The following is a 55,755-nucleotide window of genomic DNA, read 5'->3' on the forward strand; positions in this document are numbered from 1 at the left end:
CTCGACCTGCACAACGACGGCGTGGACCATCCCCGGTTCTGGGAGCGCCTTGCCGAGCTGCGCACCGCCGTCACGGCGCACGCGCGGGGCGAGGAGCGGTACGAGTTCGCGAAGCTGCGCGAGCGCACCTCCACGGCCGAGCGGCGGGCCATGGCGGCGGCGGTGCGGGCGGCCGAGAGCCTCGCCCCGGTGCGCCCGCACCCCGGTACGGAGTCCGCCACCAAGAACCTGCTGCTGGGAACGCCCCTGGCGGTGATGGACCGGGCCCGCGAGCTGATCCGCAAGGCCCTCGGAAAGGGATGACGGCATCCTTCGACGTCGGGCGAAATATCGGCGTATTACCGTCGGGAGCATGGAGCACATCGCCCGAGACGCCGACATCGCGCCCGTCGCCGCGCTCATCGCGGATCCGACCCGGGCGGCCATCCTGACAGCCCTGCTCGACGGGAGGGCGCTGGCGGCCGGCGAGCTGGCCAGGGTGGCGGGCGTGAGCGCGGCCACCGCCAGCGCGCACCTGGCCCGGCTGCTCGACGGCCGGCTGGTTGACGTCGTGCGCCAGGGCCGCCACCGCTACTACCGGCTGGCCGGGCACGAGGTGGCCGAGGTGCTGGAGGTGCTGGCCAGGATCAGCGCCCGCCCGCCCGTGCGCTCCCTGCGCCAGTCCCGGCAGGCCAGGATGCTGGAGGAGGCCCGCACCTGCTACGACCACCTCGCGGGCCGCGCCGGGGTGGGGCTGCTCGACGGGCTCAGGGAGGGCGGTTATTACGCGGCGCACGACCTGACCGGCGCGGGCGAGCGGCTGCTCGCCGGGCTCGGCGTGGACGTTGCGGGTGCGCGGGGCTCGCGCCGGAGGTTCGCGCCCGAGTGCCTGGACTGGACCGAGCGCAGGTCCCACCTGGGCGGGGCGCTGGGGGCGGCGGTCACCGAGGCGCTGTTCGACCGCGGCTGGTTCCGGCGCGGCAGCGTGCCCAGGGCGGTGATCGTCACCGATGAGGGCAGGGAGGGGTTGTCGGCATTGTTCCCAAGTAAGGAGCTAACATCGCATACGCCGGTTACCTAGCAAGTGAGAGAGACCCACCATGCGCGACAACGGAGTCGTGAACGTCGGCCCGGAGCCCCTGACTTTCCATGACGTGATCGAGGTGGCCCGGCACGGGGCCGCCGTCCGGCTCACCGACGACGCGGTGGCCGCCATGTCGGCCGCCCGCCAGCGGGTGGACGAGCTGGCCGAGAGCCCGGTGCCCGCGTATGGCATCTCGACCGGGTTCGGGGCGCTCGCCACCCGCCACATCGACCCGGCGCTGCGCACCCAGCTCCAGCGCTCCCTCGTCCGCTCCCACGCGGCCGGCAGCGGCCCCGAGGTGGAGACCGAGGTCGTGCGCGCGCTCATGCTGCTGCGCCTGCGCACGCTCGCCTCCGGCCACACCGGCATCAGGCCCACCACCGCCAAGACCCTGGCCGCGCTGCTCAGCGCCGGGATCACGCCGATCGTGCACGAGTACGGCAGCCTCGGCTGCTCGGGCGACCTGGCGCCGCTGGCGCACGTGGCGCTCACGTTGATGGGCGAGGGCGTCGTACGGGACAAAGCCGGAAATATGCTGCCTGCCGCCGAGGCGCTCAAGCAGGCCCACATCGAGCCCGTCGAGCTGGCCGCCAAGGAGGGCCTGGCGCTCATCAACGGCACGGACGGCATGCTCGGCATGCTCGTCCTCGCCATCGAGGACCTCATCAGGCTCGTCAGGACCGCCGACGTGAGCGCCGCGATGAGCGTGGAGGCGCTGCTGGGCACCGACCGGGTGTTCATGCCGGAGCTGCAGGCGCTGCGCCCGCACCCGGGGCAGGCGCGCGCCGCCGCCAACATGATGAAGATCCTCAAGGACTCCGGCGTCATGGCCAGCCACCGCGACCCGGAGGCGTGCACCCGCGTCCAGGACGCCTACTCGCTGCGCTGCGCCCCCCAGGTCGCCGGGGCCGCCCGCGACACGATCGCGCACGCGGCGACCGTGGCGGGGTGGGAGCTGGCCAGCGCCGTCGACAACCCGGCCGTGCTGGCCGACGGCCGCGTGGAGTCCAACGGCAACTTCCACGGCGCGCCGGTCGCCTACGTGCTGGACTTCCTGGCCGTCGTGGCCGCCGACCTGGCCTCGATGTCGGAGCGCCGTACCGACCGATTCCTGGACGTGGCGCGCAACCACGGGCTGCCCGCGTTCCTGGCCCACGACCCGGGCGTGGACTCCGGGCACATGATCGCCCAGTACACCCAGGCCGCGATCGTCTCCGAACTGAAGCGGCTGGCGGTGCCCGCCAGCGTGGACTCCATCCCCAGCTCGGCCATGCAGGAGGACCACGTGTCCATGGGCTGGTCGGCCGCGCGCAAGCTGCGCAGGTCGATCGACGGCCTGACCCGGGTGCTGGCCGTGGAGGTCCTCACCGCCGCCCGCGCGCTCGACCTGCGGGCCCCGCTGGAGCCCGCGCCCGCCACGGCGGCCGTGGTCAAGGCGCTGCGCGAGACCGTGCCCGCCCCGGGGCCCGACCGCTTCCTGGCGCCGGAGATCGACTGCGCGGTGCGCCTGGTGGCCGACGGGGGAGTGGTGGCCGCCGCCGAGTCGGTCACCGGCCCTCTGGAGTGAGCGCCACGATCAGGTCCACCTCCAGCAACAACCCCGGCATGAACAGCTTCGACACCTCCACGGTGGTGCTGGCCGGGGGAGTGCCGGTGATGTACCTGCGGCGCACCGCCCCGTACTCGGCCCGGGCGTCCATGTCCGTGAGGTAGGTCCTGATGAACGCGATGTCCTCGAACGTGGCGCCCTGATCGGCGAGGATGCGCGCGATGACCTCGAAGACGTGGTCGGTCTGGACCGCCATCGAGCCCTCGCCGACCACCTTCCCGCTCTCGTCGAAGGCCGCCACGCCGGAGACGTAGAGCGTGTCGCCGGTGCGGACGGCGTGCGAGTACATGCCGTTCGTCGCCGGGATCGCCGGCACGGTGACCGGCACGGCACGCGGGGCGCGCCCGCCTCCCACGTGCTCCACGATGGCGGTCAGGTCCCGGTCACCGAACCCGGCCGCCCTCGCCTCCTGCAGCCGCTTGCGCGCCGCCGTGGCCAGCGACCCGCCCTCCCAGGCCCCCAGCTCCAGGTCCTTGGCCGCGTGCGCCAGCGAGTAGCGGGTCTGCTCGGCCGGCACGCGCAGCCGCTCGGCCAGCACGCCCAGCGGGGTGCCCGACAACACCTCGATCAGCGCCTCGCGGTCCACGCCGTGCGCCTGGCCGTAGGCGTACGTCTCGGCCAGCAGCACCTGCGCGGGCACGATCGCGCTCATCGCGGCGATCTTCATGGCCGCGCCCGCCCCCAGCGGCCCCAGCTCCCGCACGGTCCCGAGCGCCGACAACACCTCCCGGCAGCCCGACAGGTCACCACCGGCGAGCACGGTCAGCGTGCCGTCGGCGGCGGGGCCGACGCTGCCTAGCACGGGCGCGTCCACCAGATTGATCGAGGAGGGCAGCACCGCCCGCAACGCGCGCACCGCCTCCGGGCCGATCGTGGACATCTCGACCACCGTCGCGCCGGGTCGCAGCCCCGGCAGCGCCGCCGCCAGCACCTCGCGTACCGCGGCCGGGTCGCTGAGCATGGTGATGACCAGGTCCGCGTCCTCCACGGCCGCCGCTGCGGAGACGCCGGTCCCGCGGTGCCACGTCGTTACCTTGTGCCCGGCCGCCAGGAGCCGCCGGGCCATCGGGACGCCCATGCGTCCCTGTCCGAGAAAAGCAATCTGTCCGAGAAAAGTCGCCATGCGGAAAGTACACCCGGATGCGAGGCATTCCACCACCGACTAGATTGCATACCAGCCATGTCTGATGAGAATGCCTTCGATACCGCGGCGCTCCGCCTCCTCGACGAGGTGGCGCGCAACGGGTCGTTCACCGCCGCCGCCGAGCTGCTCGGATACACCCAGTCGGCGGTCTCCCGCCGGGTCGCCGCGCTCGAACGCGCCGCCGGCGGGCCGCTCTTCGAGCGCCTGGCCCGCGGGGTACGCCTGACGCCCGCCGGCGCCGCCCTGCACCGCCACGCCGTCGCCGTGCTGGACCGCCTCGACCGAGCCGGCGAGGAGCTGGCCGCCCTCCACGGCGGGCGGGGCGGGACACTGCGCGTCGGCGCGTTCGCCACCGCCAACGTGGATCTCGTCCCCCAGACCTTGAAACGCTTCGCCGCGCGGCGTCCAGGCGTAGAGCTGCGCCTGGTCGAAGAGCTCACCGGCCGGCTGATGGAGCGGCTGCGCGCGGGGGCGCTCGACGTGGCCGTGATCAGCGACTACCCGGCGGGGCTGCCCGCCGACGCGCCCCGTACCGTGTTGCTGCGCGAGGACCGGCTGTTCGTCGCGCTGCCCGCAGGGCACCGGCTGGCCGGCGACGCCGACGTGGACCTGCGTGACCTGGCGGATGAGACATGGATCGAGGCGGCTCCGCGCGGCCAGCCCACCCTGTTGGTCACCGCGTGCGCCGCCGCCGGGTTCACGCCGCGCAGCGGGCTGCGGGTGGCCGGATGGGCGGGCAAGTTCGGATGTCTCGCCGCCGGACTCGGGGTGACGCTCGTGCCGGAACTCGCCGCTCGGGCCGTGCCGCCCGATCTGGTGCTGCGGCCGCTGCGCGGAATGGCGCCGGTGCGGAAGGTGTACGCGGCCCTGCCAGACGAGCCACTGCCCGCGGCGCTGGAGCTCGTCGAATTGCTGGGACAATGGGGGGCGTGTACGACGGCTTTGCCTACCTCGGTCACACCCTCGCCACCGGTCTGCGGGACGTGACCTCCGATCTTGCCGCGCTCGACGGCGAGGGCTGGTGGGCGGTTGTCGTCGACTACGAGGGCAAGGTGACGTGCGCCCGGTTCGACCAGGTGCGCCAGGCGCCCCTGCCCCGGCCGGCCGCCCCTTGGCACGGGCCGCACCCCGGCGAGTGGCGCAGCTCGCTCGACCGGGCCGCGTACGAGCGCGGCGTGCGGGCCATCCGCGACTACATCGAGCAGGGCGAGGTCTACCAGGCCAACCTGTGCCGGATCCTGACCGCACCCGTCCCGCCCGACGCCGACCCGCTCGCCCTGGCCGCCAGGCTCGCCACCGGAAACCCGGCACCCTACGGCGGCGTGATCCAGGTGCCCGGGCTCAGCGTGGTGTCGGCCTCGCCCGAGCTCTACCTGTCGCGTGACGGCGACGTCGTGGAGTCCCGACCGATCAAGGGCACCGGCGCGACCGCCGGCGACCTGCTCGACAAGGACTACGCGGAAAATGTCATGATCGTCGACCTCGTCCGCAACGACCTCGGCAGGGTCGCGGCCGTCGGCTCCGTCGAGGTGCCGTCGCTGTGCGCGGTCGAGGCGCACCCCGGCCTGGTCCACCTCGTCTCCACCGTGCGGGCCCGGCTGGCGCCGGGGATGGGATGGCCGGAGCTGTTCGCGGCGACGTTCCCGCCCGGGTCCGTCACCGGCGCGCCCAAGTCATCGGCGCTGCGGATCATCAATGAGCTCGAACCAGCCCCCCGCGGGCCTTACTGTGGGGCTCTGGGCTGGGTCGACGCCGACCAGGGCAAGGCGGCGCTGGCCGTCGGCATCAGAACCTTCTGGATCTCGGACGGTCAAGGGGAGATCCGGTTCGGCACGGGAGCGGGCATAACCTGGGGCAGCGACCCCACACGCGAATGGCTCGAGACCGAGCTCAAAGCAGCCAGGCTCATCGCACTGGCGTCCACAGGAGGAAATGTATGAACATCCCTGTCTGGGTCAACGGGGAGCTGATCGACCCCGCACGTGCCACCGTCTCGGTGTTCGACCACGGGCTGATGGTCGGCGACGGCGTCTTCGAGACCATCAAGATCGTGAACGGGAAGTCGTTCGCCCTCACCAGGCACCTCGACCGGCTCAAGCTCTCGGCCCAGCGCATGGACCTGCCCGAGCCCGACGTCGAGGCCATCGCCGACGGCGTCGCCAAGTGCCTGGCGGTCGCGCCCGCCTGGGAGCTGGGCCGCATCCGCGTCACCTACACCAGCGGCCCCGGCCCGCTCGGCTCCGACCGCGGCGACCAGGGCACCACCGCCATCGTCATCGTGGACGAGCAGAAGCCGTTCCCGGCCACGGCCAACGTCGCCGTCGTGCCGTGGCCGCGCAACGAGCGCGGCGCCCTGGCCGGCGTCAAGAGCACCTCCTACGGCGACAACGCCAAGGCACTGCTGCACGCCAAGAAGCGCGGCGGCGGCGAGGCGATCTTCGGCAACCTCGCGGGCAACCTGTGCGAGGGCACCGGCTCCAACATCTTCATCGTCCGCGACGGCCGCCTGCTCACCCCGACCCTGGAGTCCGGCTGCCTGGCCGGCGTCACCCGGGCGCTGGTGCTCGAGTGGTGCGGCGGTGAGGAGGCCGACGTGCCGCTGTCGGCTCTCTACGAGGCCGAGGAGGCCTTCCTCACCTCCACCACCCGCGACGTCCAGCCGATCAAGCTGGTGGACGACACCGAGCTGCCGCTCGCCCCCGGCCCGATCACCACCAAGGCGATGCGGGTCTTCGCCGAGCGGTCCGCCGCCGATCTCGACCCCTGATCCTGTCATCCGCGACGCGGCGGCCCGCCCCGGGACCGCCGCGTCGCTACATTTGATCTACATTTCCGCCGCCGGCCTCTGCGAAATCAACCGGCGGCGTTACGATTTCCGCAGAATCGCCTTCCGATCAACGGTGAGTGCACATGAGCGGGGAGGCCGGCGCGCCGCTGCCGCCCATTTCTGAAATGGGCGCGATCCTCACGGTCGAACGCGTGCTCGCCCGCACCCCGGCCCTCGCCGTCCGGCTGCCCATGATCCAGGCGTACGCCACCGGCTGCCTGCTCAACCTCGACGTCGTGGCCCGCAACGCCTCCGCGCCCCGCACTCTGGCGTTGCAGCTCGACTCGGCGTTCTCCGGCGAGGAGAGCACGTCGCTGCACGTCATGCTGCGTTATCCGGACGGCGTCGAAGTGGACTCCGGCAAGGACCACGACTGCGCGCCGCCGAGCCTTTCCTGGTTCCCCGGAGGAGTGCGCGGCGACGCGTCGTTCACTCTTTACCAGATGCCCCTGTGGCTGTTTCCCCTGCCGCCGCCCCAGGATTTCCTGCTGACCGTGGAATGGCCGTGGGCCGGCATCGCGCCCGAGTACGTCTGGCTCGACGGCGCCGCCATCGCGGGGGCGGCGGCGCGGTCGACGCATGCGTGGCCCCTATAGGTGTGTCAGTAGCTCTTCTGGGTCTGGACGTTGAAGTCGTCCATCGTGACCTTCTCGGCCGGGTCGGTGAGCGGGTCGTCGATCTTCAGGACGTCCAGGCCCTGCGTGATGTCGCTGGAGTAGATGTAGCCGTTGTAGTAGTAAGCCGACCAGGAGCCGGCGATGACGCTGCCCTTGACCGGGCCGCGCTCGAAGTAGCCGATCTCCTTGGGGTTCGCCGAGTCGGTGAAGTCCCAGATCGACACGCCGCCCTGATACCACGCCTGCACCATGATGTCCTTGCCGGGCACCGGGATCAGCGAGCCGTTGTGCGCCACGCAGTTCTCCTCCCGCTGCTGCTCCCTCGGGATCTTGAAGTAGCCCCGCTTCTGCAGCTGGCCGTCCACCAGGTCGTAAACGGCGTTGGCGCCCTTCGTGACCGGCGTGTTGCGGTCGCACGTGGCCTGGCCGCCGCCGCCCAGCTCGTCGCTGAACACCACCTTCGTGCCGTCGTTGTTGAACGTCGCCGAGTGCCAGATCTCGAAGTTCTCGGTGTCGGTGAGCTGCTGCAGCACCTTCGGCTTGATCGGGTCGGAGATGTCGAGCAGCACGCCGTCGCCGAAGCAGGCGGCCGCGGCCAGCTTCTTCTCCGGGTAGGCGGTGATGTCGTGGCAGCCGGAGGCGTACTCGGAGTGCTGGCGCTCAGGGAAGATATCCGGCTTCGCCACGATTTTTGCGGATTGAGGTGAGGCTAGCGGGACTTCTACGACCTGGATGAGCTCGTGCGGTGCCGGGCAGGTCTCCGAATCGGGCTCAGGGCCGGGGGAGGAGACGTACACGTACAGGCTGTCCTGGCTGGGCACCATCGTGTGGGTGTGCGAGCCGCACTCGGTCTGGACGGCGCCCACGTACTTCGGGCTCTTCTTGTCGCTGACGTCGAAGATCCGCAGGCCCTCCCAGGACGGGTCGCTCTGGCTCGCGTCGCACTCCGGGCCGCCGACCGGCTCGTCGATGGACAAGATCAGCAGATTGTCGTGAATCGTGACATCGTTCTGCTGCGCCGGGCAGGCCACCTGGCTCACGACCTGCGGCTTCGTGGGGTCGGTGATGTCGTAGATGGAGAAACCGCCGAAGTTCCCCACGTACGCGTAGTCGCCCTGGAAGGCCAGGTCGGTGTTGATGTCGTCGGCCCCGGTGAAGGGGGCGGTCTTCGGCACGTGGGCGACGTGCTCGACGTTGTCACTCGTCATGACACCGCCGCCGGCCGTGCCGGAGACGGTGGCGGCTGGAGCGCTGGTCTCCTGCAGTGCGGTCGCGGATGGCGCCGGCGGCTCCTGCGACGCCAGCGGGCCGGCCGCGCACGCGGAGGCCAGCATTAACGCCGCACCCACCACCGCTCCGCGGAACTTTGCAGAGATCAACGCATATCCCCTTTGTCTCGTAGTTCAGTATGGAAGCTATGTCAGCAGGTTCATGGCCGCGCACAGTGTTCGTCATAGTTATGGCGACTTTCGCCGTGGCTGCCTGCTCTCAGCAGCCCGTCCAGCCCGTCCAGCACGTCGCGCCGGTCGGCACGGACGCGCCTGTCCTGGTGCCGGGAAGCCCCGGGGCCCCGGCCCGTACGGCGACGCCGGGGGAGCGGATCGGGCAGCCGCCGAAGGCCGCCGTGGCCTCGGACGTGCGCTTCGCGGAGGCCATGATCCCCCACCACCGCCAGGCCCTGGAGATGACCTCCTTAGTGGACGATCGCACCACCACGCCGGCGATCCGCGCGTTCGCCCGCTCCATCACGACCGCCCAGACCCCGGAGATCAAGGCCATGACCGGCTGGCTCGCCGAGCTGGGCCGACAGGCGCCGGCCGGGCACGCGCACGAGCAGGCGGCGGGCTACGGGATGGCGACGACGCAGGAGCTCAACGCGCTGCGGGCCGCCCGAGGGGCCGCGTTCGACCGCCTGTTCCTCCAGCTGATGACCCGGCACCACGAGGGGGCGGTGAAGATGGCCGGCGAGGAGCTGGCCGACGGGCGTGACCAGCGCATGCGGCTGCTGGCCAAGGACGTGTACTCGGGGCAGAGCATCGAGATCGCCCGGATGAAGGAGGTCCTGAATTCACTGCCGGCTTAGACCCTCCGACAGGGAAACGGCCCCGCCCGTCATGCGGGCGAGGCCGTCGGAGTGCCTATGATGTCTGGGCTCTCAAGAAGGCCACAGCATGTTCGTCAGCTCGGCGTCCAGATCCATGAAGTCGGTCTCGCGCCCCGCCGGCACCTTCTCGTAGGTCCGGTGCAGGAACTCGGTCAGCGGTGCCAGGGGCACTTCGAAGAGCGCCTGACCGAACGGCGACGTGAGACTGATGTGGAGCGTGCGCTCGCCGTCGGCGCGGGCCGGCCACACCTGCACGTCGCCGTCGCCGACACGCCGCACGATGCCCACGGTCAGCAACTCGCGGGCGAAGATCCACTCGACCGGCTCGTCGTTCCCTACGTGGAAGGCCATGCGGATGGCGTACGGATCGTCGGCCGTGTAACTCAGTCCGGCGAGCAGGGGGACGGTAGTACGGTCGGGGACCACAAGCCGAAGGCCAAGCTCGGCGGAGACGGTGGTGCTGTTCATCGTCAGCCAAACCTTTTCGTCGTAGGTCCCCTCTTCGGGGCTTTCACTGCTCTGACGGACTTCGTCCTGAGCTATGACGCGGAACGAAGAAACCTGTAGGAAAGATTCCGCTTCAGGGGCCTTCTGTAACGCACATCACAGCTGGACATTTAGGCATCTACCAGGCTAAACGGCATCAATCGGGTCGTATTTGCAAGGGTTTTGCGTGCTGTGGAGCCTGCCCCGGAGTGGCCGACCATGAACGTTTCTCGCGAAAAGATCGCGATCGGCTCCTTCCGGAACACGACGATGGTATGCCACCGACCCCTGCCGCCGGTGGGCAACCGCCGCCTTTCACCTGAATCCCTCCCATGGCCCTCCCATCGCCCTCCCTGCTGCTTCTGTCATGCCCCCGCCGACCGCTTTCACTTCGCCAGCACGTGCCAGAGTGCGGTATGGTTTTCCCCGTCGGCACCGCAAGGGACCGGCAGGCGGGCGATTAGCTCAGCGGGAGAGCGCTTCGTTCACACCGAAGAGGTCACTGGTTCGATCCCAGTATCGCCCACACAGGTCAAGGGCCACACCCCACACGCGGGGAGTGGCCCTTTTGATCTTCCTAGTGACCGACTGAGTGACTGTGCAGCTCCGCCGCCCGTCACGCGGGGAAGATTCCATCCATGACGGTCGCGTCCCGCATGACGGGTTGGGTAGATCTTCTGGGTGACGCCTGGGCCTCAGGTGTGGCCGATCAGCAGGGCGATCTTCTCGACAGGGAGACCGTCTGCTGACAACAGCGAGACGAAACTGTGCCGCATCTCCTGACGAGGCATCCACTCAGCGGCGACCAGACCCGCGAGGACGCCTCCCGTGTCCGGACCTGCACCGCACCCCGCATCACGGCCCGCCACCGCAACCTGGCCATCGGCCTGGCCCGCCTGGTCGGTTGGACCGACATCGCCGCCGCCACCGAACTACTACCGCGGCCACCCCGCCGATGGCCTTCAGCTCCTCGGCTTCACAACATGGAACGCTTCGGTCCTGGTAAACGGCCCGATGGGCCGGCATGACCACGAACTCCTGCGGTGATGTGAGGCGCTCCGCAAACCGGTGCGGTCGCCGCCGGTGCCCCTGTTCGACCCGGTGCGCTCCGCCGCCGGCCGCGACCGGCGCGGCGACCTGCACGATGCCCGCAGCACCATGGTCCCGGTGGGCGACACCGTGACCGGCTTCCCGGGCGTGACGGAGCGGGATTGGTTTCGGTGTGATCGGGACCGGGGGAGTCGGCCGGGTCAGCGGCCGGTCGAGCCGTCGATCAGTTCGCGGAGAATGTCGGCGTGTCCGGCGTGGCGGCCGGTCTCCTCGATCATGTGGGCCAGCGTCCAGCGCATCGAGGGTGGTTGGCCGGCGGGGGAGGGGCGGGCCACCGGCGCCGTCAGGTCGGTGCAGGCGTCGATGACCGCGTTGGCCCGGTCGACGGCGTCGCGGTAGTCGGCCAGGACGGTGGTGACGGTCTCCTCGGGTCGCGGCTGGAATGTGCCCGGCCAGTCGGCCACCTTCTCCCCGAGGAAGTAATACCGCTCGACGTGCGTGAGATGGCGGACCAGTCCCAGCAGCGACGTGCCCGAGGGGACACCAGGGGTACGGACCTGCGGTTCCGGGACGTCCTGGGCCTTGGCGGCCACCGCGGTGCGCAGGTGGTCAAGGAAGCCGCGCAGTACGTCCTTCTCGCCGGGGCCGGTGCGCGGGGGTGGGGTGTCTCGTCGGCGGCGGGTGCGTGGGGATGTCATGGTGGTCCTTTGATGGGTGGTCGGGGGTCCGGCGGATCAGCAGGATCTGATCGACGACCTCGGCGGTGCGCTCACCGGGTCCGGCGGTCACCCGGCGGGGCGCGTCCGCACGCTCGACGCTCCAGCCTTCGGGGTCGAGGCCGAGGCCCGCCGGGAGACAGCGCGTGTGCGCCGGTCCGCAGGAGGCGTTCGCGCGGCAGGTCGAAGGGAGCGTGCAGGTAGTACGCGGACACGAGGTCGAACCGGCCGCGGGAAAGCTCTGCGCCAGGTCGTGTCGCTCTGCGGTGATGTGCCACCCGCGACGGGCGAGCCACAGGGCATCACCGCCGGCACCGCAGCCCAGGTCGAGAGCTCACTCGTCGAGAGCTCACCCGGGGTCCGGTCGGCGGTGATCTCCGCAAGCCGGGTGTTCGCCTGGGGCCGATGGGCGGGGTGTGTCGCCGGTGATGGTCATCCCAGAAGCGGGCGAATTCGTCGCGACGGCCGGTAGTGGACATGGATTCGGATGCTCCTCGTGATGTGCTGGGTAGGGCCAGCGTTGCCCCAATCGCGCGACCTGGCATCATTTCTTGCGGTTCCGGCAAGAGAGACGCTGTCCCGCCTGGAGAGCGGGCAGCGGCGGGCCGGCCTGGAGTTGCTGCTGCCGCTGGCCCGCGCATACGACGTCCCGCTGGACGATCTCGTCGGCGCTCCCCGCACCGGCGATCCGCGGATCCATCTGGCTCCGATCCACCGGTTCGGCATGACGTTTGTGCCGCTCCCGCACTGGCTCGGCAGTGCCGACGGCCGCGCCGTCGAACTGCTCATCCTGTTCGGGCAGCAGGGACAGCGAGCACACCTTCGGGTACGGACGAGCTGATCGGCCGCCGCGGCATTTCCGCCAAACCGCTCTTCGCTCTCATCAACGACATTCAGGCATCTCTACGAGCATCCGGCATCCACCAACTGGTGTTGATTAACGCCCACGGTGGCAATTACGTGCTTTCCGACGTCGTGCAGGAAGCCACCGTCACTGAACAGTGCATGGCGTTAGAAGGGCCGGGCAGTCCTTCGCCACCCTTGGCAAGACGTTCCGCTCCTGCCTCCGCAGGATCGATACGCCGCCGGCACCGGCCGACGGGTGGGGTGCCTCCGGCGGGGGCCGCTCCGGCTCCGGGATGGCGTGCCGGCTCGCACCAAAATCGCTGGCGCCTTTACCTCTCCGCACGACAAATCGGACATTCTCAATCTATGGTCATCTTGAAATATAGAAGCGACCACATATGGGCGAGTCCGAGTATTAGCTAAAAAATGCTGGGTATCGCTGATGGGGAAGCCAGGCCAGTCAAGAAAGGTTAGCGATGCGAAACTTCATCCGCATGGGATGCGTTGCCGTCTCGGCGGCGTTCCTATCACTTGCGGCACAATCTGCCGCGTCTGCCCAGGATCCCCCTCACGACGACACGACCACGGGGACTATTCAATCGGTGGCTCAGGGCGCATTCCCCAATGCCCCGATCGGCCGCCTCAATCTCACGCCAGAAGCAGTTGAAGCGATCTATTCGGGGGTGCAAGGACGGGCGCAAGCGCAGATATCGGAAAGCCTGGAAAGGAAGAAGGGGGAGCTTAGGGAGTAAAGGGAAGCAGGCGCAGCTGTCGGCAACCTCTTTGGGGTATTCAACCAGTTCGGCCCATTCGGCCAGTGACATCTGACCAGGGCAAACGCCAAGTCAGGGCCGCTTTTCGACATGGGAAGCGGCCCTTATGATCGTGGGCACGGCCGAACCGCACGCCGCGGGACACGATGGCGGCCAATCCGTGAGGTAAGAACACAGGATGGACGCGAACGAGACCATGCGGGCGGTGGCGCGGGCGTACGGGCTGGGGGAGCCGCTCGGGCCGGCCGTGTACGCGGCGCGCGGCGAGCTGGGCCGGATCTGGCGGCTGGAGACGGACGGCGGGCGCTGGGCCGTGAAGGAGTTGCTCGTGCCCGCCGAGGAGGCCGCCGCGCGGGAGGACGCCGAGTTCCAGCTGGCCGCCAGGAAGGCGGGGGTGCGCCTGCCGCGGCCCGTCGCCACGGCGGAGGGCGACGTGCTGCTGGACGGGCGGTGGCGGGTCTACGAATGGGTCGATCTGGTGCCGGGCGAGGTGGTCACGGCGGCCGAGCTCGGTGTCGTGACGGCCGGGCTCCATCAGGTGGGGCACCCGGCGTCCGGGCCGGTGGTCCCGTGGTTCGCCGAGCCGGTCGGCCGGGCCGGGTGGGAGGAGCTGGCGGCGGCCGGGGGCGAGTGGGCGCCGGCGCTGGAGCGGGCGCTTCCCGATCTCGTCGCGCTGGACGCCCTGGTGGCCCCTCCCAGCTCCCTCATCACCACCTGTCATCGTGACGTCAACGTGGAGAACGTGTGCCGGGCAGCCGACGGCGGCGTGATCGTGCTGGACTGGGAGAACTGCGGGCCGGCGCGCCCGGCGTGGGAGCTGGCGGGCATCCTGGTCGATCTGCCTGTGCAGGACGCGGTCGCGGCCTACCGGGCCTACCGGAACGCGGGCGGGCCCGCGACGGTGGCCGAGCCTGCCGACTTCTCGATGGCGATCGCGGTGCAGGGGCATCTGCTGGAGTTCTACGCCAAGCGTGCCCTGGCCCCGGAGGAGTCGGAGGAGCCGGAGGAGAATCGCGACAGGGCCCGCGCCCGGCTGCGCGCGATGCTCGGCCGGCCGCTGACGCCGGCGAGGATCGACGACCTCCTGACGGCGCTCTGACCTCGCTCTCGCTCTAGCGGCCGCGCAGGATGAGGCTCAGCTGCCTGCGCGGGCGTTTGGAGGCCCACGCCGCCCGCTCGTTCACCTGCGGGAACGGCTCGGCCGGCACGGGCACGCCGAGGAACGCGCACAGCGGCTCCCACCCGTCCCGCACATCGAACACCAGCAGCCGCCCGGCCGGCAGCGCCGCCTTGACCTCGGCGGTGTGCCGTTCGTACACGCCGAGCACGTGGTCGCGGTCGCCGACGCGGCCGTCGAAGATCCGGTCGATGACGGTGGCCCTGGCCATGCGCGGGTAGAGCGCGAAGTCCGGCGCCCGCCACGCGATCAGCCGGCGCACCACCCGGCGGCGCAGGGGCAGCCGCTGCCACTCGGCCAGAGCGCTGCGGAAGATGGTCTCGCTGACGCTGTCGTACCAGCGGCCGGGGTCGCGCACGGTCAGGACGACCTTGGCGTCGGGGTAGTGTGCGGCCAGCTCGCGCCAGTATGCCGAGGCCGGCCAGTCGACCGCCGACTGGAAGCCGCGGAACACCTCGTCCCAGTCCTGTGAGCGCCCCTCGCCGACGTCGAGCCACTGCCGCACCCGGTACGGCTCGGCGATGACCGACGCCATGTGATAGCAGGGACCGTACCCCAGCAGTTCGAGCGCCGCCTTCAGCGACCGCGTGCCCGTCCGGCCGAAACCCGCGCCGATCACCTTCACGGAGTCCTCCCGCGCCTCGCATCTCTGATGCGCCTCTGATCCGCGCCCTCTACCGTGAGTTCAGTTCTACGACGACCCGCCCCGGATGCCCAGAGGAGCCGGCCATGCTCTTCCCGCACCCCCTGTTCGACGCGCTGCGCGCAGCGCCCGGCACCACCGCCTTCGAGCACGCCGGCCGCACCGTCTCGCGAGGCGAGCTGCTGGACCTCATCCGGCGGCTGGCGGGCGCGCTGGCCGACGCGGGGCTGGGTCCCGGCCGGGCGGTGGCCGTGCGCACCTCCGTCACGCCCGAGGCCTTCGCCGCCCATATGGCCGCGCACGCGCTCGGCTGCCGCGTCGTGGGCATCCGCCCCGGATACGCCCCCGGCCAGCTCGCCGACGTGCTCGGCATGGACGTGGACATGGTGCTCGTGGATCCGGCCACCGCGGCGCCCGAGCTGTTCACCAGGCCCGCGCTGTCGCTGGGCCCGTGCGCGCAGGCGGTCGACCTGCTGGCGCACCCCGACGACGGCCGCCCGCTCACGGTGCAGGCCCGGCCGGACGACGTGGCCGCGCTGGTGTTCACCAGCGGCAGCACCGGGCGGCCCAAGGGCTGCTCGATCACCTACCGGGCGCTGAGCGAGCACTGGGCGTGGCAGCCGCGTGCCTGGGGGCCGGTCGCGGCCGCCCTCGCCCGGGACTTCGAGCGTTATCTGCTGTTCGGCACGCTCGCCAGCATGGTCGTGCTCGAGTTCGTCGCGCCGTGCCTGCTGGGCGGCGGTACGGCCGTGATCCCGGAGGAGGACGGGCGGCCGCTGTTCCCGTACGCGATCGAGCGTCACCGCATCACCGGATCCATCATCACCGTGCCGAGGATCTTCCAGATGCTGCGCCTGCTGGACGAGCAGCCGGCGGACGTCGGCAGCCTGCGGGCGCTCATGGTGTCCGGCTCGCCGATCAGCGCCAAGCGGCTGGCCGCGGCGGCCGAACGGCTCGGCCCCGTCGTCTACCAGGGCTACGGGCAGACCGAGGCCGGCAACGTCGCCATGCTCACGCCGGAGCACATCGCCGCAGGCCGCGGGCTGGATTCGGTGGGCCGGCCGCATCCCGGGGTCGAGATCAGCGTGCGTGACGAGGACGGCTGGGAGCTGCCGCCGGGCGAGACGGGCGAGATCCACATACGCAGCCCGTACGTGATGTCCGGCTACTGGGGCGAGGAGGAGGAGACCGGCGACACGCTGCGGGACGGCTGGCTCAACACCCGCGACCTCGGTCACGTGGACGACGGCGGCTTCCTGCACCTCGCCGGGCGGACCCGCGACGCGATCATGGTCAACGCGATGGTCGTGTACGCGGGACCGATCGAGCGCGCCCTGACCGCCCACCCGGACGTGGGCGAGGCGTACGTGGCCGGCGCTCCAGACGAGGACACCGGCGAGGCCGTGCACGCGTTCGTCGTCCCGGCGCCCGGCCGCGTCCCGGACCCCGCCGTCCTGTCCGCGCTGGTCAGGGACGAGCTCGGCGACGACAGCGTGCCCAAGACGATCACGATGGTGCCGGGCGTGCCCGTCGCCGCCAGCGGCAAGCCGGACAAGCGCGCCCTGCTGGCCCGGTTTCTCTGAGCAATCTCTGAGAATTGCCCGCCCACACTGATGTTGTCCTTTCAACCACCTTGCCGTGAGTGGAGGCGTCAGTGCCGGACAACGCCCTGGACTACCTGGTGATCGGCGCCGGCCCGGCGGGCCTGCAGCTGGGGTACTTCCTGCACCGGGCAGGTCACTCGTACCGGATCCTCGAGGCGGGGCCGGCGCCGAGCCAGTTCTTCCGGATCTTCCCCCGCCATCGCACGCTCATCTCGATCAACAAGAAGCACACCGGCTGGGACGACCCCGAGCTCAACCTCCGGATGGACTGGAACTCGCTGCTGTCGGACGACCCGGGCCTGCTGTTCACCCGCTACAGCGACCGGTACTTCCCGCACGCCGACGACATGGTCCGCTACCTCGCCGACTTCGCCGAGCGCACCGGGCTGCGGATCTCGTACGACGCCCGCGTGGTCCGCGTCGAGCGGTCCGATGATCAGCGCGGGGCGTTCGTGGTGACCGACGAGCAGGGCCGCAGGTACGAGGCGCGACGGGTGATCGTCGCGACCGGCGTCACCCGCCCCAACCTCCCGCCCATCCCGGGCATCGAGACGGCCGACCGGTACGGCACCGCCTCCACCGACCCGGCCGACTACGTGAACCAGCGGGTGCTCATCATCGGCAAGGGCAACTCCGCGTTCGAGACGGCCGACAACCTCCTCGAGACCGCCGCGGTCATCCACGTCGCCGGCCCTCGTTCCGTCCGCATGGCCTGGCGCACCCACTACGTCGGCCACCTACGCGCGGTCAACAACGGCCTGCTCGACACCTACCAGCTCAAGTCCCAGAACGCGCTGCTCGACGGCAACGTCAGGAACATCGCGCGCACGCCCGATGGCACGTACCTGGTCACGGTGGCTTTCGCTCGCGTCAACGAGGTCACCAAGGACATCCCGTACGACCGGGTGATCGTCTGCACCGGCTTCCGCTTCGACGCCTCGATCTTCGCCGACGACTGCCGGCCCGAGCTGGTGATCAACAACAGGTTCCCCGCGCTCACCCCCGCCTACGAGTCCGTCAACGTGCCCGGCCTGTACTTCGCCGGCACGATCACCCAGTCCCGCGACTTCAAACGCGGCACCAGCGGCTTCATCCACGGCTTCCGGTACGGCGCCCGCGCCCTGCACCGCATCCTGGAATCCCGCTACCACGGCGTCCCGTGGCCCGCCAGGATCCTCCCGGCCGAGCCGGGGCCGCTCGCGGCCGCCGTCATCGACCGGGTCAACCGCACCTCGGCCCTGTGGCAGCAGTTCGGGCTGCTGGCGGACGTGATCGTCATCGATGGTGACGGCACCGCCCGATACCTGGAGGAGCTGCCGTACGACCTGCAGGGCCCGCCGATCGGCGACCGCGGCCACTTCACCATCACCCTGGAGTACGGTCCCGACCACGACAAGGTGGACCCGTTCGACATCGAGGTGGCCCGCATCAGCCAGAGCGACGCGGCCCGCGCCCACGAGGGCCACTACCTGCACCCCGTGGTACGGCACCACCGGCCGGGCCAGCCGCCGCTCGCCCACCACATCACGGAGAACCTGGAGAACGAGTGGACGTCCGAGGAGGTCCACGTCGAGCCGCTCCGGGCCTTCTTCGCCCGCCAGACCGCCTCCGTACCGGTCTGATCATGGACCAGCGGACCCTGCGCGGGTTCGAGGCCGAGGCCCGGGCCCGGCTCGAACCCGCGCACTACGACTACTTCGCCGGCGGCGCCGGGGACGAGGTCACGGTGCGGGCCAACGAGGCCGCCTTCGCCCGGCTCGCCCTGGTGCCGCGGGTGCTGCGCGGCGCCGCGAAGCTCCAGACCGACGTCACCCTGCTGGGCAGCCGCGCGGCCATGCCGGTGCTGGTGGCGCCCACCGCGTTCCACCGGCTCGCCGACCCCGAGGGCGAGCGGGCCACGGCCAGGGCGGTATCCGCCGCCGAGACCATCATGATCGTCAGCATGGCCGCGACCGTCGCCATCGAGGACGTGGCGGCCGCGGCGCCGGGCGCCGAGCTCTGGTTCCAGCTGTACATCCAGCCCGACCTGGCCTTCACCGAGAAGATCGTGCGGCGTGCCGCGGCGGCCGGCTGCAAGGCGCTGGTCGTCACCGTGGACTCGCCCGTGCTCGGGCGGCGTGAGCGGGACCTGCGCAACGGCTTCCACGACCTGCCCGAGCACTTGTGCTGCGAGAACCTCAGAGACGGCGACCGGGTGCGGCCGATCGTCATGACCCCCGAGCTGTCGTGGGAGCACATCGACCGGCTCAGGGAGATGACGTCGCTGCCGATCGTGCTGAAAGGCATCACGCACCCGGCCGACGCCCGCCTCGCGCTCGACCACCACGCCTCGGCGATCATGGTGTCGAACCACGGCGGCCGCCAGCTCGACACCGCACCGGCCACGATCGACCTGCTGCCCGGCGTCGTCGCGGCGGTCGGCGGCGCCATGCCCGTCCTGCTGGACGGCGGCGTGCGGCGCGGCACCGACGTGCTCAAGGCCCTGGCGTTGGGCGCCGCCGCGGTCGCGGTCGGCCGGCCGGTCATCTGGGGTCTCGCGGCGGACGGAGAGCGCGGGGTGTCGCGGGTGCTCGGCCTGCTCCGCGCGGAGATCGAGCACGCGCTCGTCCTGTGCGGCCGCGCGTCCATCCACGAGCTCGGCCCGGACATGGTGCGGCCATGGTGATCGCGATCGCCCTGGCGGTGGCCGTGCTGGCGAGCCTGCCGTGGTGGTTGCCCGGCCGCGTCGTCGCGCTGCGGGTGAAGGTCTTCAACCGCATCAACGGTGACGAGGACATTCCCGTACCTGGCGACCTGGTCGGCGTCGACCGGTTCAAGGAGGTCTACTCGCACCCGATGGCCGGCGGGCGCAGCAGGGGCGCGGCGCTGTCGGACCTGTTCTGGTACTGGCTGTCGCCCGGTCCCGAGATGCACCAGGAGCACCTGGAGGCGGGCGATCGCTACGACGCCGTGGCCAGGACCACCCGCGGCCTGCTCGCGGTGCCGCGCGCCGAGGCAGAGGAGCTCGCCCGCCGCTGCGCCGCCCGCACCCTGGACGGCGTCCGGGGTGAGGTGCGGCTGCGGGACCTGATGATGCCGATCTGGGCGGAGTTCTCCTACGAGCTGGTCTTCGCCGAGCCGTGCCCGCGCGAGGCGAGGGAGCTGATCGTCGGCAACGCCGACGACGTCGTCACCGCGCTCAAGTGCTGCGGCCTGCGCCACATGGAGCGCCGCCACCGCCTCACCCGCTACCTGCTCGGGCGGCTCTCCCGCGTCCGCATCCCGCTGCCGGCCCATCTGTCACCGCACGAGCAGGCCTTCTACCTGCAGGGCACGTTCTTCAACACCGCCGTCGTGCAGCTGTCGGAGGCCATGGCCCACGTGCTGATGGTCCTCGCCCAGCACCCGGAGGTCCAGGAGCGGGCCCGGCACGCCGGCCCCCGCTACCTCGACCACGTGATCGCCGAGACCCTGCGGCTCTACCCGTTGTTCGGCATCGCGCACCGCGTCACCACCGGTGACATCGAGCTCGACGAGCACACCACGATCCCCGCCGGGTCCGTGCTCTGCTTCAACTACCCGGCCTTCCACCAGGCCGGCGTGGCGGACTCGGACCGCTTCGACCCCGGCCGTTTTGAGCAGCCGGCCAAGGAGCTCAACCACATCCCGTTCGGCGTCGCCGCCAACCGTCCCTGTCCCGCGTGGCGGCTGGCGCCGATCATGATGCGCGCCGCCACCCGGGAGGTCCTGCGCAGGTACGCCCTCGCCTCGTCCGCCGCCCACACCCGGTCCCTGCCCAATCGGGGACCGTGCCTGCTCACCCCGTTGAACACTCCCGAACCCGCCCGCCCGAGCCCGGCGGCGCTGGCCTGGATGCGCCTGCGCGACCGCTGGGAGGACGTCTGGCGCAGCCTGGTCCAACTCGTCCTCGGCACCTACATGGTGTGGGACGCGCGCAGGCGGCGCCTGTGCGAGCGCTACTTCCTCGACCGTTGAGCGGAGAAACCCCTATGCCCCTCCTGGCCCTGGTCACGGCACCCGACCCGAACCTCGCCCTGGTGCTCAAGGTCCTGCCCGCCCTCGTCGTCATCCTGATCACCTCGGCGATCTGCGGCCGGCTGGCGCTCATGGTGATGCAGCCGCGGGTGCTCGGCGAGATGGTCGCCGGCGTGCTGCTCGGGCCGACCCTGTTCGGCTGGCTGTTCCCCGAGGCCCAGGCCGCCCTGTTCCCGCCCGAGGTGCGGCCCGTCCTGTACGTGCTGAGCACCATCGGCCTGACCCTCTACATGTTCCTGGTCGGCGCGGGCCTCGACCACAGCGCCCGCACGCCAGGCGAGGTACGCAAGGCGTCCGTGCTGGCCGCCTCGGGCATCCTGCCCTCGCTGGCGCTCGGCGCCGGCGTGGGGCTGCTCCTCTACGACACGCTCTCGCGCCCGGACGTCAGCCCGTGGCAGTTCGCCCTGTTCGTCGGCGGCGCGCTGTCGCTGACCGCGTTCCCCATGCTGGCCAGGATCCTGTACGAGCGGGGCCTGGAGAACTCCCCGATCGGCCGCCTCACCCTGCTGGCGGCCTCCATCGACGACGCCCTGGCCTGGTGCGTCCTGGCCGTCCTGTCCGCCGTGCACCTCGGCACCGGAGCCTCGGGAGCGCTGCCCACCATCGCGCTGACCGCGCTGTTCGCCGTCGTCATGCTCAAAGTCGTCGCCCCGCTGCTGCGGCCCATGGGCAGGACCGTGGCCCGCACCGGCCGGCTCGGCCCCACCGCCATGTACGCCGTCATCCTCATCCCGCTGACGGCCGGCTGGCTGACCGACTGGATCGGCGTGTACGCGGTCTTCGGCGGCTTCTTCGCCGGCCTGGCCATGCCCCGCGACCCGGCCTTCCGCGAGGTGCTGCACGGCCGCATGATGGAGGTCGTCTCCACGCTGCTGCTGCCGACCTTCTTCACCTTCTCCGGGCTCAACACCCACCTCGGCGGCATCGCCGGCGGCACGATGCTGCTGGCGTTCGGGCTGATCCTGGCCGCCGGGTTCTGCGGCAAATACTTCGGCTGCGCGCTGTCGATGCGGGCACTGGGGTTCAGCCGGCGCGAGTCGTACGCGGTGGGCGGGCTCATGAACGCCCGCGGCCTGATGATCCTCATTTTCATCAACATCGGCCTGGCCCAAGGCATGATCACGCAGGAGCTGTTCGCCATGCTCGTGCTCGTGGCCGTGCTCACCACCGCCGCCGCCCTGCCCCTCTACAAGCTGGCGCTGCCGGATCGCCTCGAGCGGACGCTTGAACCTTTCGCGGAAAACGCCGTCCCTCCGGTCCAATCCGGAATGGCCTCGCAGGTCAGCCCCCCTGTCCCGGTTTCAGAACAGAGTGGACCTGGTAATTCCACGACCATGGTGTAAACGTGGTCTGGTGGCTGGGACATCGGGCACGGCCGACCTGCCCTCCCGTCGGCTGCTGCTGATCGAAGATGACCGCGAACTGGGGCACATGCTGGCCGACCTGTTCACCGAGCAGGGATACACGGTCGATCTGGCCTTGGAGGGGCAGCGGGGACTGCACCTGGGCCTGAGCCGCGGCTACGACGTGCTGATCGTCGACCGCGGCCTGCCCGCCCTGGACGGGATCGACCTGCTGCGGCGGCTGCGCCGGCAGGCGGTGACCACGCCTGTGCTCGTGCTCACCGCCTTCGGCACGGTCGCCGACCGGGTCGCCGGACTCGACGCGGGCGCCGAGGACTACCTCGTCAAACCGTTCGACGTCGAGGAGCTGCTGGCCCGGGTGCGGGCCCTGCACCGCAGGCACCTCGACCAGGCCGGCCTGCTGCCGCTCGGCGCGGGCTGGTTGGACTCCGAGGCGCACCTCGTACGGCTGCCGAGCGGGGAGCAGGTGACGCTGTCCGGGCAGGAATGCCGGCTGCTGCGCGCCCTGGCCACCCGGCCGCGGCAGGTGCACACCCGCCGGTCGCTGCGGCAGCGGGTCTTCGACGGCGCCCAGAAGGAATCGATCGTGGACACCTACGTGTACTACCTGCGCAACAAGCTGGGGCAGGGGGTCGTGTGCACCGTGCGCGGCGTGGGGTATCGCCTGGGTGAGCTGTGAACGGCCGGTGGCGGCCCTTCGTGTCCGACCCGGGCCACGATCCGGAGCGGCGGCTGCTGGGCCGTGCGCGGCGGCGGCTCACCGTGCAGGTCGCCGGCGCGATCTCGGTCGTGCTCGCGCTGGTCGGCGTGCTCGTCCTGTGCTTCATGGCGCATCAGCAGAGCTCCTCCGCGCGGCGCGAGCTGGCCGCCGCGGCCGAGCGGGCCCACGTCGCCCAGCCGCCGCCCTGCGTGTGGTTGTACGAGCAGCGCGGCGGCACCGTACGCGCCTCGCCGGGCGCTCCGGCGGCACTGCCGGTGCACGCGGAGCTGGACCGGGTCGGCCGCGGCGGTGAGCCGCAGGTCACGCGGGCCGAGCTGGCGGGACACACCTACCTGATCCGGACTCAGCGCCGCGGCGACGCCGTCGTCCAGGCCGCGATGGACCTGCGTTACCAGGCCGCGGAACGCAGCAGGCTGCTGCGCACGCTCGCCGCCGCCGAGATCGCCGGTCTGCTGGCCGCCGTACTCGTCGGCCAGGTCATCTCCCGCCGCGCGATCGCCCCGCTCGGCGAGGCCCTGGCCCGGCAGCGGCGCTTCGCCGCCGACGTCAGCCACGAGCTGCGCACCCCGCTGACCCGGCTCAGCACCCGCGCCCAGCTGCTGGCGCGCAGGATGCGCGGCGGCACCGACCCCATCCTGCTCATCGACGAGGTGGACCAGCTCGTGACCGGCAGCAGGCAGCTCGGTGAGGTGGTCGAGGACCTGCTGCGGTCGGCCCAGCACAAGGAGCTGCGCCGGCCGTTCGGGCCGGTGGACCTGGCCGCGCTGGCGGCGGAGACGGCCGAGGCCGAGAGCGCCCGCGCCCAGGCGCGGGGCGTGAGCATCGAGGTCAGGTGCGAGGGCTCCGGCGACCACGTCGTGCGCGGCGTGGAGTCCGCGCTCCGGCGGGTGGTCTCGGCGCTGCTGGACAACGCGCTCGGCCACACGAGCCCCGGCGGCCACATCTGGGTGACGCTCTCCAGCGACGCCGACGTGGTGAGGCTGACGGTCAGGGACGACGGCGTGGGCCTCGACCCCGCCGACGCCGAGCGGCTGTTCACCCGTTTCGTGGGCGGCGGGTACGGGCTCGGGCTCGCGCTCGTACGTGAAGTGGTGGACGGCCACCACGGCACCATCACCGCGGACGGCCGCCCCGGAGCGGGCGCCGTCTTCGTCGTCCGGCTCCCCGCGGACACCACGGGCCCGCCGCCCCGCCCCGAGCCGGAGCCCGCGCGGAGCCCGCGTAGGGATCCGCTGCCGGGGTAGCCGGAAGCGGATGCGCATCGAGGACTGGTTCCTCACCGCGGAGGAACGGGGTAACCAGGCGACCCGGCTCGAGCCCTGGTCAGCCGGCAATGACGTGCGCCCGCTCGTGCACGGCGCCACCTACTTCGCCGAGCTGAAGTCCCGCCTGGAGGCGCTGGGCAAGGATGACCTGCTGCTGTTCGCCGACTGGCGCGGCGACCCCGACGAGCGCCTCGCCCCCGACGGGCCCACCGTGGGCGCGGCGATGACGGCCGCGGCCGAGCGCGGCGCCGTCGTCCGCGGTCTCATCTGGCGCTCCCACCTGGACCGGCTGCGTTTCAGCTCGGCCGAGAACCGCCACCTGGGCGAGGAGATCGAGGTCTCCGGTGGCCAGGCCCAGTTGGACACGCGCACCAAGCCGGGCGGCTCCCACCACCAGAAGTTCGTCATCCTGCGCCACGACCGCGACCCCGAACGGGACGTGGCCTTCGTCGGTGGCATCGACCTGTGCCACAGCCGCCGCGACGACGCGGGCCACACCGGCGACCCGCAGTCCGCCCCGATGCCCGCCGCGTACGGCCCCCGCCCGCCCTGGCACGACATCCAGCTCTCCATCAGCGGCCCCGCAGTGGCGCAGGCGGCGGAGGTGTTCTGCGAACGCTGGCAGGACCCGGCCCCCGAGACCCGCGATCCGCTGCGCCGCCTGCACGACCACGTCGAACGCCTCGACGACGCCCCCGCCCTGCCCGCGCCCGGACCGCCACCGCCCCGCGCCGGCCACCACACCGTGCAGCTGCTGCGCACCTACCCGGCGCTGCGCCGCGGTTACCCGTTCGCGCCGCACGGCGAGCGCAGCATCGCCCACGCCTACCTCAAGGTGCTGGCCCGCGCCCGCTCGCTGATCTACCTGGAAGACCAGTACCTGTGGTCGACCGACGTGATCGAGCCGTTCGCGCGGGCACTGGAGCGCCAGCCAGGGCTCCGCATGATCGTCGTCGTGCCGCGCCACCCCGACCAGGACGGCTGGCTGGCCGCTCCCGCCAGCCTGATCGGCCGCGCCGACGCGGTGCGGCGGCTGAGCGCGGCCGGCGGCGACCGGGTGGCCGTCTACGATCTGGAGAACCACGCGGGCGTCCCGATCTACGTGCATGCCAAGGTGTGCGTGGTGGACGACGTGTGGGCCGAGGTCGGCTCCGACAACGTCAACCTGCGTTCCTGGACTTACGACTCCGAGCTCAGCTGCGCGGTCCTGGACGAGCATGAGGACCCCCGCCCACCCGGCGGCGCGCTGCGGTTCGCCCGCGACCTGCGGCTGACCCTCATGGCCGAGCACCTGGATCTGCCCTCGGACGAACACGACCGGTTGTGTGATCCGGTCGCCGCCTTCGAGGCGTTCGCGCGTGCCGCGTCCCGCCTGGAGGACTGGCACCGGGGCGGCCGCACAGGGCCGCGCCCGCCCGGCCGGCTGCGCCCGCACCCGGCCCCGACCCTGTCGCGGCTCCAGAGACTGCTGGCCCTGCCGATGTACCGGTTCGCCATCGACCCGGACGGCCGCCCCCAGCCGCTGCGCCACTCAGGGCGCTTCTAGCCCGCCGCCCGCATCCGACGCTCCGCCGCTGCTCTGCCGCAACGGCAACCCGATACTGGCGACGATCGACGCCTCCGCCTCCGCCGTCTGCCGCACCCGCCGCTCCCGAAGTACGGGCGCCGACGTGCGGCGTGCGGGCACGGGACGAAGGGCGCCGCCCCGGTCTAAGGGCTCGCACCGGCGTGCGGCCCCGTCGGGGGGACGTGTCAGGACATGGGCTACTGTGCGGCGGATGAGCGGACGAGGAGTTCTCATCACCGGCGCGTCCAGAGGAATCGGGCGCGCCATCGCGGCGGCCTTCGCCGAGCAGGGCGACCGGGTCGCGATCCACCACCGGGACTCGGCCGCCGAGGCCGGCGACCTGCTCGGCGGGCTGCCCGGCCAGGGCCACGCCGTCGTCCAGGCCGACCTGGCCGACCCCGAGGACGTGCGGCGCATGGTCGAGGCCGCTGCCGGGGCGCTCGGCCGGATCGACGTCCTGGTCAACAACGCCGGAATCTTCCTCCACCACCCCATCACCGACCTGACCTACGAGCAGTGGCAGGCCGCCTGGCGGCGCACCCTGGACGTCAACCTCGCCGGCGCCGCCAACGTCACCTGGTGCGCGCTCCAGCACATGCCCGCCGGCGGCAGGATCGTCAACGTCTCCTCGCGCGGCGCCTTCCGCGGCGAGCCCGACAGCCCTGCCTACGGCGCCAGCAAGGCCGGGCTGAACGCGTTCGGCCAGTCCCTGGCCATCGCCCTGGCGCCGCGCGGCATCGCGGTCGCCACCGTGGCGCCCGGCTTCGTCGAGACCGACATGACCAACGAGCACCTCAAGGCGCCCCGCGGCGACGCGATCCGGGCACAGAGCCCGTTCGGCAGGGTGGCGCGGCCGGAGGAGATCGCCGCCGCCGTGCTCTATCTGACCTCGCCGGCCGCCGAATGGGCGAGCGGCGCCGTCCTCGACCTGAACGGCGCCTCGTACCTGCGCTGACCTGAGAAAGTACTGATCTTCGCGGAATCCGCGGCTATTGTGACACTCAGGGCACTACGCGAACTCGCTCAGAGGGGGACGGTGTGGCCAGAGGCTGCGGCTTGGCGCTGGCGTCGATCGCCGCCTTCAGCGCGGTCGTCGTCACCGGCATCACCCTCTACGTGTGGGTCGGCCCCCCGGACGTGGTCCTCGCCGTGCTGCTCGCTCCGCTCATCCTGTGTGGCATCGTCGTCGGGCACGACGTGTCACGCCGTAGAGCGTTCGCCGCCGAGGAGCGCCGCCTGCTCGCCAGGGAACGGGACCATGTCAGGCGCACGGTCGATCTCGTCATGGACCCGGCGCTGACCGAGGAGGAACGCCTGGCCGTCCTGGACTGCTTCATCCCCAGGCTCGCCGAGGACCAGCCGGACGCGCCCGGCCCGGAGCGGTGCGTGGTCGTGTCCGAGCTGTCCCTGCCCTCGCGGGCCCTGCTGGAACGCGCCAGGCAGGCCGTGAGCACCGTCTACTCCTCCCAGGTCATGCGCCGCCGCCTGCTGGACGGCCTGGCCAACGAGGTGCTGCTGCCCGGGCAGCTCTGGGAGATCGCGACGCTCCTGCGGACGCAGACGCACCTGCAGGAAGAGCAGCACCGTGCCAGGCAAGGGGTGGTGACGCCGGAGCTGCTGGCGGTGCTGGAGCCCCAGCAGGAGGCGCTGAACCGGTCCGTCGCCGCCGTCACCGCCAGGGTCGAGGGCCTGGAGCGGTACGCCCGCCGCGTCCAGGAGGCCGACGCCGCCCTGCGGGCCCGCGAGGCCCTGGACAACAACGACAAATACCGCGCACTGCTGGCCCACACCGACGACACCGACGGGATGCGCGCGCTGGCCGCCCACGGCGACGCGCTGGAGGAGACCCTGGCCAAGAGCGTCCGCGAGGCCATCGAGGCGGGCCAGACCCTCGCTCCCTGACCCGTACCGGTTGGGGTCAAATCATCGTGTTCCGCCTATGCCGGATCATCCGCTCATGCCTAAAGACGCGGATCGACCGGGTCAAGCGTCATCGACAACGACGAAACGCTCTGGCGACCATGAGAGGGACGGCCCTCGAAAGGAGATCTCCGCACCCCGCACGGCGAAGACCGCACATCCTGGCCACGGGAGAAGGAGACGGCATGAGCGAGAAGCACGGGCTCATGGTGCTTGGCCCGGCATTCCTGGCAGTCCTCGTTTACGGATCGCCGGCACTGGCAGAGGAGGAGCCCACCGAACCGGAATCCACGGTGACGGCTGACGACAGGGAGAAGCCGTACGGCTTCAGGATCCCGCCGCGGCCGCGGGAACGGCAGGAACCGCCCTCTGTACCCATCGAGGAAACGTCCATCAAGATGAGGAAGGACGAGCGGGACGCGGTGCAGGTGGTGAACGAGTTCTGGGTGCGGAACTGGCCGAAGAACTTCACCGGTCCCTACAAGCCGCCCACCGTGGTGGGCCCGTACGATCCCACCTCCCCCGACCGGCCGACGTGCGGCGGCGAGCCGCTGGGCGCGCAGACCGCGCTCTACTGCGGCGGCGAGGCCGACTACATCGCTTGGGACAAGGACTTCATCGAAGGGATCCCGAGCGAGGAGGGGAACACGTTCCCGTATTTGGTGGTCGCCCACGAATGGGGACACGCCATCCAGCAACGCATCCCGGGACAGGTCTGGAGGGGCTACGAGCTGCAGGCGGACTGCCTGGCCGGTGCGACGCTCACCGGAGCGCACGAGGAGGGCCGGCTCGAGTGGGAGCCTCGAGATCCGGACAAGCTCTCCAGGGCTCTCACCCGAATCGCCGACAGTCATCCCTGGTCGAAGCCGGAGCATCACGGTGACGCCGAGCAGCGCGTCGCCTTCTTCGCCCTGGGTCAGGAAGGCGTCCAGGCCTGCGTTCAGGAGCCGTGAACTCACCCACCGAATCCGTGGCGGGCGATGCGACAGGCGCCGCATCGCCCGTCACTGCGTTGCGCACACCGGGAGGCGGCCGGGCGGACCCTGCAAGCCTTTCGCAAGTCGTCCCTCCTACGCTCGGTGCCCTCGGCGGCCACGGGAGACGAAGCCGGCCGCCGGGCTGTATCTGACGCCCATCGAGACGCTCTGACTCCTTGAGCGACTTGAGGCGACGGGACCAGCGAAACGGGAGACTTCATGTCCGACTCTCCGATGACCGCGGACGACGTGCTGCGCATCGCGGCCTACAAGGACCGCAGCCCGGCCCTCGAGGCCATGGTCATCGCCTACGCCTACCACCGCGTCGCCGGCGACCTGGCCGAGCACCTCGGCAAGGACGCCAACAACTGGTACTGCTACGCCACCTGGACCTCCAAGGCGGTGGGCGAGAGCCTCGACCTCACGCCCGCCTCGCCGTTCATCGAGGACTTCGGCCGCAAGCTGCGGGTGCCGCGCCGGTTCCGCCGGCTCTTCCGCGCCACGCTGCTCACCCTGCTCGGCCCCAGCTACCAGCTCGGCCTGGCGCTGGCCAACCGCGCGATCTTCCTCGAGACGGCCAGCCTCGCGGTCAACCTGTGGAACGACACGCCGGACCGGTTCCTGAAGGTGAGCCCGGAGTCGGACCTGACGCCGACGCCGCCCGAGTTCCTGACGGAGCTGCTGGAGCAGGCCGACGCCCGCTATTTGAAGGACGCGGCGCACCTGCTTCTGGAGGCCAGGGAGGCGACCGACCCGGCGGTGCGGGCCGAGCTGATGCTGGGCGCCAACATCGCGTTGTCGGCGTACGAGCAGAAACGTGCCCAGAAGGCCCTGGAACTGGTGCTCTACCGGCCGGTCAGGTGGCTGACCCGGGTGTCGTGGCGGTCGCTGCGTTCGATGATCATGCGCCGCCCGTTCCCGAGGTTCCGCCTGTACGCCGCCCGGCACGAGGACCAGCCGTGGCTGACCCGCACGCTGGAGGAGCTGTGGGCCGGGCTCTACACCCGCCACCTGTTCGCCGTGCAGACGCCGCTGAGCGACGTCAAGGTCGGCAAGCCGCTGACCGCGCCCGCGGGCGTGGACATGGCGAAGGTGTGGGCGCCGATCCAGCACGAGAAGGTGCGCAAGCTGGCCGAGGAGTTCATCACCGAGGACCAGGAGGCGTCCACGGCCGGGGTGGCCAACTGGGTGTCCTACCCCGACCGCATGCGCTTCATCGTCAGCTATTTCCGCGTCTACCAGCACGTGCGCGCCCTGTACGACGTGCCGTTCGACGACAAGGTCGCCGACGGGCTCGCCGAGGAGATGCGCCGCGGCCTGGTGCCGCAGGCCGTCAGCGAGATGTTCAAGAACGACCCCGCCCTGCCCACCGTCCGGCGCAAGGTCTACCGCTACCCGGCCGAGACGGACCCGGACGCGTACGAGATGGCGCACTTCGACTTCGAGCCGTTCCTGGAGGCGATCCCTCTTGACTCGGCGACTACATAGTTCAGTCCAGGAAGTCCCTGGTGATCTCGCGGGCCTGGAGGAGCCCGCGTAGCTTGGCGAAGCAGCGGGCTCGGGTGGGCCCGATGCTCCCTACCGGCCTGCCCAGCCTGCGGGCCACGTCCACGTAGTGCGGCTCGGAGGTTTCCGTGAGCGCCCTGAACAGGACGCGCTGCGCGTCCGGCAGCGCCTCGACCAGCTCGTCCAGCGTGCCGGCCAGCCACGCTCTGGCCAGCTCCTTGTCCACGTCGTCCGTGCTGCCCAGCGTGTCCAGGTCCGGAGTGCAGATCTCCTTCGTCTTCTTGGTGAGCTTCAGGCACTCGCGGAAGGCGATCGTGGCCAGCCAGCCGGCCATCCGCTGCCCGTCCGTCACGCTCTTGAGGTTCTGCCAGGCCAGCAGCCAGGTGGTCTGCAGCACGTCCTGGGCGTCCTCGTGGCCGAGCCTGAAGCGGCGGATGCGCGCCTTCAGCATCGGCGTGAACTCCTCGACCAGCCGCTCCCAGGCGAATGCGTCGCCGTCCTGCGCGGCCGACACGAGCGCGCCCGTGTCGAGGCGTTCGATTGTGTCCAACTGCATGTCCGACTCCCTGCCGGTCCGGGTACTCGGGGGGTCACTTCCGGCCGGCTACCCCACAGTCCGCCGGAAGATCGGCCGGCGCTGTTTCGGGCGTGACAGTCTGAATGTGGTCCTCGTCACATTTCGTAGATCGCTTACCGGATACTGTCCGGGCGTCGATTGCGGCCTAAAGTTCTTGCATGAACGGGCGCAGCGGGGCTCCACAGGACATCCAGCCGGTCGCCGCCGTGCTGGCGGAGATCCCGCTGTTCCGCGTACTCGGAGACAGCGGCATCCAGAGCACGGCGCGGGCCGGGCTGGCGCGGAGATATCGGTCCGGGCAGATCATCTTCCATCAGGGGGACCCGGGGGAGTCTCTCTACGTGCTGCTGGACGGCCTGGTGAAGGTCGTGTTCACCACCGAGCACGGCGACGAGATCGTGCTCAACATGCTCGGCCGCGGCGACACCTTCGGGGAGATGGCGCTGCTGGACGGCTCGCCGCGCTCGGCCTCGATCGTCACCGCGCGGCCGTCGTGGGTGTTCGCGCTGCCCAGGGCCCGGCTGCTGGAGCTGATGCGGGAGCATCCGGGGCTGGCCGACGAGTTCCTGCGCATGCTCGGGCACATGGTGCGCAGGCTCACCGGCCAGGCGGCCGACCTGGCCTTCCTGGACCTGGGCGGGCGGCTGGCGAAGCTGCTGTTGCAGCTGGCCGGCAAGCACGGCACCACCGAAGGCGTGGTGGATCTGCCGGGGCTGACGCAGTCGGACCTCGCCGCGCTGATCGGCGCGACACGGCCGGCGGTCAACCGGGCCCTGCAGTCGCTGGTGTCGAGGCGCCTCATCGCCATCGACGGCCGGACGATCACGCTGCTGGACGTCGCCGCCCTGCGCAAGCGGGGTGGGCTCTGACCGAATCTGGAGTACGGGGACCATGAACGATCGCAACGACGCCTACGAGCGCTGGCCGGAGGAGAGGTTCCGGCAGCTCAGGAAGCAGGCTGATCCGGCCGTCGACGAGGTGGTGGCCGCGTACCTGAGTGAGCAGCCCGAGGGGAGGGGCCCGCTGGAGCTGGTGCGGGCCGTGATCGAGGAGCTGGGGCGGGCCAAGCGGGAGGCCAGGGCGCCCTCGGGGGAGCCGCCCGCCTCCCGGATCTTCGACGCGCTCGACTTCGCCAGTGAGCTGCCCGACTGGGGCGACGACAAGGAGCTGCTGGCCAAGGGGCAGGCCGTGTTCGCCGACTACGGGCTTTACCAGTCGGCCGCGCTGTTCTGCAAGTGCCTGCCCATGGCGTACGTCGAGGTGTCCAGCGCCAAGGTGCTGGCCGGCGTGTCCAACCTCGCCACGCACAGCCTCACCCGCCGGGTCGCCGAGACCGGGCAGATGTTAGTCGACGTGATGGGGCTGAAGGCCACCGACAGCCTGCAGCCCGGTCGTCCGGGCCACACCACCGCGATCGGGCTGCGCATCCTGCACTCGTTCGTGCGTGCTCTGGTCGACGAGCGCTTCGGCGACACCTGGGACACCGAGCGGTTCGGGCCGCCGGTCAACCAGGAGCTCCTGCTGGCCACCGTCTTCGACTTCTCCGTGGTGACGTGGGAGGCCCTGGAGAGCATGGGCGTGGTGCTGACGGACGAGCAGCGCGCCGCCCACCTCTACACCTGGAGCGTGTTCGGCCACCTCATGGGCGTGGAGGCGTGCCAGGACGGGCCGCTCACACTGGAGGACGTGGTGCCCGTCAGCGAGCGCCTGGGCCGGCTCTACGAGTCCAGCCCCGAGGGCCGCAGGCTGATGGCCAGGCTCCTGGAGGAGATGGAGGAGTTCATGCACCTGGGCTGGCGCAAGCTGCCCCGCAGCCTGGTGCACTGGGTCTTCCGCGACGCCCGATACGGCGCCGACCGGGTGCCGGAGCTGCTCGGCGTGCCGCCGGCCGCGTGGTGGTTCACCGCCCTGTTCGCGGCGGCGCGGGCCGCGCACCGGCGGCCGTGGCTGGGCCGGCAGGCGGACTCCGTGGTGCGCTGGCTGGTGCGGCGGGCCGGGCGCGACATCGTGGTCGCCCTGGTCGACCGCCACTCCGGCGGCCAGGCGCCGTTCCGCATCCCCGCGGAGCTGGCCCGCGCCTGGCGGATCAAGCAGTCGAAGACCGCCGTGAAATCCCGCGAGATCCGCCACAGTGTCCGGCACAATATCCGGCAGAAGACAGTCGGGCGGAAAGGACTGCGCGCGTGACCGCCCCGCACGAGCCAGGCACGCTCACCACCGCGACGATCCTGTTCACCGACGTGGTGAGTTCCACTGCGCTGCGGATCAGGCTCGGCGAGGAGCGGGCCAACGTCGTCTTCCGCCGCCTCTACCAGCTGCTGCACTCCGTGGTGACGGCGAGCGGCTCGACGTTCACCAAGAGCCTGGGCGACGGGCTGATGGCCGTGTTCGACTCGGCGACCGCCGGGCTCGACGCCATCATCGCGGTGGAGCAGGCGGTGGCGGACGAGAACGAGCGCGCGATGGAGAAGATCTCCATCAAGGCCGCGCTGGCCGCAGGCGACGTGTGCTGGGGACACGACGACGTCAGCGGGCTGCCGACGGTGGAGGCGGCCCGGCTGGTCGCCATCGCCGAAGGCGGCCAGGTGCTCTGCACCGACCTGGTGCGGCGGCTGGCCCAGGGGCGCAGCCGGCACGAGTTCAAGGACCTGGGGCGGCTGCCGGGCAAGGGGCTGCGCGAGCCGTTGCACACCTACGAGCTGCACTGGCAGAACGCCGACCACCACCAGAGCGGCGGGCTGCCCACCTGGCTGGACAGCGGGCACGAGCTGCCGTTCGTGGGCCGGGACGAGGAGCTGCGGGCGCTGGACGGCGAGCTGGCGGCCGCCGAGTTCGGCAGCGGCCTGGTCATCCTGCAGGGCGATCCCGGGGTGGGCAAGACGCGGCTGGCCTCCATGGTGGCCAGGCAGGCGCTCAAGCGGCAGTTCACGGTGCTGGCGGGGCGGTGCACGGATCCGGCGCGGCAGGCGTACGAGCCGATCGCCGGCGCCGTAGAGCGGCTGGCCCGCACTTCGCCCGCGCTGCTGCTGCGGGCCGGGGTCGACCAGCAGTGCGGCCAGCTGGTGCGCCTGGCGCCGTCACTCGGCGCGCCGCCGATGTCGCTGCAGGTGCCGCCGGCCACCGAGCCGGTCTCGGAGCGCTACCAGCTGATGGCGGCGGCCCGCACCCTGATCGAGCGGCTGGCCACCGTGCGGCCGGTGCTGCTGGTGATCGACGACCTGCAGTGGGCGACGCTGGAGTCGCTGCAGATGCTGGGCTCCCTCATGTACGACGCCGAGGCCATGCCGCTGCTCATCCTGGCCACGTCGCGGCCGGTGCCGGTCGAGTCCGCCATGCCGGAGCTGCACAAGCTGACCGCCGACGGCCGCGTCGTGCAGGTCTCGTCGTTCGGCCTCGACGAGGTCTCCGACCTGCTGTCGGAGGTCCGCTCCGGCGGCGACCCCGAGCAGCTGCACCGGATCACCGGCGGCAACGCGTTCCTGATCAGCGAGGTGGCCAGAGAGCTGGCCGCGGGCAAGGACCTGGACGCGCTGGCCGTGCCCGACTCGGTCACGAGGATGGTGCTGGCCCGGCTGGCGCAGCTGCACCCGGACGCCAGGGACCTGATCAGCCTGCTGGCGGTGGGCGAGCGCATGGAGTCGGCCGAGCTGCGGCTGGGGCTGAGCCTGGACGAGGCGCGGTTCGTGGCCGCGGTGGAGGAGGCGCTGGGCGCCGGCCTGGTCACCATGTCGGGACGCGGCACCTGCCGGTTCTCCCACGAGCTGACGAGGAACGCTCTCTACGCGACGCTCTCCCCGCCGCGTGCCGGGCTGCTGCACGGACGGGTGGCCGACGCGTTGTGCCAGGCGGACCCGACGGCCATGGAGTCGCGGCCCTACGTGGTGGCCGCGCACCTGCTGGCCGCCGCCGAGCACGGCCGCGACCCGGCGCGCGTCGGCGCGGCCGCGGAGGCGGCGGTGCGCGCGGCGCAGCACGCCTTGGCCGGGCTGGCGCACCGCGAGGCGGTCACCTGGTATCAGCGGGTGCTGGAGCTGCTCGAGGACTTCCCCGGCGCCAGCCTGGAGCGGCGCGCGGAGCTGCTGCTGGAGTGCGGCACGGCGATGTGGCTGGCCGGACACCCCGAGGCCCGGCCGACCCTGGTGACGGCGGCGGACCTGGCCAGGGAGTGCGGCCGGGGCGATCTGATCGTCACGGCGGCGCTCGGCGGCGACCGCGGCTTCACCAGCATCTCGGCCGCCCCCGACCAGCAGCGCATCGCGTTGCTGACCGAGGCCAGGCGGCTGGTCGACTCCACCGACGTGAGCACCAGAGCGCTGCTGGCGGCCCATCTCGCCTCGGAGCTGATCTGGGCGCCCGACGGGGAGCGCCGTTTCGCGCTGAGCGACGAGGCCGTGGCGCTGGCCCGCAAATCCGGCGACGCGCGCACGCTGGCCCTGGTGCTGTGCCTGCGCAGCCTCACCATCATCCCCGCCGATCCGCTGCACCAGCGCCACCGCGACGGCGACGAGATGCTGCAGGCGGCCCGCAGGACCGGCGACGACCTGGTGTTGTTCCACGGTTACATGCAGCGGACGCCTCCCGTCCTGGACAGCGGCGACGCGGCCCGCGCCGCCGCGCTGCTGGACCAGGCAGACGAACTGGCGCACCGGCTGGCGCAGCCCTACCTCCACTGGCTGGTCGGCTACTCCAAGAGCGGGCTGACTCTCATGCAGGGCGATCTCACGCAGGCGGAGGCGGAGGCGACGGCGGCCATGCGGCTCGGCTCGGAGATCGGCCGCCGCCTGGAGGCCGTGGCGATCTACTCCGAGCAGATCGCCGAGATCCGGCGGCTCCAGGGACGGTTGTGGGAGTTGCGTGACCGGCTGCGCCGCGCCGCCCAGGCGCCCCGCGTGGACCCCGTGCACGCGGTGCTGCGCTATCTCTGCGAGATGGGCGACGAGGAGGCCGGCCCGCTGCTCGATCGCATCCTGGCCGACCAGGGCGCGGTGCCGCCGCGCACCATGGGGCACCGGCCCGCCCTGGACAACCTGGCCGTGGCCGCCTCCCGGCTCGGGCGGGCGGACCTGGCCGCGCAGCTCTACGGCTCGCTGGCCGCCGAGGGCGAGACGTTCGGCCACAGCACGGTGGCGCACCACTGCGGGCACCACTACCTGGCTCATCTGTGCGTGACGATGGGCGACCTGCCGCGCGCCGCGGAGCACTTCGAGGCCGCCGCGGAGGTGCACGAGCGGAGGGAGGTGCCGCTCATGCTCGCCGAATCCCTGCTGGACTGGGCGGACCTGCTGGACGCAGGCCAGGTGAGCGGCCCCAAACCGGCGGACCTGCGCGAATGGTGTGCCTCCCTGCTGTCCGGCCGCGGCGCCCTCCTCCTGGAGCGCCGGCTGCGCTGACCTCATCCGCGGGTCATTCCTTCACCACGATCTTGCTGAGCACCACGAACCCGCCGAGCGCCCCCGCGGTGCCGGCGGCGGTCGTGGTGGTGAGGTTGACCACGAGATCATAGGTGCCGGGGGCGAGCTGACCGCGCATCGGGATGGAGGCCGTATATCGGCCCGACCCCGGTGTGAAGGTCATCTCCACGGGGGGCGAAGGATGCCTCGACTCGCCACCGCCCAGCAGGTCGGCGATGATCTCCAATTGCCAGCAGCCGGCCAGCCAGTCGACGAGCTCGCCGGTGACCTCCCAGCTCACGTCCACGGTCCACCCCTCGCCGCGCCGCACGACGGTCGTGGGTTGCGCGCCCGGATCGACAACCTGGCCGTGGAGAGCACCGGCCAGCTGCTCGGCCGGTACCTTCATCACCTGGAAATCTCCGGTTGCCATCTGTTCTCCCTTCAGTGAGGACCGTGTCCCCGTGTGAAGGAGCAGAGAGCCGGCACCGGCGGTCAGATACGCGTCCGTCGGCGAGATGTCAGGACGGGCGCAGGCGCACGACATCGCGGTCGAGCCCGCCGACGCCGCCCACGCCGAGCAACTGCGTCGTCCGTACGAGCTCGGCGTGCAGCAGGTCGAGCACCCGCGTCACCCCCGCCTCGCCGCCGGCCATCAGCCCGTACAGGTAGGCCCTGCCGATGAAGCACGCCCGCGCGCCCAGGGCGACCGCGGCGGCCACATCGGCCCCGCTGCGGACGCCGCCGTCCAGGAAGACCTCCGTGCGATCCCCCACGGCGTCCACCACCTCGGGGAGCAGCTCCAGCGGCGTGGGGGAGCGGTCGAGCTGCCGCCCGCCGTGGTTGGACACCACCAGGCCGTCCACCCCGACGGCGGCCAGGTCCTTGGCATCGTCCACCCGCTGCACGCCCTTGACCAGCAGCTGCCCCTGCCACGCCGACCTGATCCACTCCAGGTCCTTGATCGTCACGGACGGGTCGAACATCACGTTCGTGATCCCGGCCAGGTCGTCAGGTGCGCCGTCCACTGTGGCGAACCTGAGCGGCTCGCTGGTGACGAAGTCGAACCACCACGCCGGCCGCCGCAGCGCCTGCAGCACACTGCGCCAGCGCAGCGACGGCGGGACCGTCAGCCCGTGCCGCACGTCACGCAGCCGCGCCCCGGCCACCGGCACGTCCACGGTCACCACCAGCACGTCCATGCCCGCGTCCCTGGCCAGGGACAACGTCTCCAGGGTGCGGGCGCGCTCGCGCACGACGTAGAGCTGGAACCAGTTCCACCCGCCGGGCGCCGCGGCCGCCACGTCCTGCGCGGTCGTGGTGCCCATGGTGGACAGCGTGTACGGCACTCCGGCCCGCTCCGCCGCCCTGGCCACCGCCCGCTCGCCCGCCCGGTGCATCATCCTGGTGAACCCGGTGGGCCCGAGCACGACCGGCATCGCGATCCGCCGGCCCAGGATCTCGGCCGCCGTCGGGGCCTCGGCGACGTCCCGCAGCACTCGCGGGCGGAACTCCACCCGCCCGAACGCCTCCACCGCCCTGGCCATCGACCGCTCACCCTCGGCGGCGCCGTCGACGTAGTCGAACACCATCCGGGGCGCCCGCTTCATGGCCAGCCGTCGCAGATCCTCGACGTCGGCGGCGTCCGCCACCCGCTTGGCCCCGCCCAGCCGCGGCCACCCGGGCAACACGGTCCGCAGCTCCCGCCACCGGGGCAGGCGCCGTGGTTCCTTCGGTGCCGTGTCGATGCCCAGGACGCTACCAAAGTACGGTGGAGTGGTGATCGACGCCCCGCTCCCCACCTGCCGGGTTCGCAGCACCGCCGACTCACGATCATGCGTGGGGCCGCAGCCGGGTCAGACCAATCGAAGGCGGTGCGGTGGCGGTGAGTGACGGGGCGGGCCGGATGGGGGAGCCGGGAGCGGCCGCCGGGAGGCGAGCTGGACGCGGCCGCCGGTGGGAGGCACTGGTTCAGCGGTGGGAGGTGCTCGCGGGGGGCTCGCCGGCCGCGCGGGCCCTCGGCGCCGAGCTGGTCGCCCGGTGGGCCGAGCCGCATCGCCGCTACCACGACCTCGCCCACCTGACCGCCGTGCTCGACGCCGTCGGCGAGCTGGCGGGCGAGGCCGAGGACCCGGCGGCGGTGCGCCTGGCCGCCTGGTTCCACGACGCGGTCTACGACGGCAGGCCGGGCTGGGACGAGGAACGCAGCGCCCAGCTGGCCCAGTCGCGGCTGCCCAGGTGCGGCGTGCCCGCGGCCCGGATCGGCGAGACCGCCAGGCTGGTACGCCTCACCGCCGCCCATGACACCCTGGCCGACGGCGACGCCAACGGCGCGGTCCTGTGCGACGCGGACCTGGCCGTCCTGGGCCGCCCCGGGTACGACGCCTACGCGGCCGCCATCCGCCAGGAGTATGCCCACGTGCCCGACGACCTGTTCAGGGCAGGCCGCGCCGAGGTGCTGCGCCGCCTGCTGGCTGCGCCCCGCCTCTACCGCACTGCCCAGGCGGCAGGCCTGTGGGAGGAACGCGCCCGCGCCAACATGACGGCCGAACTGGCCAGGCTCACGGCGGGTTCAGCGGGGTGAGTGGCGTTTGCGGCGGCGCAGGCCCGCGGCGATCAGCCGCCGTAACAGCTCGCGCGAGCTGACCGCCTCGGCCCCCAGCGACACCGCCCGCGCGTGCACGGTCTCCGGCACGTCGTAGTGATCCCGGTCGAACGCCCGCGCCGGCACCCCCAGCCGTGCCGCGAAGTCGTGCAGCTCCTCCAGCGAGCGGTCGCTGACCAGGTGCGACCACATCAGGCCGCGCGGGCCCGGCCAGTGGGGAGGGTCGATGAGAACGGTCACGTCGTCAAGGGTAGGACCCTGCCGCGCACCTCGATCTCGCCCAGCCCGGTCACCACGACCTCGGCCCCGCGATCACGCGGCTCGCCCGGGCCGCCGCCTTCCCCGGCCACCCCCACCACCAGCCCGAACCCGCCCTTCCTTCCCGCTTCGATCCCGGGCAGCGCCGCGGCCACCACCGCGATCTTGTCCGCGGGCAGGTCGAGCCGGCGTGCTGCCTCCAGGAACAGGGCGGGCTCCGGCATGCCGGGCAGGTTCATCAGGGCCGCGTCGTTCCCGTCGATGAGGACGTCGAACAGATGGGACAGGCCCGCCGAGTTCACCAGCTTGCGCCCGTGCAGGCTGGGGGACACGGCCCCGGTACGGGCGCCCCGCCGCCGCAGCTCGTGCAGCAGGGCGACCGTGGCCGGGAACGCGGCGACGCCGTACTTGTCCACCTGCGCGACGAAGATCTGATCCTTGGCCAGCCCCAGCCCGTGCACGGTGGGCGCGCCGGGCTCGTCGTCCGGCGACCCCTCGGGCAGCGTGATGCCGCGCGAGGCCAGGAACGTGCGGATGCCGTCCAGCCGCGGCCGCCCGTCCACATGGCGCAGGTAGTCGTCGCGGATGTCGAACGGTCTCGAGCGGCCGCGCAGGAACGCGTCGAAGACGTGCTTCCAGGCGGCCGCGTGCCCCCGCGCGGTGTCGGTGACCACCCCGTCGGTGTCGAACACGACGGCGCTGATCCTCGCCAGGTCGATGACAAGCTCGCTCACAGTGCGAACGTAACCGCTCTACCAGGCGACGGGTAGCTCCTTGACGCCGTAGACGATGGCGAGCTCCCTGAACGGCACCTCGCCCTCGATCCGCAGTGTCGGGAACCGGCGCAGCAGGGCGCGGAAGGCGATGCGCATCTCCATCTGCGCCAGCGGCGCGCCGACGCAGCGGTGGATGCCGTGGCCGAACGCCAGGTGCGAGACGTCCCGGCCGGGCCGGATCGCGTCGATGTCGTCGCCCAGGGCCGGGTCGCGGTTGGCGCCGATCAGCGAGCACAGCACCAGCTCGCCCTTCTTGATCTGCACCCCGTGCAGCTCCAGGTCGTCGCGGGCGAAGCGGGGGAAGGCCACCTGCACGACCGACATGTAGCGCAGCAGCTCCTCGACCACGTCGTTGACGTAGCCGTCGACCTCGCGCACCTTCGCGGCCTGCTCCGGGTTCTGCAGCAGCCACAGCGTGCCCAGCGCGAGCATGCTGGTGCTGGTGTCGTGCCCGCCGGTCAGCAGGCCGTCGGCCATGCTGGCCAGCGTGCGGTCGTCCAGCTCATCGCCGTGGTCGCGCAGGAGCTGCCCCAGCAGGCCCTCGCCGGGGTTCTGCCGCTCCCTGGCGACCAGCTCCGTCAGGTACGTCATCGCGTCGTTGATCGCCTGCAGCGACGCCTCGGGCCCGGCCGTGAAGTCGAAGCGGTCCTTGCTGATCTTGACGAACCCGGCGCGCTCGTCATACGGCACGCCCAGCAGCTCGCACACCACCAGCGACGGGATCGGCAGCGCGAACTCCTCGAACAGGTCCACCGGCATGCTCTCGGCGCCCTTGGCCTCGATGCGGTCCAGCGCCTCCTCGACCATGGCCTCGATGCGCGGCTCCATCCTCCGCAGGCGCCGCATGGTGAACTCGGGGGTCAGGAACTTGCGCAGGCGGGTGTGCTCGGGCGGGTCGCGGAAGCCGAGGCCGCCCGGGTCCTCCTGGTTGGAGCCGAGACCGATGACGCCCGCGAAGTCGTTGCTGAAGCGCTCGTGATCGCCGAGCACGGCGCGGACGTCCTCCCAGCGGGTGACGAGGTAAACCGTCTGATCGCCGGGGATCTCCATCGGAAAGACCGGGTGCTCGGCCCGGATGCGTCCGAGCTCGTCCACCGGGTCCAAGCCGTCGCGCATGAACTGGACGAGCGGGAACTCATTGTCTGACATCGATATCCGTCCTGCTGGGATACATCGCACGATCTTGGGATAAATCCCTCGATCGATGGTCCCATCCAGAAGAGCGTTCGGTGCCCTCCGAAAGGACGAATTTTTGTCTCAGACCTGCGACGATCACCGCCTCGTCAGCCGCCGTGCCCTCACTCCGACGGCCGGCAGGGCAACGCGACACACCGGTGATGGTGGGAATCAGGAGCAAACTGAGGAAGCAGCTTGCGTTTGGCGTACAAGATGGCGACATTCTGCGATGATCTCGTCGCATAGAGCCGGAGCCACAGCCATCACGGATAGTGACAGATGCCGACATTCGAGGAAATAGCAGGCTTCGTCAGCGAGAAGCCGCTCGCCACCGCTGTCATCGCGCTGCTCGGCCTGGCCGGGCTGGCGCTCGCGTTCCTGGTGATCAGGGTCGCGTGGAAAGCCACAGCCTGGCTGCTCGCCAGATACGTCGCCCCGCGTCCGGTCGAGGACGTGCTGACCATCATGGCCGCCTCCATCGCCACGGGCGTGTCCGCGCAGGGTATGTGGCGCTTCTCACAGGATGTGCTGGGGCTGGACGGGCCGCTCAGGTTACTGCTGTTCGCGTTCATTGAGATCGCGATCATCACGAGCGCCGTCCGCGCCCGCCGCAACATGCGCGAGAACTTCTCCGCCGGCATCGACGGCATCGCCGTGTGGGCGCTGACCTGCCTGACCGCCGTGTTGTCCAGCATGGACGCGCGAAGCCTGCCCGAGGCCGTGTTCCGGCTGGCCGCCCCGCTGGTGGCGGCCTGGCTGTGGGAGCGTGGCATGGCCATCGAACGCCACCGCATCCGCGGCACCGGCCGCATCAACTGGCGGCTCACGCCCGACCGGGCGCTGGTCAGGCTCGGCCTGGCCGAGGTCAGCGACCGTACGACCAGCGAGGTCGACGCGCATCGCAGGCTCACCCGGGTCGCGCTGGCCGCCAAGCGGGCCAAGGCGCTGCGCGAGGGCGGGGCTTCCGACCGCAAGATGCGCCATGCGCTGGCCAAACTCGACAAGGCCATGGACCAGGCCGTCGAGCACACCGGCCTGGCCGTGGACCCGGCCCGGCAGGAGGCGCTGCTGGCCCAGATCGCCGCGCTCTACAACACCTCCGCGCTCATCGACGCCGACCCCCGCGTGCCCTGGGAGCCCGAGGCCGACCACCACCCGGTTCCCGCCCGCCCGGCGCTGCCGCCCGCACTGGCCGAGCTCGTCAACGACGAGGACGAGGACGTCGAGGTGCTCGACACCACCCCGCAGGTCGTCTCCACCGCCGAGCGCGCGGCGCAGATCCGGGCCGCCCGCGAGTTCTGGGACCGGCAGATCGCCAAAGGCATCGTGCCGCGTACCGTGGACATCGCTCAGGAGATCGGGATCTCGCTGGCCACGGCGCGCGAGTATCGTGCCCTATGGAAGCTGGAGCCGCAGGCGCACGCCATCATCGAGGCGCTGTACCAGCAGCACGGCATCGTGGACACCGGCGCCTTCCCCGTGCTCGGAGCCGACGGGAGGGTGCTGACCAAGCACTGAGGGCACCGGGGGAGCACACGCTTGCGGGAGCGCACACTCGATCGCGTCAGGAAACTCCTGGCCAAGGCCGAACGCACCGACAACGACCACGAGCGGGCCACGTTCATGGCGGCGGCTTCGGCGCTCATGGCCAAGCACGGCATCGACGCGCTCCCGCCCGCCGGCACGCGGCAGGTGCCCGGCGACCGGATCGTCACCCTGCCGGGCCCGTGGGCCGGGGAGAAGGCCCGCCTCGTGAGCCTGGTGGCGCAGGCCGTGCGCTGCCGGCCGCTGCTCATCGGGCGGGGGGACGGCGGGCAGCGGGTGCACGTGTTCGGGTTCGCCGCCGACCTGGAGCGCGCCGACCTGCTGGCGACGTCGCTGCTGCTGCAGATGGCCTCCGGGCTGGCGCGCGTACGGGTCCCCGAGGACGTCACGGCCGTGCGGGCGTATCGGCGGTCGTGGCTGCTGGGGTTCACCGACGAGGTCTACAGGCTGCTGTGCGCGGCCGAGTCCCGGGCCGAGGCCGACGCCGCCGGCACGGGCACCGAGCTTGTGCTGGCCGATCGGCGTGGCGAGGTGGAGCGGGCGGTCGCAGCCCACTACCCGCACATCAGGATGAGCGTGCCCCGCACCAGTGGCTCCGGGTACCGCGCCGGCGTGGCCGCCGGTCGCCGCGCCGACCTCGGCCGCACCGGTATGCCGGCCGCCACGGCCCGCGAGCTCACCTGACGAGGGAAATACGTTCTGCCGCCCATGCGCGGCGCCAATCGCGAACTGGTCGCATTCACTGTGCGCGAATGATCACCCTTGGCGAAGATCCGTCATGCGTTTACGCTGTGATCGTTTTGTCTTCCGCCTACGGAGTGATCATGGGTTTAGCACGGACGAGCATCACCGCCCTGGCCGGCGCTCTCATCGTGGCGTCCGCGGGGCAGGCAGCAGGCGCGAGCCCGGCCGCGGCAGACGCGTGCCCGGCGACCACCGACCAGTGGCAGGCCGTCGATCTGGGAGTGATCGGCCGCGCGCTCGACATCAATGACCAGGGGCAGATCGCCGGTTGGGCAACCAACGCGGCAGGCCGTTCCCAGGCGATGATCTGGGACGACGGCCAGGTCATCGACGTGGGCACCCTCGGAGGTCCCACGAGCAGCGCATCGGCCATCGACGAGGACGGCCGTGTCGTCGGCAACAGCTACACGGCGGACAGCAAGGGCCACGGCTTCCTCTGGCACAACGGGACGATGGAGGATCTGGGCAACTTCGGCGCGCTCACCTTTCCCAGGGACGTCAGCCAGGGCGTCATCGTCGGCGACTACGTCGGCCTGCAGCCCGACGGCACCCGGCGCACGCAGGCCTTCGTGATCCGGAACGGTGTCAAGACCGATCTCCATGTGGTCGCCGGCAGCGGGGCCTCAGACGTCAACAAGGCCGGCGAGATCGCCGGCACGCACCGCCGCACCGAAACGGTCGGCCTGCCGGCGGACCAGCAGACGCAGCGCGCCTTCCTCTGGGAGAACGGCGCCGTCACGGAGCTGGGCACGCTGGGCGGAATCTGGAGCCAGGCCAGCGGCCTCAACAACCACGGCCACGTCGTCGGCCAGTCGGCGCTTGGCGCGGACGGCGTGCTCCAGGCCGGATTCGTGTGGAGCCGCGAGACCGGCATGCGCCCCATCGAGGACGGCGACGGCCTGGCATGGCCGGCGGCCATCAACGACAACGGTGTGATCGTCGGAACGCACGCCTGCGACGCGGCCGGCGGCGCCGCCCACCCGGCGGTGTGGACCGACCCTGTGCACGCGCCGGTCCGGCTGCCGGACCCGGCGGGAGGTTCGGGGACGGCCGCCAACGCCATCAACACCAACGGGGAGATCGTCGGGACGGCGATGTACCCCAGCAATCAGCAGCACGCCGTCCTCTGGAGGCCCAACGCCGCCGGCTGACCCCGTGACCCTTCGCCCCGCTGGCCGCGCGGGGCGGGGCCCAGGGCCTGGTAAGCCCTTTCCGGAGATCCGTTTGGTGTGGCGTGGATCGGGCATAAGCGCGCACACGGAACGCCTCACGATGAGGATAGGCATCCCGTGAACGCATCCCCCCGCCTCATCACCGCCGACGACCTCCGCGACCTCGCCCGTGACCTCCTGGTCGCGGCCGGCGCGCCCGCCGGCACCGCGGTGACGGTCGCCGCGTCCCTGGTCGAGGCCGACCTCGCCGGGCACGGCTCGCACGGCGTGCGGCGGCTGACGCCTTACCTCGACAGGATCGAGGCAGGCGTGATCGTGCCCGACGCCCGCCCCGAGGTGATCTCGCGCCGCGGCGCCACCGCGGTCGTCTCCGGGCGGCGCGGCTTCGGGCAGGCCGCGGCCTGGCTGGCCGCCGGCGAGGCGGCGCGGCTGGCCCGGGAGCACGGCACGGGCGTCGTCGCGATCAGGGAGTGCAACCACGTCGGCAGGCTCGGCGAGTACGCCGAGTCGCTGGCCGCGCGGGGCCTGATCGCGCAGGTCGTCGGCAACGCCGACCCCACCGTCGCCCCGTACGGCGGGCGCCGCAGGATGCTCGGCACCAACCCCATGGCCTGGGCCGTGCCCCGGGCCGGCGGCGCGGCCGTGGTCATGGACTGGGCCACCGCCGCCATGGCCGAGGGCAAGCTGGGCCTGCTGCGCGGGACCGGCTCGCCGGCCCCGGAAGGGGTGCTCGTGGACCCCGGCGGCCGTCCCTCCACCGACCCGGACGACTTCTACCGGGGCGGGGCGCTGCTGCCGTTCGGCGGCCACAAGGGGTACGGCCTGAGCGTCCTCATCGAGCTGGTCGGCGGCCTGCTCACGGGCACTGGCACCGCCTGCTCGCCGGAGTACGACGGCACGTTCGGCACGGTGATCAGCGCGGTCGACATCGCCGCCTTCGTTCCTCTGGAGAGCTACATCGCCCAGGTCGAGACCTTCTGCGAGGCCCTGCGTGCCTCCGGCCCCGGCGTGGTCGTGCCGGGCGAGCCCGAGACCGAGGCACGTACGGCGCGGCTGAAGGAGGGGATCCCGGTGCCCGCCCCGGTGTGGGCGGAGCTGGCGGCGCTCGCCTCGCGACTCGGCGTTCCGTGGCCTGACACGCCCCCCGGAGGAGGTTAGATGTCCGCCACACCCGAGTTGAAGCGCGTCGTCCTGGGCGCCCTCGTCGGCACCGCCCTGGAGTGGTACGACTTCTTCATCTACGGCACCGCCGCCGCCCTCGTCTTCAACCGGTTGTTCTTCACCCAGGCCGACCCGGCCGCGGGCACGATCGCCGCGTTCGCCACGTTCGGCGTGGGGTTCGTGGTGCGGCCGTTCGGCGGCGTGTTGTTCGGCCACCTCGGCGACAAGATCGGCCGCCGCTCCACGCTGATCATCACGACCGTCATCATGGGCGTGTCCACCGGCCTGATCGGCCTGCTGCCCACCTACCCCGCCATCGGCGTGGCGGCGCCCATCCTCCTCACGCTCCTCCGCGTCTGCCAGGGACTCGGGGCGGGCGCGGAGTTCGGCGGCGCGGCCACGCTGCTGGCCGAGCACGCCCCGCCGGGACGGCGCGGCTACTACGCCTCCTACGCCCAGACCGGCGTGCAGATCGGCCTCGTGCTCGGCACCTCGGCGTTCCTGCTGGTGCAGCTCCTGCCCGAGGAGGACTTCCTGTCCTGGGGCTGGCGGCTGCCGTTCCTGGTGAGCTTCGCGCTCATCGGGGTGGCCCTGTACGTGCGGCTGCGGGTGGCCGAGTCGCCGGTGTTCCGCGACATGGAGCGGAGCCGTGAGATCGTCAAACTGCCGATCAGGGACGCGATCGTCCGCTACCCGCGCAACTTCCTCATCGGGGTCGGGGCGCACATCTGCGACACGGCCGTGGTGTACACGCTGTCCACGTTCAGCGTCGCGTACGCCATCGCCGAGCTCGGCCTGTCCAACCGGACGGCGCTGCTGGGCGTCATCCTGTTCGGGCTGACCGTGATCGTGCTCCAGCCCGTGTACGGGCATCTGTCCGACCGGGTGGGGCGGCGGCCGCTCAACCTGTTCAGCGTGGTGTTCGTGGCGCTCTTCGTCTACCCGTACTTCCTCATGGTCGGCACCGGTGTGCCCGTGGTTGTGTGGCTGGCGATGATGATCATGGGGGCCTTCGGGTTCGCGCCGCAGGTGGCCGTGCAGCCGGTGTTCTACGCCGAGTTGTTCGGCGCCCGGGTGCGCTACACCGGGTTCGCCGCCTCGCGCGAGCTGGGGGCGGCTCTGGCCGGGTTCTCGCCCCTGATCGGCGCGGCGCTCGCGGCGCGGCTCGGCGGGGCGCCGTGGCTGGTCGCGGCGTTCCTGATCGCGACGGCGCTGATCTCGTTCGGGGCGTTCTGGGCCTCGCGGGAGACCAAGGATCTGGACATCGCGGCCGTCGACCCGGTGCGGCGTCCTGTCGTGGAGGAGTAGGTCATGGACATCAACGGCAGCGTCGCCGTGATCACCGGCGGCGGCACCGGCATCGGCGCGGCCGTGGCCGAAAGCCTGGCCAGGAAGGGCGCGGAGGCCGTGGTGGTCAACTACTCGCGCTCGGCGGCGGACGCCCAGGCGACCGTCGCCCGCCTGGCCGGCCTGGGCTGCAAGGCCGAGGCGATGGCCGCCGACGTGGCCGACGATGCCGCCGTGCGGCGCATGGCCGAGCGGGTACGCGACCGGTACGGGCGCGTCGACGTGCTGGTGTGCAACGCGGGGACGACCAAGTGGGTGCCGTTCCCCGACCTGGAGGGGCTCACCGACGACGTGTGGCGGCACGTCATGGGCGTCAACCTCATGGGGCCCTTCTACTGCGCCCGCGCCTTCGCCCCCGACCTGCGCTCCGCCCGCGGCGCCATCGTCAACGTGTCCTCCATCGCCGGGATCCTCGCCACCGGCTCCTCGATGGCGTACGGCGTCAGCAAGGCCGCCCTGATCCAGCTCACCCGTGACCTGGCGGTCGCTCTGGGACCTGAGGTGCGGGTGAACGCGGTCGCGCCCGGCATCGTGGCGACCCGCTGGCACATCGACCGGGTGGGGCAGCAGGGCTTCGCGGAGATGACGGCGCGGGAGGAGGCCAAGGCGCCGCTGCGGCGCACGGCCCAGCCCGAGCACATCGCCCAGATGGTGACCGCCTTACTGGAGGCGGACATGGTGACGGGGGAGGTGCTGGTGGGCGACGGCGGCCGCCACCTGACCTACTGACGCCACCGCCCGCGCTGCGCCGCGCTGCGCCGCGCTGCGCCGCGCTGCGCCGCCCTGCGCCGCCCTGCGCCGCGCTGCGCCGCCCTGCGCCGCGCTGCGCCGCCCTGCGCCGCCCTGCGCCGCGCTGCGCCGCGCTGCGCCGCGCTGCGCCGCCCTGCGCCGCGCTGCGCCGCCCTGCGCCGCCCTGCGCCGTGCCGCGACGCCCTGCGCCGTGCCGCGCCGCCCTGCGCCGCCGTGTTGCGCCGCCGTGTTGCGCCGCCCTGTGCCGCCGTGTTGCGCTGCCTGTGCCGCCGTGCTGCGCCGCGGCCGGCGTGTTGCGCTGCCTGCGCCGCCGTGTTGCGCCGCCCGGGCCGCCGTGCTGCGCCGTGCCGTGCCGCGCTGCCTCGCCCGTGGAGCCTGGCTGCCCCGCTGTTTTCGTGCGGGACGCAGCCAGCGCCGTGGCGGTGTGCTCCTGGGCGGTGCGGAGGGTCAACGGCGCCTGCGTTCGGCGGAAGCGCCCGGTTGGCCGTCCGAGGCGGTGGGCCATCGGACAACAGGCGAGCCGAACCGCGGGTGTCCGATGGCAGTCGGAAAAGGGGCCAGGGCCGGCGGTCAGCTGAGGGCGGCGGAGACCAGGGAGCGGGCCTCTTCCTGGACCTTGGCCAAATGGTCGGGCCCGCGGAAGGACTCAGCGTAGATCTTGTAGACGTCCTCCGTCCCCGAAGGCCGCGCCGCGAACCAGGCGCTCTCCGTCGACACCTTCACCCCGCCCAGCGACGCCCCATTCCCCGGGGCGGCCGTCTGCACCGCCGTGATGGGCTCGCCCGCCAGCGACGACGCCGTCACCTGCTCGGCCGACAGCTTCCCGAGCACGGCCTTCTCCTCGCGCGTCGCCGGCGCGTCCACCCGCGCGTAAGCGGGCTCGCCGAACCGCCCCACCAGCTCCTTGTAATGCGCGCTCGGCGACTTGCCGGTGACGGCCAGGATCTCCGACGCCAGCAGCGCCAGGATGATCCCGTCCTTGTCGGTCGACCACACCGAGCCGTCCCGCCGTAGGAAGGACGCCCCGGCGCTCTCCTCGCCCCCGAACCCCAGCGACCCGTCCAGCAGCCCCGGCACGAACCACTTGAAGCCCACCGGCACCTCGTACAGCCGCCGCCCCAGCGACTGGGCGACCCGGTCGATGATGCCGCTGCTCACCATGGTCTTGCCGACCCCGGCGTCGGACGGCCAGCCGTCACGGTGGGTGTACAGGTAGGAGATGGCGACGGCCAGGTAGTGGTTGGGGTTCAGCAGCCCGCCGTCGGGGGTGACGATGCCGTGGCGGTCCGCATCGGCATCGTTTCCTGTGGAAATATCGTATTTGTCCCGGTTGGCGATCAGTGACGCCATCGCGTACGGCGACGAGCAGTCCATCCGGATCTTGCCGTCCCAGTCGAGCGTCATGAAGCGCCACGTGGGATCGACGAGGGGGTTCACCACGGTCAGGTCCAGACCGTGCCGCTCGGCGATCTCCCCCCAGTACGCCACGCTCGCCCCGCCCAGCGGATCGGCCCCGATCCGCACCCCGGCCGACCTGATCGCGTCCAGGTCCAGCACCGACGGCAGGTCGTCCACGTACGAGCCGAGGAAGTCGTACCGGCCCGCCCTGTCCAAGGCCTTCGTGTACGGGATCCGCCGCACGGCGCTCATGTCGCTCAGCAGCCGGTTGGCCCGATCCTGGATCCACGAGGTCGCGTCGGTGTCGGCGGGCCCGCCGTGCGGCGGGTTGTACTTGAACCCGCCGTCCGCCGGCGGATTGTGCGACGGCGTGATCACGACGCCGTCCGCCAGCCCCGACCTCCGCCCCCGGTTGTGCGCCAGGATGGCGTGCGAGACGGCGGGCGTGGGCGCGTAGCCGTCCCGCATGTCGATCAGCACCTCGACCTCGTTGGCCGCGAACACCTCCAGCGCCGACACCCGCGCAGGCTCCGACAGCGCGTGCGTGTCGATGCCCAGGAACAGCGGCCCGTCCGACCCCTGCTCGCGCCGGTATTCGCAGATGGCCTGGCTGGTGGCCAGGATGTGGTCCTCGTTGAACGCCGTGTTGAACGACGACCCCCGGTGCCCCGACGTGCCGAACGCGACCCGCTGCCCCACCTCCTCCGGATCGGGACGCAGGGCGTAATAGGACGTCACCAGCCGGGCGACGTCGACCAGGTCGGCAGGCTGAGCGGGCTGTCCGGCGCGTTCGTGGGTCATGTAGGCCACTTTACAAACGCGCTCCCCTGCGGGGGATGACCGTATGGCGGCGGGGGAATGTAGATTCGCGTCAGCCACCAGAACGGAGTTCTGTAACTATGCGTTACGGGTATTATCTCACCGAGCCCAAAGGATCCGACCCTGTCGGCGGCCTCCGCGACCAGATCGCGCAGGCGGCAGAGGACGGTTTCTCCTCGGCCTGGCTCTCCAACATCTTCGGCCTGGACGCGCTCACCGCGCTGGCCGCCGCCGGCGCGCAGGCGCCCCCCATCGAGCTGGGCACCGCGGTCGTGCCGACGTACCCGCGCCACCCGGCCGTGCTCGCGCAGCAGGCCATGACCACCAACGCCGCGCTCGGCGGGCGGCTCGCGCTCGGCATCGGGCTGTCGCACAAGATGGTCATCGAGGGCATGTACGGCTACGACTTCGAGCGCCCGGGCCGGCACATGAAGGAATACCTCGACATCCTGCTCCCGCTCAGCCGGGGCGAGCACGTCAAATACCAGGGCGAGACGCTCAAGGCGAACCTCAGGCTGACCACGCCGGGAGCGGGCTTCCCCGTGCTGGTGGCCGCGCTCGGGCCGCGCATGCTCAAACTGGCCGGCACCGTGGCCGACGGCACCGTCCTGTGGATGACCGGGCCCAAGACCGTCGCCGAGCACGTCGCGCCCACGATCACGGCGGCCGCGGCCGAGGCGGGCCGCGAGGCGCCGCGCATCGTCTGCGCGCTGCCCGTGTGCGTCACCGACGACCCCGACGCCGCCGTCACCCGGGCGAACGAGATCTTCGCGGTGTACGGGCAATTGCCGTCGTACCGTGCCATGCTCGACAGGGAAGGCGCGGCCAACCCCGGCAACGTGGCCGTCATCGGCGATGAGAAGGCCGTGCTGGCCCAGCTCGAAGAGCTCGAGCGGGCCGGGGTGACCGATTTTGTGGGCTCCGTGTTCAGCAACAAGGAACGCACTCGGAACCTGCTGATCGGCGCGGCGCGGGGCTGATCGGTAGACATCTCAATAAAATCCGGCAAGGTGAAGGGCGTGCTGCAAGGCATCGATGTGTCTAATTGGCAGGGCTCCGTCGACTGGACCGGCCACGCAGAAGCCGGAGTGGCCTTCGCCTTCGCCAAGGCCACCGAGGGCGGCGACTGGACCGACAAGTTGTTCGCGCGCAACTGGAACGGCATGCGCGAGACCTGGTTGGTCTGCGGCGCCTACCACTTCGCCAGGCCCAAGGGCGACCCCATCGAGCAGGCCCGCCACTTCCTGGACACCATCAGAGCGGCCGGTGGGCTGCGCCGCGGTGACCTGATCGCGCTCGACCTGGAGGAGGACGACGGTCTGCGGCCGGAGCGGGTCGCCAGGTTCGCGCGCCGCTGGTGCCACTTCGTCGAGCGGCACGGCCGGGTGCGGCCGTTCGTGTACACGTACTACTCGTTCGCGAACCGCGGAAACTGCGCGGGCCTGGCCGAATACCCGCTCTGGATCGCGCACCCGGAGCGGCCCCGCGGCCAGCCCCTCGTGCCCAGGCCGTGGCGGGACTGGACCATCCACCAATACGTCAACAGCCCGATCGACCGCAACGTCTTCCACGGCACCCGCAAGGAGCTGACAAAGCTGGGCTTTCACCCGCGATAGCATCGGTGTTCACCACTGAAGCAGCCCCGGCGCCGGGCGCCGGGGCGATCCCAAGGGAGTCACCGTGTCAGCCGAGCTACGCATCACCCTCGCCGGAGCCGAGCGTGTGGTCGCGGCCGGCACGACGGCCGGTGAGGCGCTCGAGGCCGACGGCCGCACGGTCGTCGCGGCCAGGGTCAACGGCGAGCCGCGCGACCTGGCCTGCGTTCTGGCCGAGGGCGACGTCGTCGAGGCGATCGAGGCCTCCAGCGAGGAGGGCCGGGCCATCGTCCGCCATTCCACCGCCCACGTCATGGCGCAGGCGGTGCAGGAGCTGTTCCCTGACGCCAAGCTGGGCATCGGGCCGCCCGTGGACAACGGGTTCTACTACGACTTCGACGTCGAGCAGGCGTTCCACCCCGACGATCTCAAGCGCATCGAGAAGCGCATGCGGGAGATCGTCAAGGAGGGGCAGCTGTTCTCCCGCCGGCCCGTCAGCGACGAGGAAGCGCGTGAGGAGCTGGCCGCGGAGCCTTACAAGCTGGAGCTGATCGGGCTCAAGGGCGGGGCCGCCGATGAGGAGTCGGTCGAGGTCGGCGCGGGGCAGCTGACGATCTACGACAACCTCGACCCCAAGACCGGCGACCTGAAGTGGAAGGACCTGTGCCGCGGCCCGCACGTGCCGTCCACCCGGTCGATCCCGGCGTTCAAGCTCATGCGCGCAGGCGGCGCCTACTGGCGGGGCAGCGAGAAGAACCCGCAGCTGCAGCGCATCTACGGCACCGCGTGGGAGTCCCGCGACAAGCAGGACGAATACCTCAAGCTGCTGGAGGAGGCCGAGAAGCGCGACCACCGCAAGCTCGGCGCCGAGCTCGACCTGTTCAGCTTCCCGCCGGAGCTGGGCAGCGGCCTGCCGATCTTCCATCCCAAGGGCGGGATCATCCGCAAGGAGATGGAAGACTACATGCGCCGGCGGCAGGCCGAGGCGGGCTACGAGTTCGTCAACACGCCGCACATCACCAAGTCGTCGCTGTTCGAGACCTCCGGCCACCTGCCGTGGTATGCCGAGGACATGTTCCCGGCATTCGAGCTGGAGGGCATCGAATACCGCGTCAAGCCGATGAACTGCCCGATGCACAACCTGATCTACCGGGCGCGCGGACGCTCCTACCGCGAGCTGCCGCTGCGGTTGTGCGAGTTCGGCTCGGTCTATCGCTACGAGAAGTCCGGCGTGGTGCACGGGCTGACCCGCGTGCGCGGCATGACGCAGGACGACGCGCACATCTACACCACCAGGGAGCAGATGGCCGATGAGATCAAGTCGCTGCTGAGGTTCGTGCTCAGCGTGCTGCGCGACTTCGGTCTGTCGGACTTCTACCTGGAGTTGTCCACTCGCGACGAGTCGGAGAAGTTCATCGGCGACCCGGCGGAGTGGGTGGAGGCCACCGAGGCCCTGCGCCAGGTCGCCACGGAGTCGGGGCTGACGCTGGTGGACGACCTGGGCGGGGCGGCCTTCTACGGGCCGAAGATCTCCGTGCAGGCCAAGGACGCGATCGGCCGCACCTGGCAGCTGTCCACCATCCAGCTCGACCTCAACCAGCCCAAGCGCTTCGGCCTGGAATACCAGGCGGCCGACGGCTCCCGGCAGACCCCGGTCATGATCCATCGGGCGCTGTTCGGCTCCGTCGAGCGCTTCCTCGGCGTGCTCACCGAGCACTACGCCGGTGCGTTCCCGCCCTGGCTGTCGCCGGTGCAGGTGGTGGGCATCCCGATCGCCGAGGCGCACGTGTCCTACCTGCAGGACGTGGCGAAGAAGCTGGCCGAGCGCGGCGTCCGGATCGAGGTGGACACCGCCGACGACCGGATGCAGAAGAAGATCCGCAACGCGCAGAAGGCCAAGATCCCCTTCATGCTGCTGGCCGGTGACGACGACATCGCCAACGGGGCGGTCTCGTTCCGCTACCGCAGCGGGGAGCAGAAGAACGGCGTGCCGGTGGACGAGGCGATCGCCGAGATCGTCGACGCCGTGGAGCGGCGCGTCCAGGTCTGACGACAAGGAACGGCGGAGCAGCCGCGCTGCTCCGCCGTTCCTTCCTGGTCACTTGGCCAGCGGCTGGCCCTGCTTGTCCGTGAACTTGCCGATCAAGATCATGATGAAGTCGATCAGCACCCACACGCCGAGACCGCCGAGCGTGATGAGCTGGAGGATGCCCGTCCCGATCTTGCCGACGTAGAAGCGGTGCACGCCGAGCGCACCCAGGAAGAAGCAGAGCAGGACGGCCACGAGCCATGACTTGGTCATGAGGGATTGCCTTTCGGTTGGGGGGACCGGCCGGGAGCAGGGCATGGCATGGCGCGCCCGACCGGCGGTGCCTGCGGGAAGCATCGACCGCAGGGCATGAGACCTTAGCAAGATCCACGGGCCGTCGCAGACGTTTCCGGATTTGTCGAGTTACTGAGGGTAAGTCGCGTTATTGGGTGAATAGGCGGAATGTCACGGCCGGGCGGCCGCCGAAGCGCTCCGCCTCCTGGCGGGCGAAGCCCTCGATCAGGGTGCGAGCGTAGGTCTCGGGGTCCTCTTCGGTGAGAGCCTCGATGTACGCACGGTGCTCCATGAGCGACCGCACTCCCCGCTCCAGCCCGTCGGTGACGTCCACGGCGTGGGTGGGGGTGTCGCTGCCGGCGACGGCGACCCAGCGGACGCCGTTCCAGGGGGCTGCGTCGGTGTCCGGAAATATCCACCTATTGCCCGCATCTCCGGCGGCGTCCAGGACCGCCCGCCCCACCGCCCGATGATCCGGGGTGTTCCAGTACGTGCCACCCCACGTGTCGGCCGGGTTCAAGGTGATCACCAGCTCGGGGCGGTGCCGGCGGATGGCGGCGGCAATGTCCCTGCGGAGCGCGGTGCCGTACTCGATGACGCCGTCCCGATGGCCGAGGAACTCCACGCTGCTCACGCCGACCACGGCGGCGCTGGCCCGCTCCTCACGCTCGCGCACCAGGCCGCTCTTGCCGGGGTCGAGCGTGTCGATGCCCGCCTCGCCCCTCGTGGCGATCACGTACGCGACCTCCCGCCCGGCGTCGGTCCAGATGGCGACCGCGGACGCGCAGCCGTACTCGAGGTCGTCGGGGTGGGCCACGATGGCCAGGGCGCGTTGCCAGTCGTCCGGCATGGGGTCGAGTTGATCGGTTGTCATGGCTCAACACCATAGGCAGCACCGGCGTGACGCGGAACGAGGAGAGGCCGCCCGACGGCTCGGCGTACGACGCCGTCGCGCCTGCCGGTCGCCGCGCCCACCGGTGGTGGCGCCTGCTGGCGGCGTCTACCCGTCGCCGCGCCCACCGGCGGTCGTGCCCGCTGGCGGCGCCTACCGGTCGGCGTGTCCACCGGCCGTCACGCTGCTGAACGGACCTCGGTCGATGACCGGACGCGCTCTGCGCACCTGTGTGGCGGCCCCGACGTGGGCCGCCCGGTCGTGTGGCGTGCCGGGTCGTGTGGCGTGCCGGGTCGTGAGGTGCGGGGTCGTGTGATGCGGCGGTCGTGTTTGCGGTGGTCGGGTGTGTGGCGTGCCGGCTGTGTGGTGCGGCGGGTGTGTGGCGTGCCGGCTGTGTGGTGTGGCGGTTGGGTGGTGTGGCGGTTGGGTGGTGTGGCGGTTGGGTGGTGTGCCGGTCGGGTGATGTGCCGGTCGTGCGGCCGGAGGTGGTCGTCGCCAGGGGTGCGAGGTAACCGTTCCGGCCGCAGGCGGACCGTGGTCTGCGTCGTGGTGGTCAGGGGGCCATGGTGGCGTCGTCGGCCGACGGGTCTTCGGCGGGGGCGGGGCGGCCCTCGCCCGGGAGGCGGACGTCGTCGACCGTCACGTTGACCTCCATGACCCGCATGCCGAGCATCCGGCTCACGCTCCTGGCCACGTTCATCTTGACCTCGGTGGCGACCTCCATCACCACGTGGCCATACTCCACCACGATCGTCAGGCTCACGGCCACCTGGCGGTCCTGGATTTGCGCGCTGACCCCCTGGGTGCCGCGCCGCGAGCCGATGCCGATGCGGTCGCGTACGGACTCGAAGGCGCGCGCCAGATCGCCGCCCATGTCGGCGACCCCGGCCACTTCGAGCGCCGCCAGGGCGGCGACCTTCTCCACCACCTCGTCGGCGACCTTGATCCGCCCCTTCACCGTCGCGCCGGACGGATAAGGCGCTGAGGGCTCGGGGACAGGGCCGTCCGCCGGCAGCGCCGAATTGTCGGCGTTGTCGGCGCTCTCGGCTTCGGCGGGCGGTACAGAATACTCTGCTAAAGCTTCGCTCATCACGGCCTCCTCTAGGCGAATGCTCAGGATTGTGCCGGAAGAGCACCCCCTTTGTCCGGGGTCCTATGCTGCTAGTTATGCACGATCAGGCAGGGGCAGGGGCCCCGGACAACTTCGACCGTC

Annotated in this window: 53 protein-coding genes and 1 tRNA gene (2 of these 54 only partly in view); 39 read left to right on the forward strand and 15 right to left on the reverse strand. The window is 71.3% G+C overall.

Features of this window, described 5'->3' with window-relative positions:
• The 3 genes in view from Q9G87_RS39020 to hutH are tightly spaced (at most 49 nt apart) and all read left to right on the forward strand, a layout consistent with a single transcriptional unit that may run on beyond the window.
• On the forward strand, positions 1 to 303 hold the 3' portion of the coding sequence (locus tag Q9G87_RS39020) for a hemerythrin domain-containing protein (protein WP_305921608.1). 249 nt of this gene lie to the left of the window's left edge; 303 of the gene's 552 nt are visible here — the last part of the coding sequence; the start codon falls outside the window, past its left edge; the stop codon is at positions 301 to 303.
• Between the two features lie 49 nt (positions 304 to 352).
• Positions 353 to 1,060 carry an ArsR/SmtB family transcription factor gene (locus Q9G87_RS39025; RefSeq protein ID WP_305921609.1) on the forward strand — a complete coding sequence of 236 codons (708 nt, stop codon included), beginning with the start codon at positions 353 to 355 and terminating at the stop codon, positions 1,058 to 1,060.
• 19 nt (positions 1,061 to 1,079) lie between these two features.
• On the forward strand, positions 1,080 to 2,630 hold the full coding sequence (gene hutH / locus Q9G87_RS39030) for a histidine ammonia-lyase (RefSeq protein WP_305921610.1): 1,551 nt from the start codon (positions 1,080 to 1,082) through the stop codon (positions 2,628 to 2,630).
• On the opposite strand, the gene Q9G87_RS39035 is transcribed toward hutH, so the two are convergent.
• Positions 2,611 to 3,795, reverse strand: a complete 1,185-nt coding sequence (locus tag Q9G87_RS39035; protein WP_305921611.1) for an NAD(P)-binding domain-containing protein — start codon at positions 3,793 to 3,795, stop codon at positions 2,611 to 2,613. The genes hutH and Q9G87_RS39035 overlap by 20 nt on opposite strands.
• 57 nt (positions 3,796 to 3,852) lie before the next feature.
• On the opposite strand from Q9G87_RS39035, the gene Q9G87_RS39040 reads away from it, so the two are divergent.
• The 4 genes from Q9G87_RS39040 to Q9G87_RS39055 all read left to right on the forward strand — a co-directional run bounded on the left by Q9G87_RS39040 (position 3,853) and on the right by Q9G87_RS39055 (position 7,239).
• A complete protein-coding gene (locus tag Q9G87_RS39040; protein WP_305921612.1) occupies positions 3,853 to 4,803 on the forward strand; it encodes a LysR family transcriptional regulator in 951 nt (316 codons plus the stop codon).
• Complete coding sequence (locus tag Q9G87_RS39045) at positions 4,737 to 5,756, forward strand: chorismate-binding protein (protein WP_305921613.1); 1,020 nt, start codon at positions 4,737 to 4,739, stop codon at positions 5,754 to 5,756. Before Q9G87_RS39040 ends, Q9G87_RS39045 begins: the two co-directional genes overlap by 67 nt.
• A complete protein-coding gene (locus Q9G87_RS39050; RefSeq protein ID WP_305921614.1) occupies positions 5,753 to 6,583 on the forward strand; it encodes an aminotransferase class IV in 831 nt (276 codons plus the stop codon). Before Q9G87_RS39045 ends, Q9G87_RS39050 begins: the two co-directional genes overlap by 4 nt.
• 143 nt (positions 6,584 to 6,726) lie before the next feature.
• On the forward strand, positions 6,727 to 7,239 hold the full coding sequence (locus Q9G87_RS39055) for a hypothetical protein (protein ID WP_305921615.1): 513 nt from the start codon (positions 6,727 to 6,729) through the stop codon (positions 7,237 to 7,239).
• A gap of 5 nt (positions 7,240 to 7,244) precedes the next feature.
• Here Q9G87_RS39055 and Q9G87_RS39060 read toward each other — a convergent pair whose 3' ends face one another.
• Positions 7,245 to 8,639 (reverse strand): LVIVD repeat-containing protein, encoded by a 1,395-nt coding sequence (locus Q9G87_RS39060; protein WP_305921616.1) that lies wholly within the window; start codon positions 8,637 to 8,639, stop codon positions 7,245 to 7,247.
• Between the two features lie 80 nt (positions 8,640 to 8,719).
• Between Q9G87_RS39060 and Q9G87_RS39065 the strand changes: the two genes are divergently transcribed.
• Positions 8,720 to 9,343, forward strand: coding sequence for a DUF305 domain-containing protein (locus Q9G87_RS39065; protein WP_305921617.1), 624 nt, complete (start codon positions 8,720 to 8,722; stop codon positions 9,341 to 9,343).
• Positions 9,344 to 9,415: 72 nt separating this feature from the next.
• On the opposite strand, the gene Q9G87_RS39070 is transcribed toward Q9G87_RS39065, so the two are convergent.
• On the reverse strand, positions 9,416 to 9,832 hold the full coding sequence (locus Q9G87_RS39070; protein ID WP_020547189.1) for an SsgA family sporulation/cell division regulator: 417 nt from the start codon (positions 9,830 to 9,832) through the stop codon (positions 9,416 to 9,418).
• Between the two features lie 472 nt (positions 9,833 to 10,304).
• Between Q9G87_RS39070 and Q9G87_RS39075 the strand changes: the two genes are divergently transcribed.
• A tRNA-Val gene (locus tag Q9G87_RS39075) sits at positions 10,305 to 10,376 on the forward strand.
• 724 nt (positions 10,377 to 11,100) lie between these two features.
• Here Q9G87_RS39075 and Q9G87_RS39080 read toward each other — a convergent pair.
• Complete coding sequence (locus tag Q9G87_RS39080) at positions 11,101 to 11,598, reverse strand: DinB family protein (protein ID WP_305921618.1); 498 nt, start codon at positions 11,596 to 11,598, stop codon at positions 11,101 to 11,103.
• A gap of 505 nt (positions 11,599 to 12,103) precedes the next feature.
• On the opposite strand from Q9G87_RS39080, the gene Q9G87_RS39090 reads away from it, so the two are divergent.
• The 4 genes from Q9G87_RS39090 (at position 12,104) to Q9G87_RS39105 (ending at position 14,334) form a co-directional block, all read left to right on the forward strand.
• Complete coding sequence (locus Q9G87_RS39090; protein ID WP_305921619.1) at positions 12,104 to 12,457, forward strand: helix-turn-helix domain-containing protein; 354 nt, start codon at positions 12,104 to 12,106, stop codon at positions 12,455 to 12,457.
• A complete protein-coding gene (locus Q9G87_RS39095) occupies positions 12,364 to 12,885 on the forward strand; it encodes a creatininase family protein (protein ID WP_305921755.1) in 522 nt (173 codons plus the stop codon). The genes Q9G87_RS39090 and Q9G87_RS39095 overlap by 94 nt, the downstream gene beginning before the upstream one ends.
• A 53-nt stretch (positions 12,886 to 12,938) precedes the next feature.
• A complete protein-coding gene (locus Q9G87_RS39100) occupies positions 12,939 to 13,214 on the forward strand; it encodes a hypothetical protein (protein ID WP_305921620.1) in 276 nt (91 codons plus the stop codon).
• A gap of 199 nt (positions 13,215 to 13,413) precedes the next feature.
• Positions 13,414 to 14,334: a phosphotransferase enzyme family protein gene (locus Q9G87_RS39105; RefSeq protein WP_305921621.1), complete on the forward strand. Its 921-nt coding sequence runs from the start codon at positions 13,414 to 13,416 to the stop codon at positions 14,332 to 14,334.
• 13 nt (positions 14,335 to 14,347) lie between these two features.
• Here the strand turns inward: Q9G87_RS39105 and Q9G87_RS39110 are convergent, their stop codons facing one another.
• The gene (locus Q9G87_RS39110; protein WP_305921622.1) at positions 14,348 to 15,037 is read right to left on the reverse strand and encodes a sulfotransferase family protein; all 690 of its coding nucleotides are present in this window, start codon (positions 15,035 to 15,037) and stop codon (positions 14,348 to 14,350) included.
• Positions 15,038 to 15,141: 104 nt separating this feature from the next.
• On the opposite strand from Q9G87_RS39110, the gene Q9G87_RS39115 reads away from it, so the two are divergent.
• The 12 genes from Q9G87_RS39115 (at position 15,142) to Q9G87_RS39170 (ending at position 29,996) form a co-directional block, all read left to right on the forward strand.
• Positions 15,142 to 16,638 (forward strand): class I adenylate-forming enzyme family protein, encoded by a 1,497-nt coding sequence (locus Q9G87_RS39115; RefSeq protein ID WP_305921623.1) that lies wholly within the window; start codon positions 15,142 to 15,144, stop codon positions 16,636 to 16,638.
• A 71-nt stretch (positions 16,639 to 16,709) separates the two neighbouring features.
• Positions 16,710 to 18,281 (forward strand): NAD(P)-binding domain-containing protein, encoded by a 1,572-nt coding sequence (locus tag Q9G87_RS39120; protein ID WP_305921624.1) that lies wholly within the window; start codon positions 16,710 to 16,712, stop codon positions 18,279 to 18,281.
• A 2-nt stretch (positions 18,282 to 18,283) separates the two neighbouring features.
• Complete coding sequence (locus Q9G87_RS39125) at positions 18,284 to 19,324, forward strand: alpha-hydroxy acid oxidase (RefSeq protein WP_305921625.1); 1,041 nt, start codon at positions 18,284 to 18,286, stop codon at positions 19,322 to 19,324.
• Complete coding sequence (locus Q9G87_RS39130; protein WP_305921626.1) at positions 19,318 to 20,634, forward strand: cytochrome P450; 1,317 nt, start codon at positions 19,318 to 19,320, stop codon at positions 20,632 to 20,634. The genes Q9G87_RS39125 and Q9G87_RS39130 overlap by 7 nt, the downstream gene beginning before the upstream one ends.
• A gap of 14 nt (positions 20,635 to 20,648) precedes the next feature.
• Positions 20,649 to 22,037 (forward strand): cation:proton antiporter, encoded by a 1,389-nt coding sequence (locus Q9G87_RS39135; protein WP_305921627.1) that lies wholly within the window; start codon positions 20,649 to 20,651, stop codon positions 22,035 to 22,037.
• 10 nt (positions 22,038 to 22,047) lie between these two features.
• Positions 22,048 to 22,737, forward strand: a complete 690-nt coding sequence (locus Q9G87_RS39140; RefSeq protein WP_305921628.1) for a response regulator transcription factor — start codon at positions 22,048 to 22,050, stop codon at positions 22,735 to 22,737.
• Positions 22,734 to 24,023: a sensor histidine kinase gene (locus Q9G87_RS39145; RefSeq protein ID WP_305921629.1), complete on the forward strand. Its 1,290-nt coding sequence runs from the start codon at positions 22,734 to 22,736 to the stop codon at positions 24,021 to 24,023. Before Q9G87_RS39140 ends, Q9G87_RS39145 begins: the two co-directional genes overlap by 4 nt.
• Positions 24,024 to 24,033: 10 nt before the next feature.
• Positions 24,034 to 25,590: a phospholipase D family protein gene (locus Q9G87_RS39150; protein WP_305921630.1), complete on the forward strand. Its 1,557-nt coding sequence runs from the start codon at positions 24,034 to 24,036 to the stop codon at positions 25,588 to 25,590.
• A 232-nt stretch (positions 25,591 to 25,822) separates the two neighbouring features.
• Positions 25,823 to 26,566, forward strand: a complete 744-nt coding sequence (locus Q9G87_RS39155) for an SDR family NAD(P)-dependent oxidoreductase (protein ID WP_305921631.1) — start codon at positions 25,823 to 25,825, stop codon at positions 26,564 to 26,566.
• An 83-nt stretch (positions 26,567 to 26,649) separates the two neighbouring features.
• The gene (locus Q9G87_RS39160) at positions 26,650 to 27,513 is read left to right on the forward strand and encodes a hypothetical protein (protein ID WP_305921632.1); all 864 of its coding nucleotides are present in this window, start codon (positions 26,650 to 26,652) and stop codon (positions 27,511 to 27,513) included.
• A gap of 203 nt (positions 27,514 to 27,716) precedes the next feature.
• Entirely contained in the window at positions 27,717 to 28,484 is a 768-nt protein-coding gene (locus Q9G87_RS39165) for a neutral zinc metallopeptidase (RefSeq protein WP_305921633.1), read from the forward strand.
• A 243-nt stretch (positions 28,485 to 28,727) separates the two neighbouring features.
• A complete protein-coding gene (locus tag Q9G87_RS39170; protein WP_305921634.1) occupies positions 28,728 to 29,996 on the forward strand; it encodes a hypothetical protein in 1,269 nt (422 codons plus the stop codon).
• A gap of 1 nt (position 29,997) precedes the next feature.
• Here Q9G87_RS39170 and Q9G87_RS39175 read toward each other — a convergent pair whose 3' ends face one another.
• Positions 29,998 to 30,570, reverse strand: coding sequence for an RNA polymerase sigma factor (locus Q9G87_RS39175; protein ID WP_305921635.1), 573 nt, complete (start codon positions 30,568 to 30,570; stop codon positions 29,998 to 30,000).
• A 179-nt stretch (positions 30,571 to 30,749) separates the two neighbouring features.
• On the opposite strand from Q9G87_RS39175, the gene Q9G87_RS39180 reads away from it, so the two are divergent.
• From Q9G87_RS39180 to Q9G87_RS39190, 3 genes are read left to right on the forward strand one after another with little or no spacing between them, the layout of a single operon-like run.
• Positions 30,750 to 31,460: a Crp/Fnr family transcriptional regulator gene (locus Q9G87_RS39180; RefSeq protein ID WP_305921636.1), complete on the forward strand. Its 711-nt coding sequence runs from the start codon at positions 30,750 to 30,752 to the stop codon at positions 31,458 to 31,460.
• Between the two features lie 22 nt (positions 31,461 to 31,482).
• A complete protein-coding gene (locus Q9G87_RS39185) occupies positions 31,483 to 32,778 on the forward strand; it encodes an oxygenase MpaB family protein (RefSeq protein ID WP_305921637.1) in 1,296 nt (431 codons plus the stop codon).
• The gene (locus tag Q9G87_RS39190; protein ID WP_305921638.1) at positions 32,775 to 35,981 is read left to right on the forward strand and encodes an ATP-binding protein; all 3,207 of its coding nucleotides are present in this window, start codon (positions 32,775 to 32,777) and stop codon (positions 35,979 to 35,981) included. The genes Q9G87_RS39185 and Q9G87_RS39190 overlap by 4 nt, the downstream gene beginning before the upstream one ends.
• Positions 35,982 to 35,994: 13 nt before the next feature.
• Here the strand turns inward: Q9G87_RS39190 and Q9G87_RS39195 are convergent, their stop codons facing one another.
• The gene (locus Q9G87_RS39195; protein ID WP_305921639.1) at positions 35,995 to 36,414 is read right to left on the reverse strand and encodes a hypothetical protein; all 420 of its coding nucleotides are present in this window, start codon (positions 36,412 to 36,414) and stop codon (positions 35,995 to 35,997) included.
• Positions 36,415 to 36,502: 88 nt separating this feature from the next.
• Positions 36,503 to 37,801: an alpha-hydroxy acid oxidase gene (locus Q9G87_RS39200; protein ID WP_305921640.1), complete on the reverse strand. Its 1,299-nt coding sequence runs from the start codon at positions 37,799 to 37,801 to the stop codon at positions 36,503 to 36,505.
• An 86-nt stretch (positions 37,802 to 37,887) separates the two neighbouring features.
• Between Q9G87_RS39200 and Q9G87_RS39205 the strand changes: the two genes are divergently transcribed.
• Entirely contained in the window at positions 37,888 to 38,565 is a 678-nt protein-coding gene (locus tag Q9G87_RS39205; protein ID WP_371825893.1) for an HD domain-containing protein, read from the forward strand.
• Here Q9G87_RS39205 and Q9G87_RS39210 read toward each other — a convergent pair.
• Genes Q9G87_RS39210 through Q9G87_RS39220 form a run of 3 tightly spaced genes read right to left on the reverse strand, consistent with a single transcriptional unit; the run spans position 38,554 to position 40,769 of the window.
• Positions 38,554 to 38,826 (reverse strand): DUF4031 domain-containing protein, encoded by a 273-nt coding sequence (locus Q9G87_RS39210; protein ID WP_305921642.1) that lies wholly within the window; start codon positions 38,824 to 38,826, stop codon positions 38,554 to 38,556. The two genes, Q9G87_RS39205 and Q9G87_RS39210, sit on opposite strands and share 12 nt — an antisense overlap.
• Positions 38,823 to 39,578 carry an HAD family hydrolase gene (locus Q9G87_RS39215; protein WP_305921643.1) on the reverse strand — a complete coding sequence of 252 codons (756 nt, stop codon included), beginning with the start codon at positions 39,576 to 39,578 and terminating at the stop codon, positions 38,823 to 38,825. Before Q9G87_RS39215 ends, Q9G87_RS39210 begins: the two co-directional genes overlap by 4 nt.
• 18 nt (positions 39,579 to 39,596) lie before the next feature.
• Positions 39,597 to 40,769: a cytochrome P450 gene (locus Q9G87_RS39220; protein WP_305921644.1), complete on the reverse strand. Its 1,173-nt coding sequence runs from the start codon at positions 40,767 to 40,769 to the stop codon at positions 39,597 to 39,599.
• Positions 40,770 to 41,075: 306 nt separating this feature from the next.
• Between Q9G87_RS39220 and Q9G87_RS39225 the strand changes: the two genes are divergently transcribed.
• The 6 genes from Q9G87_RS39225 to Q9G87_RS39250 all read left to right on the forward strand — a co-directional run bounded on the left by Q9G87_RS39225 (position 41,076) and on the right by Q9G87_RS39250 (position 47,494).
• Positions 41,076 to 42,314 carry a hypothetical protein gene (locus Q9G87_RS39225; protein ID WP_305921645.1) on the forward strand — a complete coding sequence of 413 codons (1,239 nt, stop codon included), beginning with the start codon at positions 41,076 to 41,078 and terminating at the stop codon, positions 42,312 to 42,314.
• 21 nt (positions 42,315 to 42,335) lie between these two features.
• Positions 42,336 to 43,025 (forward strand): DUF2786 domain-containing protein, encoded by a 690-nt coding sequence (locus Q9G87_RS39230; protein WP_305921646.1) that lies wholly within the window; start codon positions 42,336 to 42,338, stop codon positions 43,023 to 43,025.
• Between the two features lie 140 nt (positions 43,026 to 43,165).
• Positions 43,166 to 44,236, forward strand: coding sequence for a hypothetical protein (locus Q9G87_RS39235; protein ID WP_305921647.1), 1,071 nt, complete (start codon positions 43,166 to 43,168; stop codon positions 44,234 to 44,236).
• Positions 44,237 to 44,374: 138 nt separating this feature from the next.
• On the forward strand, positions 44,375 to 45,415 hold the full coding sequence (locus Q9G87_RS39240; RefSeq protein WP_305921648.1) for an Ldh family oxidoreductase: 1,041 nt from the start codon (positions 44,375 to 44,377) through the stop codon (positions 45,413 to 45,415).
• A complete protein-coding gene (locus Q9G87_RS39245; protein ID WP_305921649.1) occupies positions 45,416 to 46,726 on the forward strand; it encodes an MFS transporter in 1,311 nt (436 codons plus the stop codon). It abuts the gene before it with no gap.
• A gap of 3 nt (positions 46,727 to 46,729) precedes the next feature.
• Positions 46,730 to 47,494, forward strand: a complete 765-nt coding sequence (locus Q9G87_RS39250) for an SDR family NAD(P)-dependent oxidoreductase (RefSeq protein WP_305921650.1) — start codon at positions 46,730 to 46,732, stop codon at positions 47,492 to 47,494.
• Positions 47,495 to 48,085: 591 nt separating this feature from the next.
• Here the strand turns inward: Q9G87_RS39250 and pgm are convergent.
• Positions 48,086 to 49,714: a phosphoglucomutase (alpha-D-glucose-1,6-bisphosphate-dependent) gene (pgm, locus tag Q9G87_RS39255; RefSeq protein WP_305921651.1), complete on the reverse strand. Its 1,629-nt coding sequence runs from the start codon at positions 49,712 to 49,714 to the stop codon at positions 48,086 to 48,088.
• A gap of 98 nt (positions 49,715 to 49,812) precedes the next feature.
• Here pgm and Q9G87_RS39260 point away from each other — a divergent pair, with 98 nt between their 5' ends.
• The 3 genes from Q9G87_RS39260 (at position 49,813) to thrS (ending at position 53,377) form a co-directional block, all read left to right on the forward strand.
• Positions 49,813 to 50,712: a TIGR03564 family F420-dependent LLM class oxidoreductase gene (locus Q9G87_RS39260; RefSeq protein WP_305921652.1), complete on the forward strand. Its 900-nt coding sequence runs from the start codon at positions 49,813 to 49,815 to the stop codon at positions 50,710 to 50,712.
• 39 nt (positions 50,713 to 50,751) lie between these two features.
• Positions 50,752 to 51,348 carry a glycoside hydrolase family 25 protein gene (locus tag Q9G87_RS39265; protein ID WP_305921653.1) on the forward strand — a complete coding sequence of 199 codons (597 nt, stop codon included), beginning with the start codon at positions 50,752 to 50,754 and terminating at the stop codon, positions 51,346 to 51,348.
• 64 nt (positions 51,349 to 51,412) lie between these two features.
• Entirely contained in the window at positions 51,413 to 53,377 is a 1,965-nt protein-coding gene (gene thrS, locus Q9G87_RS39270) for a threonine--tRNA ligase (RefSeq protein WP_305921654.1), read from the forward strand.
• A 48-nt stretch (positions 53,378 to 53,425) separates the two neighbouring features.
• Here thrS and Q9G87_RS39275 read toward each other — a convergent pair whose 3' ends face one another.
• The 3 genes from Q9G87_RS39275 to Q9G87_RS39285 all read right to left on the reverse strand — a co-directional run bounded on the left by Q9G87_RS39275 (position 53,426) and on the right by Q9G87_RS39285 (position 55,632).
• Entirely contained in the window at positions 53,426 to 53,629 is a 204-nt protein-coding gene (locus Q9G87_RS39275) for a TM2 domain-containing protein (protein ID WP_305921655.1), read from the reverse strand.
• 169 nt (positions 53,630 to 53,798) lie between these two features.
• Positions 53,799 to 54,524 (reverse strand): PIG-L deacetylase family protein, encoded by a 726-nt coding sequence (locus Q9G87_RS39280; RefSeq protein ID WP_305921656.1) that lies wholly within the window; start codon positions 54,522 to 54,524, stop codon positions 53,799 to 53,801.
• Between the two features lie 571 nt (positions 54,525 to 55,095).
• Positions 55,096 to 55,632, reverse strand: a complete 537-nt coding sequence (locus Q9G87_RS39285) for an Asp23/Gls24 family envelope stress response protein (RefSeq protein WP_305921657.1) — start codon at positions 55,630 to 55,632, stop codon at positions 55,096 to 55,098.
• A 77-nt stretch (positions 55,633 to 55,709) separates the two neighbouring features.
• Here Q9G87_RS39285 and Q9G87_RS39290 point away from each other — a divergent pair, with 77 nt between their 5' ends.
• On the forward strand, positions 55,710 to 55,755 hold the beginning of the coding sequence (locus Q9G87_RS39290; protein ID WP_305921658.1) for an HIT family protein. Its footprint extends 485 nt past the window's final position; only the first 46 of its 531 coding nucleotides appear in the window; its start codon is at positions 55,710 to 55,712; its stop codon lies off the right edge, out of view.

The sequence above is a fragment of the Nonomuraea turcica genome, from assembly GCF_030718205.1.
In the GTDB taxonomy this organism is placed as follows: Bacteria; Actinomycetota; Actinomycetes; order Streptosporangiales; family Streptosporangiaceae; genus Nonomuraea.

Excerpts from the sequence above, each read along its gene's own strand:
- Q9G87_RS39070 (WP_020547189.1), bottom strand. The coding sequence starts at position 9,832 with ATGAACAGCACCACCGTCTCCGCCGAGCTTGGCCTTCGGCTTGTGGTC.
- Q9G87_RS39105 (WP_305921621.1), top strand. The coding sequence starts at position 13,414 with ATGGACGCGAACGAGACCATGCGGGCGGTGGCGCGGGCGTACGGGCTG.
- Q9G87_RS39150 (WP_305921630.1), top strand. The coding sequence starts at position 24,034 with ATGCGCATCGAGGACTGGTTCCTCACCGCGGAGGAACGGGGTAACCAG.
- Q9G87_RS39080 (WP_305921618.1), bottom strand. The coding sequence starts at position 11,598 with ATGACATCCCCACGCACCCGCCGCCGACGAGACACCCCACCCCCGCGC.
- Q9G87_RS39130 (WP_305921626.1), top strand. The coding sequence starts at position 19,318 with ATGGTGATCGCGATCGCCCTGGCGGTGGCCGTGCTGGCGAGCCTGCCG.
- Q9G87_RS39280 (WP_305921656.1), bottom strand. The coding sequence starts at position 54,524 with ATGACAACCGATCAACTCGACCCCATGCCGGACGACTGGCAACGCGCC.
- Q9G87_RS39125 (WP_305921625.1), top strand. The coding sequence starts at position 18,284 with ATGGACCAGCGGACCCTGCGCGGGTTCGAGGCCGAGGCCCGGGCCCGG.
- Q9G87_RS39195 (WP_305921639.1), bottom strand. The coding sequence starts at position 36,414 with ATGGCAACCGGAGATTTCCAGGTGATGAAGGTACCGGCCGAGCAGCTG.
- Q9G87_RS39040 (WP_305921612.1), top strand. The coding sequence starts at position 3,853 with ATGTCTGATGAGAATGCCTTCGATACCGCGGCGCTCCGCCTCCTCGAC.
- Q9G87_RS39165 (WP_305921633.1), top strand. The coding sequence starts at position 27,717 with ATGAGCGAGAAGCACGGGCTCATGGTGCTTGGCCCGGCATTCCTGGCA.
- pgm (WP_305921651.1), bottom strand. The coding sequence starts at position 49,714 with ATGACCCACGAACGCGCCGGACAGCCCGCTCAGCCTGCCGACCTGGTC.
- Q9G87_RS39025 (WP_305921609.1), top strand. The coding sequence starts at position 353 with ATGGAGCACATCGCCCGAGACGCCGACATCGCGCCCGTCGCCGCGCTC.
- Q9G87_RS39250 (WP_305921650.1), top strand. The coding sequence starts at position 46,730 with ATGGACATCAACGGCAGCGTCGCCGTGATCACCGGCGGCGGCACCGGC.
- Q9G87_RS39245 (WP_305921649.1), top strand. The coding sequence starts at position 45,416 with ATGTCCGCCACACCCGAGTTGAAGCGCGTCGTCCTGGGCGCCCTCGTC.
- Q9G87_RS39205 (WP_371825893.1), top strand. The coding sequence starts at position 37,888 with ATGGGGGAGCCGGGAGCGGCCGCCGGGAGGCGAGCTGGACGCGGCCGC.
- Q9G87_RS39175 (WP_305921635.1), bottom strand. The coding sequence starts at position 30,570 with ATGCAGTTGGACACAATCGAACGCCTCGACACGGGCGCGCTCGTGTCG.
- Q9G87_RS39285 (WP_305921657.1), bottom strand. The coding sequence starts at position 55,632 with ATGAGCGAAGCTTTAGCAGAGTATTCTGTACCGCCCGCCGAAGCCGAG.
- Q9G87_RS39055 (WP_305921615.1), top strand. The coding sequence starts at position 6,727 with ATGAGCGGGGAGGCCGGCGCGCCGCTGCCGCCCATTTCTGAAATGGGC.
- Q9G87_RS39115 (WP_305921623.1), top strand. The coding sequence starts at position 15,142 with ATGCTCTTCCCGCACCCCCTGTTCGACGCGCTGCGCGCAGCGCCCGGC.
- Q9G87_RS39065 (WP_305921617.1), top strand. The coding sequence starts at position 8,720 with ATGGCGACTTTCGCCGTGGCTGCCTGCTCTCAGCAGCCCGTCCAGCCC.
- Q9G87_RS39235 (WP_305921647.1), top strand. The coding sequence starts at position 43,166 with ATGGGTTTAGCACGGACGAGCATCACCGCCCTGGCCGGCGCTCTCATC.
- Q9G87_RS39035 (WP_305921611.1), bottom strand. The coding sequence starts at position 3,795 with ATGGCGACTTTTCTCGGACAGATTGCTTTTCTCGGACAGGGACGCATG.
- Q9G87_RS39220 (WP_305921644.1), bottom strand. The coding sequence starts at position 40,769 with ATGTCAGACAATGAGTTCCCGCTCGTCCAGTTCATGCGCGACGGCTTG.
- Q9G87_RS39260 (WP_305921652.1), top strand. The coding sequence starts at position 49,813 with ATGCGTTACGGGTATTATCTCACCGAGCCCAAAGGATCCGACCCTGTC.
- Q9G87_RS39135 (WP_305921627.1), top strand. The coding sequence starts at position 20,649 with ATGCCCCTCCTGGCCCTGGTCACGGCACCCGACCCGAACCTCGCCCTG.
- Q9G87_RS39170 (WP_305921634.1), top strand. The coding sequence starts at position 28,728 with ATGTCCGACTCTCCGATGACCGCGGACGACGTGCTGCGCATCGCGGCC.
- Q9G87_RS39090 (WP_305921619.1), top strand. The coding sequence starts at position 12,104 with ATGCTCCTCGTGATGTGCTGGGTAGGGCCAGCGTTGCCCCAATCGCGC.
- Q9G87_RS39155 (WP_305921631.1), top strand. The coding sequence starts at position 25,823 with ATGAGCGGACGAGGAGTTCTCATCACCGGCGCGTCCAGAGGAATCGGG.
- Q9G87_RS39275 (WP_305921655.1), bottom strand. The coding sequence starts at position 53,629 with ATGACCAAGTCATGGCTCGTGGCCGTCCTGCTCTGCTTCTTCCTGGGT.
- Q9G87_RS39100 (WP_305921620.1), top strand. The coding sequence starts at position 12,939 with ATGCGAAACTTCATCCGCATGGGATGCGTTGCCGTCTCGGCGGCGTTC.
- Q9G87_RS39180 (WP_305921636.1), top strand. The coding sequence starts at position 30,750 with ATGAACGGGCGCAGCGGGGCTCCACAGGACATCCAGCCGGTCGCCGCC.
- Q9G87_RS39225 (WP_305921645.1), top strand. The coding sequence starts at position 41,076 with ATGCCGACATTCGAGGAAATAGCAGGCTTCGTCAGCGAGAAGCCGCTC.
- hutH (WP_305921610.1), top strand. The coding sequence starts at position 1,080 with ATGCGCGACAACGGAGTCGTGAACGTCGGCCCGGAGCCCCTGACTTTC.
- Q9G87_RS39045 (WP_305921613.1), top strand. The coding sequence starts at position 4,737 with ATGGGGGGCGTGTACGACGGCTTTGCCTACCTCGGTCACACCCTCGCC.
- Q9G87_RS39185 (WP_305921637.1), top strand. The coding sequence starts at position 31,483 with ATGAACGATCGCAACGACGCCTACGAGCGCTGGCCGGAGGAGAGGTTC.
- Q9G87_RS39050 (WP_305921614.1), top strand. The coding sequence starts at position 5,753 with ATGAACATCCCTGTCTGGGTCAACGGGGAGCTGATCGACCCCGCACGT.